48 protein-coding genes and 2 pseudogenes (1 of these 50 only partly in view) are annotated in these 57,671 nt (G+C 58.7%); 22 read left to right on the forward strand and 28 right to left on the reverse strand.

Features of this window, described 5'->3' with window-relative positions; translation table 11 throughout:
• The 7 genes from BM132_RS08865 to BM132_RS08895 form a co-directional block, all read left to right on the forward strand.
• Positions 1-725: the final stretch of a dihydroxy-acid dehydratase gene (locus BM132_RS08865; protein ID WP_092454686.1), read on the forward strand. 988 nt of this gene lie to the left of the window's left edge; the window shows 725 of its 1,713 coding nt (coding positions 989-1,713); its start codon lies beyond the left edge, outside the window; it ends in the stop codon at positions 723-725.
• Positions 722-2,005, forward strand: a complete 1,284-nt coding sequence (locus BM132_RS08870; protein WP_092454688.1) for an aconitase X — start codon at positions 722-724, stop codon at positions 2,003-2,005. The genes BM132_RS08865 and BM132_RS08870 overlap by 4 nt, the downstream gene beginning before the upstream one ends.
• Positions 2,002-2,478, forward strand: coding sequence for an aconitase X swivel domain-containing protein (locus BM132_RS08875; protein ID WP_092454690.1), 477 nt, complete (start codon positions 2,002-2,004; stop codon positions 2,476-2,478). The genes BM132_RS08870 and BM132_RS08875 overlap by 4 nt, the downstream gene beginning before the upstream one ends.
• Positions 2,479-2,570: 92 nt before the next feature.
• The gene (locus tag BM132_RS08880) at positions 2,571-3,848 is read left to right on the forward strand and encodes an FAD-dependent oxidoreductase (protein ID WP_092454692.1); all 1,278 of its coding nucleotides are present in this window, start codon (positions 2,571-2,573) and stop codon (positions 3,846-3,848) included.
• A gap of 82 nt (positions 3,849-3,930) precedes the next feature.
• Positions 3,931-5,295 carry an MFS transporter gene (locus tag BM132_RS08885; protein ID WP_177218153.1) on the forward strand — a complete coding sequence of 455 codons (1,365 nt, stop codon included), beginning with the start codon at positions 3,931-3,933 and terminating at the stop codon, positions 5,293-5,295.
• A 117-nt stretch (positions 5,296-5,412) separates the two neighbouring features.
• A complete protein-coding gene (locus BM132_RS08890) occupies positions 5,413-6,642 on the forward strand; it encodes an OprD family porin (RefSeq protein WP_092454696.1) in 1,230 nt (409 codons plus the stop codon).
• A 52-nt stretch (positions 6,643-6,694) separates the two neighbouring features.
• Positions 6,695-8,122 carry an MFS transporter gene (locus BM132_RS08895; protein ID WP_092454698.1) on the forward strand — a complete coding sequence of 476 codons (1,428 nt, stop codon included), beginning with the start codon at positions 6,695-6,697 and terminating at the stop codon, positions 8,120-8,122.
• Here the strand turns inward: BM132_RS08895 and BM132_RS08900 are convergent.
• Positions 8,073-9,818, reverse strand: coding sequence for an OPT family oligopeptide transporter (locus tag BM132_RS08900; RefSeq protein WP_092454700.1), 1,746 nt, complete (start codon positions 9,816-9,818; stop codon positions 8,073-8,075). The genes BM132_RS08895 and BM132_RS08900 overlap by 50 nt on opposite strands.
• Positions 9,819-9,969: 151 nt before the next feature.
• The gene (locus BM132_RS08905) at positions 9,970-10,665 is read right to left on the reverse strand and encodes a tRNA (adenine(22)-N(1))-methyltransferase (RefSeq protein WP_305728327.1); all 696 of its coding nucleotides are present in this window, start codon (positions 10,663-10,665) and stop codon (positions 9,970-9,972) included.
• 370 nt (positions 10,666-11,035) lie between these two features.
• Between BM132_RS08905 and BM132_RS08910 the strand changes: the two genes are divergently transcribed.
• A complete protein-coding gene (locus tag BM132_RS08910; protein WP_092454704.1) occupies positions 11,036-11,278 on the forward strand; it encodes a hypothetical protein in 243 nt (80 codons plus the stop codon).
• Positions 11,279-11,297: 19 nt separating this feature from the next.
• On the opposite strand, the gene BM132_RS08915 is transcribed toward BM132_RS08910, so the two are convergent.
• Positions 11,298-12,668, reverse strand: coding sequence for an aminotransferase-like domain-containing protein (locus BM132_RS08915; RefSeq protein ID WP_092454706.1), 1,371 nt, complete (start codon positions 12,666-12,668; stop codon positions 11,298-11,300).
• 136 nt (positions 12,669-12,804) lie between these two features.
• Between BM132_RS08915 and BM132_RS08920 the strand changes: the two genes are divergently transcribed.
• The 4 genes from BM132_RS08920 (at position 12,805) to BM132_RS08935 (ending at position 16,586) form a co-directional block, all read left to right on the forward strand.
• Complete coding sequence (locus tag BM132_RS08920) at positions 12,805-14,103, forward strand: hydroxymethylglutaryl-CoA reductase, degradative (protein ID WP_092454708.1); 1,299 nt, start codon at positions 12,805-12,807, stop codon at positions 14,101-14,103.
• A 69-nt stretch (positions 14,104-14,172) separates the two neighbouring features.
• Entirely contained in the window at positions 14,173-14,649 is a 477-nt protein-coding gene (locus tag BM132_RS08925) for a hypothetical protein (protein ID WP_092454710.1), read from the forward strand.
• Positions 14,646-16,034 carry a tripartite tricarboxylate transporter permease gene (locus tag BM132_RS08930; protein WP_092454712.1) on the forward strand — a complete coding sequence of 463 codons (1,389 nt, stop codon included), beginning with the start codon at positions 14,646-14,648 and terminating at the stop codon, positions 16,032-16,034. The genes BM132_RS08925 and BM132_RS08930 overlap by 4 nt, the downstream gene beginning before the upstream one ends.
• Before the next feature lie 51 nt (positions 16,035-16,085).
• Positions 16,086-16,586: a lipocalin-like domain-containing protein gene (locus BM132_RS08935; RefSeq protein ID WP_092454714.1), complete on the forward strand. Its 501-nt coding sequence runs from the start codon at positions 16,086-16,088 to the stop codon at positions 16,584-16,586.
• Between the two features lie 103 nt (positions 16,587-16,689).
• Here BM132_RS08935 and BM132_RS08940 read toward each other — a convergent pair whose 3' ends face one another.
• Positions 16,690-18,000, reverse strand: a complete 1,311-nt coding sequence (locus tag BM132_RS08940) for an OprD family porin (protein WP_092454716.1) — start codon at positions 17,998-18,000, stop codon at positions 16,690-16,692.
• Between the two features lie 277 nt (positions 18,001-18,277).
• Between BM132_RS08940 and mhpT the strand changes: the two genes are divergently transcribed.
• The 3 genes from mhpT (at position 18,278) to BM132_RS08955 (ending at position 21,134) form a co-directional block, all read left to right on the forward strand.
• Entirely contained in the window at positions 18,278-19,555 is a 1,278-nt protein-coding gene (gene mhpT, locus BM132_RS08945) for a 3-(3-hydroxy-phenyl)propionate transporter MhpT (RefSeq protein WP_092454717.1), read from the forward strand.
• Positions 19,556-19,672: 117 nt separating this feature from the next.
• On the forward strand, positions 19,673-20,881 hold the full coding sequence (chrA, locus tag BM132_RS08950) for a chromate efflux transporter (RefSeq protein WP_177218154.1): 1,209 nt from the start codon (positions 19,673-19,675) through the stop codon (positions 20,879-20,881).
• Between the two features lie 70 nt (positions 20,882-20,951).
• The gene (locus tag BM132_RS08955) at positions 20,952-21,134 is read left to right on the forward strand and encodes a hypothetical protein (RefSeq protein ID WP_092454721.1); all 183 of its coding nucleotides are present in this window, start codon (positions 20,952-20,954) and stop codon (positions 21,132-21,134) included.
• A 215-nt stretch (positions 21,135-21,349) separates the two neighbouring features.
• Here the strand turns inward: BM132_RS08955 and BM132_RS08960 are convergent, their stop codons facing one another.
• Positions 21,350-22,309, reverse strand: coding sequence for a threonine dehydratase (locus BM132_RS08960; protein ID WP_092454723.1), 960 nt, complete (start codon positions 22,307-22,309; stop codon positions 21,350-21,352).
• A 97-nt stretch (positions 22,310-22,406) separates the two neighbouring features.
• On the opposite strand from BM132_RS08960, the gene BM132_RS08965 reads away from it, so the two are divergent.
• Positions 22,407-23,210: a helix-turn-helix transcriptional regulator gene (locus BM132_RS08965; RefSeq protein WP_092454725.1), complete on the forward strand. Its 804-nt coding sequence runs from the start codon at positions 22,407-22,409 to the stop codon at positions 23,208-23,210.
• A gap of 78 nt (positions 23,211-23,288) precedes the next feature.
• On the opposite strand, the gene BM132_RS08970 is transcribed toward BM132_RS08965, so the two are convergent.
• The 3 genes from BM132_RS08970 to BM132_RS08980 form a co-directional block, all read right to left on the reverse strand.
• A complete protein-coding gene (locus tag BM132_RS08970; RefSeq protein ID WP_092454727.1) occupies positions 23,289-24,542 on the reverse strand; it encodes an OprD family porin in 1,254 nt (417 codons plus the stop codon).
• Positions 24,543-24,631: 89 nt separating this feature from the next.
• On the reverse strand, positions 24,632-25,936 hold the full coding sequence (locus BM132_RS08975; protein WP_092454729.1) for a CitMHS family transporter: 1,305 nt from the start codon (positions 25,934-25,936) through the stop codon (positions 24,632-24,634).
• 56 nt (positions 25,937-25,992) lie between these two features.
• The gene (locus BM132_RS08980) at positions 25,993-27,075 is read right to left on the reverse strand and encodes a 4-oxalomesaconate tautomerase (protein WP_092454731.1); all 1,083 of its coding nucleotides are present in this window, start codon (positions 27,073-27,075) and stop codon (positions 25,993-25,995) included.
• 170 nt (positions 27,076-27,245) lie between these two features.
• Here BM132_RS08980 and BM132_RS08985 point away from each other — a divergent pair, with 170 nt between their 5' ends.
• Positions 27,246-28,136: a LysR family transcriptional regulator gene (locus BM132_RS08985; RefSeq protein WP_092396467.1), complete on the forward strand. Its 891-nt coding sequence runs from the start codon at positions 27,246-27,248 to the stop codon at positions 28,134-28,136.
• A gap of 45 nt (positions 28,137-28,181) precedes the next feature.
• Here the strand turns inward: BM132_RS08985 and BM132_RS08990 are convergent, their stop codons facing one another.
• Positions 28,182-29,009 carry an SDR family oxidoreductase gene (locus tag BM132_RS08990; protein ID WP_092454733.1) on the reverse strand — a complete coding sequence of 276 codons (828 nt, stop codon included), beginning with the start codon at positions 29,007-29,009 and terminating at the stop codon, positions 28,182-28,184.
• A 111-nt stretch (positions 29,010-29,120) separates the two neighbouring features.
• Between BM132_RS08990 and BM132_RS08995 the strand changes: the two genes are divergently transcribed.
• The gene (locus BM132_RS08995; protein WP_092454735.1) at positions 29,121-30,017 is read left to right on the forward strand and encodes a LysR family transcriptional regulator; all 897 of its coding nucleotides are present in this window, start codon (positions 29,121-29,123) and stop codon (positions 30,015-30,017) included.
• 110 nt (positions 30,018-30,127) lie between these two features.
• Here BM132_RS08995 and BM132_RS09000 read toward each other — a convergent pair whose 3' ends face one another.
• A complete protein-coding gene (locus BM132_RS09000) occupies positions 30,128-30,820 on the reverse strand; it encodes a type 1 glutamine amidotransferase domain-containing protein (protein ID WP_092454737.1) in 693 nt (230 codons plus the stop codon).
• A 304-nt stretch (positions 30,821-31,124) separates the two neighbouring features.
• Between BM132_RS09000 and BM132_RS09005 the strand changes: the two genes are divergently transcribed.
• Positions 31,125-31,751 carry a LysE family translocator gene (locus BM132_RS09005; protein ID WP_047225545.1) on the forward strand — a complete coding sequence of 209 codons (627 nt, stop codon included), beginning with the start codon at positions 31,125-31,127 and terminating at the stop codon, positions 31,749-31,751.
• Between the two features lie 113 nt (positions 31,752-31,864).
• Here the strand turns inward: BM132_RS09005 and BM132_RS09010 are convergent, their stop codons facing one another.
• The 10 genes and pseudogenes from BM132_RS09010 to BM132_RS09055 all read right to left on the reverse strand — a co-directional run bounded on the left by BM132_RS09010 (position 31,865) and on the right by BM132_RS09055 (position 43,083).
• The gene (locus BM132_RS09010; protein ID WP_092454739.1) at positions 31,865-34,759 is read right to left on the reverse strand and encodes a sensor domain-containing phosphodiesterase; all 2,895 of its coding nucleotides are present in this window, start codon (positions 34,757-34,759) and stop codon (positions 31,865-31,867) included.
• Between the two features lie 261 nt (positions 34,760-35,020).
• On the reverse strand, positions 35,021-36,631 hold the full coding sequence (locus BM132_RS09015) for a gamma-glutamyltransferase family protein (RefSeq protein ID WP_092454741.1): 1,611 nt from the start codon (positions 36,629-36,631) through the stop codon (positions 35,021-35,023).
• 76 nt (positions 36,632-36,707) lie between these two features.
• Entirely contained in the window at positions 36,708-37,487 is a 780-nt protein-coding gene (locus tag BM132_RS09020) for an amino acid ABC transporter ATP-binding protein (RefSeq protein ID WP_092454743.1), read from the reverse strand.
• 2 nt (positions 37,488-37,489) lie between these two features.
• Positions 37,490-38,266 (reverse strand): amino acid ABC transporter permease, encoded by a 777-nt coding sequence (locus BM132_RS09025; RefSeq protein WP_047225541.1) that lies wholly within the window; start codon positions 38,264-38,266, stop codon positions 37,490-37,492.
• 11 nt (positions 38,267-38,277) lie between these two features.
• Positions 38,278-39,084 carry an ABC transporter substrate-binding protein gene (locus tag BM132_RS09030; RefSeq protein ID WP_092396453.1) on the reverse strand — a complete coding sequence of 269 codons (807 nt, stop codon included), beginning with the start codon at positions 39,082-39,084 and terminating at the stop codon, positions 38,278-38,280.
• Positions 39,085-39,160: 76 nt separating this feature from the next.
• Entirely contained in the window at positions 39,161-39,829 is a 669-nt protein-coding gene (locus tag BM132_RS09035) for a GntR family transcriptional regulator (protein ID WP_092454745.1), read from the reverse strand.
• 215 nt (positions 39,830-40,044) lie between these two features.
• A pseudogene (locus BM132_RS09040) lies at positions 40,045-40,167 on the reverse strand (helix-turn-helix domain-containing protein); the annotation flags it as partial.
• 1 nt (position 40,168) lies between these two features.
• A pseudogene (locus BM132_RS09045) lies at positions 40,169-40,630 on the reverse strand (SDR family NAD(P)-dependent oxidoreductase); the annotation flags it as partial.
• Entirely contained in the window at positions 40,627-42,009 is a 1,383-nt protein-coding gene (locus BM132_RS09050; RefSeq protein ID WP_092454748.1) for an MFS transporter, read from the reverse strand. The gene BM132_RS09050 and the pseudogene BM132_RS09045, both read right to left, overlap by 4 nt.
• A 114-nt stretch (positions 42,010-42,123) precedes the next feature.
• A complete protein-coding gene (locus tag BM132_RS09055) occupies positions 42,124-43,083 on the reverse strand; it encodes a LysR family transcriptional regulator (RefSeq protein WP_092454750.1) in 960 nt (319 codons plus the stop codon).
• 117 nt (positions 43,084-43,200) lie between these two features.
• Here BM132_RS09055 and BM132_RS09060 point away from each other — a divergent pair, with 117 nt between their 5' ends.
• The gene (locus tag BM132_RS09060; protein WP_092454752.1) at positions 43,201-44,382 is read left to right on the forward strand and encodes a fumarylacetoacetate hydrolase family protein; all 1,182 of its coding nucleotides are present in this window, start codon (positions 43,201-43,203) and stop codon (positions 44,380-44,382) included.
• Between the two features lie 47 nt (positions 44,383-44,429).
• Positions 44,430-46,214, forward strand: coding sequence for an IlvD/Edd family dehydratase (locus tag BM132_RS09065; RefSeq protein ID WP_092454755.1), 1,785 nt, complete (start codon positions 44,430-44,432; stop codon positions 46,212-46,214).
• A 36-nt stretch (positions 46,215-46,250) separates the two neighbouring features.
• On the opposite strand, the gene BM132_RS09070 is transcribed toward BM132_RS09065, so the two are convergent.
• From BM132_RS09070 to BM132_RS09090, 5 genes are all read right to left on the reverse strand, one after another.
• On the reverse strand, positions 46,251-47,597 hold the full coding sequence (locus tag BM132_RS09070; protein WP_092454757.1) for an MmgE/PrpD family protein: 1,347 nt from the start codon (positions 47,595-47,597) through the stop codon (positions 46,251-46,253).
• Between the two features lie 17 nt (positions 47,598-47,614).
• Positions 47,615-48,808 (reverse strand): CaiB/BaiF CoA transferase family protein, encoded by a 1,194-nt coding sequence (locus tag BM132_RS09075; protein WP_092454759.1) that lies wholly within the window; start codon positions 48,806-48,808, stop codon positions 47,615-47,617.
• 51 nt (positions 48,809-48,859) lie between these two features.
• Positions 48,860-49,858, reverse strand: coding sequence for a tripartite tricarboxylate transporter substrate binding protein (locus BM132_RS09080; protein WP_092454761.1), 999 nt, complete (start codon positions 49,856-49,858; stop codon positions 48,860-48,862).
• Positions 49,859-50,068: 210 nt separating this feature from the next.
• On the reverse strand, positions 50,069-50,956 hold the full coding sequence (locus BM132_RS09085; protein ID WP_092454763.1) for a LysR substrate-binding domain-containing protein: 888 nt from the start codon (positions 50,954-50,956) through the stop codon (positions 50,069-50,071).
• Positions 50,957-51,109: 153 nt separating this feature from the next.
• Entirely contained in the window at positions 51,110-52,360 is a 1,251-nt protein-coding gene (locus BM132_RS09090) for an OprD family porin (RefSeq protein WP_092454765.1), read from the reverse strand.
• A gap of 759 nt (positions 52,361-53,119) precedes the next feature.
• Between BM132_RS09090 and BM132_RS09095 the strand changes: the two genes are divergently transcribed.
• Positions 53,120-53,962 (forward strand): IclR family transcriptional regulator, encoded by an 843-nt coding sequence (locus tag BM132_RS09095; protein ID WP_371264112.1) that lies wholly within the window; start codon positions 53,120-53,122, stop codon positions 53,960-53,962.
• A 43-nt stretch (positions 53,963-54,005) separates the two neighbouring features.
• Here the strand turns inward: BM132_RS09095 and BM132_RS09100 are convergent, their stop codons facing one another.
• The 3 genes from BM132_RS09100 to BM132_RS09110 form a co-directional block, all read right to left on the reverse strand.
• Positions 54,006-55,097: an AbrB family transcriptional regulator gene (locus BM132_RS09100; RefSeq protein WP_256244240.1), complete on the reverse strand. Its 1,092-nt coding sequence runs from the start codon at positions 55,095-55,097 to the stop codon at positions 54,006-54,008.
• 243 nt (positions 55,098-55,340) lie between these two features.
• Complete coding sequence (locus tag BM132_RS09105) at positions 55,341-56,834, reverse strand: tripartite tricarboxylate transporter permease (protein ID WP_092454767.1); 1,494 nt, start codon at positions 56,832-56,834, stop codon at positions 55,341-55,343.
• Positions 56,835-56,843: 9 nt separating this feature from the next.
• Positions 56,844-57,374, reverse strand: coding sequence for a tripartite tricarboxylate transporter TctB family protein (locus BM132_RS09110; protein ID WP_177218155.1), 531 nt, complete (start codon positions 57,372-57,374; stop codon positions 56,844-56,846).
• Between the last annotated feature and the right edge of the window lie 297 nt (positions 57,375-57,671).

Consider the following 57,671-nt stretch of genomic DNA (forward strand, 5'->3'; position numbering starts at 1 on the left):
AGCGCCTTGAGCCGTTGCTGCACGGTGACGTGCTGACCGTGACCGGCAAAACCCTCACGCAAAACCTGGTGGGGGTAACCGTCAGTGACGACGAGGTGATCCGCCCGTTGCACACCCCCTTTGCCACCCAACCGGCCATCGTGATGCTGCGCGGCAACATTGCGCCGCAGGCCGGCATCGTCAAATACGGCATCGAGCCACACAAGCCACGCCGGTTCAAGGGCCCCGCGATCTGCTTCGAGCGCTCCGCCGATGCCATCCAGGCATTGCAGGACGGACGCATTCAGCCCGGTCATGTCGTGGTCATGCGTGGTGCCGGTGTACAGGGCGGTCCGGCCATGGGCGGCGGTGCGTCGAAGGTCGTGTTCGCCATTGACGGGGCCGGGCTGGGTGACCACGTGGCAATGCTGACCGACGGTCACCTTTCGGGGCTGGTGTGCAAAGGTTTGGTCGTGGCTGAGGTGGCTCCCGAAGCAGCCGTCGGTGGCCCCCTCGCACTGGTGGAGGACGGCGATATCATCGATATCGACCTGGATCTCAACACCCTTGACGCCGATATCAGCGAAACCCAAATGCACGCCAGACGCGCCCGCTGGCTGCCTGCGCCCTCCCAGTTCGGTGGTGGCTGGCTGGATATATATCGCCACAATGTGTCCTCCATGGAACACGGTGCGGTGTTGATAAAGCCCCTGGACATCACCCCTCCCGGGGAGAAACCGCAATGAAGTTGCGCGACGACGAAAAAGCCATGCTCGCTGGCGATCAAGGTCCGGCGGTGCAAAAAGCCATGGATTTACTGGTGCGCTATGGCGCAGCCCTGGATGCGGAATGTCTGGTGGATACGCGAAATGTGGCCGGTACCATCGGCGCCACCACGCCCTTTCTGCGTCAGTACGCAGATCAAAATGGCGGTATGGATGCAGTGTTCAGCGAGTTCAACCTCGACAGCGCCGAGTGGGTCAAGATTCCTCCGGTCAAGGTCTCGAGCAGCCACCTGCAGCAAGGCATCGACCCCCGGCACGCTGTACGCCAAGGCGTCTCGCAAGACGTGGTCCGCATCTATGAAACAGGACAGGCCTACAGCAGTGGTCTGGGGGTCCAACCCTTGAATACCTGTACGCCCTATCAGGTCGGCAACGTGCCGGTAAAGGGCGAACACTGCGCATGGATGGAATCCTCTGCGGTGATCTATATCAACTCGGTACTCGGCGCCCGCACCAATGCCGAAGGCCGGGAAAGCACGGGCGCGGCGATGCTGACCGGCAAGATCCCCTATTGGGGCCTGCATATCGAGCAGAACCGTCGCGGCACTCACCTGATCCAGTTGGACATAGACGTCAGTACCACGGCTGACTGGGGATTGCTCGGCTACTGGGTCGGTGAACAGGTTCAGGACCGCATCCCGGTCATCCAGGGCTTGAGTCACCAGCCCAACCTGGCTCGCCTCAAGCATTTCGGAGCGGCGGCGGCATCCAGTGGCGGGGTGGAAATGTATCACCTGGTTGGGGTGACACCTGAAGCCCAAACCCGCGAGCAGGCGTTTGGCGCGTCCCCGCCCCTGGCCACAATGCGCTTCGGCGAGGCCGAGCGGCGCTGGGCCTACGAGCAAGTCAATATCACCGCGCGTGATGACGAGATTGACTTCGTGATGCTCGGTTGCCCGCACTACAGCCTCGAACAACTCTGGGAGGTCTGCCAATTGCTGGAAGGCCAGCGCCTGAGTCCGAATACCGAGCTCTGGATATTTACGGCGGCGTCGATCAAACAACTGGCCGATGTCGCCGGCTACACCCGCATCATCGAACAGGCCGGTGGGCATCTGATGACCGATACCTGCTCGGCCATTGGCAAGGTGGTTCCCACGGGCACACGGGTGGCGGCAGTCGATTCGGCCAAACAGGCGCACTACCTGCCGGCGATCATGGGTATCCAGACCTGGTTCGGTAGCACCGCCGATTGCGTTCAGGCCGCCATTGAGGGCCGTTGGAAAGGAGTATTGAGATGAGTACAACCTTCACCCTCACAGGCCGCAAGGTCGTAGGCGGCTGCTTCGAAGGCGAAGCACTGGTGACCCGGGACCGCATCTCTGGCTGGGGCGGTATCGACCCGCGCACCGGAACCGTCATCGAGACCCGTCACCAACTCAAGGGCATCAGTTTCGCCGGCAAAGTGCTGGTGTTTCCCGGCGCCAAGGGCTCGTCCGGCTGGTCCTCGCAGTTCCATATCGCCCGTCTCGCCGGCGTAGCCCCGGGCGCCATGCTGTTCAACGAAATGTCCGCAAAAATGGGCCTTGGCGCCGTGGTCGTCCATGCGCCGGCCATGACCGACTTCACAGAGGATCCATTGAGCCGTATTCAAACCGGGGATTGGGTCCGAGTCGATGCCGACGCCGGGACCGTTGAAGTGACCCCGCGTCAACGGCAAACCGATCCGTCGCAACACCCGACCGGGTCGCAGCGAACGCGGGCGCCGTCGTAAGCGAAATCTGCCAGCCGCAACAACCGCTCCCGTGACCTTTGGTCATCGGGCTCGGGCTCGGCTGCCCTTATTACATATCCAAAGGTAGTTTTATGGCTCATGTCATTCGCACGGTACGCCGTACCAGCGCCCCCACCCCGCAACGCTTGCAGGCCGACGTATGCATTGTCGGCGCTGGTATCTCCGGTATTTCCGCCGCTCTGGAGGCCGCTGCGCTCGGCAAACGCGTCGTGCTGTTCGATGCCCTGCCGATGCTCGGCGGCCAGGCGGTCGGTTCGATTATCGGGACCTTCTGCGGGTTGTTTTCCAATGGTCCGAACCGCCGGTTGCTGACCCACGGTATCGCCGCCGACATCCTTCGTGACCTGGGTGCCTCAGGGGACTTGCACCAGGCTATTGGCCCCCTGACGACGGTGGTTTACTACGACGAAGTTGCCTTGGGTCGATGGATTGGCCAGAAAGTCCTCGACGCCGGGATCACCGTGGTGCTCGGTGCGGTGTTACGCAATGTAGTGCGCGAAGGTCCGCGGATCCGGGAAGTGGAACTGGCCACCCGCTACGGCGATGTGCGTGTCGCGGCCAACGGCTTTATCGACGCCAGCGGAGACGCGGCATTAGTCTGGAATGCCGGGCTTGCCTGTCGCGAGCCGGACACACCCATCTATGGCACCCAGATGTTCGTCCTTGAGCACATCAATGAAGCGTACTTGCCCACCCGCGCGCAATTCACCGAACGGGTCAAACAAAAAGCCAAAAGCTACGGTATCGAACGCGACGACGGACTGTTCTTTCAGTTCCCCGGGCGCGGCACCGCAGCGTTCAACATGACTCACATCGAAACGCCTCTGGATCCGGTGGCCGCTTCCCACGTCGCGATCGCCGGGCGCCAGCAGGTAGACCAGGTGATCAACTTCCTTCAGTCGGAGTACCCCGAGGCTTACAGCAAGGCCAAGGTTCGGGCATACGCGCTGCCCGGTATTCGCCAGACCCGCTGGATTGTCGGACATCATCATTTGACAACCGACGAAGTACGGGCGGCGACGATCTTCCCGGACGCGGTAGCCCGTACATCCTGGCCAGTGGAATTACACGGCAATACCAGTGGTTATCAGTGGGAGCCCTTTGGTGACGATCACATTCACAGTGTGCCGTTGCGCAGCATGCTTGCCGAGGGTAGCGATAACCTGGTCGTCGCCGGTCGCTGCATCGATGCCGACGCGGCCGCGCTGTCGAGTGTCCGGGTGATGGGCCCCTGTATCGCAATGGGCGCCGCTGCGGCCCATGCGCTGGACCTCGCAGGCCCCGATGGCAGGTTGAGTGACATACCCGCCCCGGCATTGCGCGAGCGGCTGGCGTTCAATCTGGAATAGTGCTTAAAGCAGTTCGACGCGCCACCCGCCAAACGGGGGGCGCCACTCCAACAACAATAAAAAAATGCAGTGGAGAACGCACATGTCACAGTCCCGCACCCTGGACGTAGCGGCGCTTATCGAAGGTCGCAAACTTTCACGTTTCAACTACGTGGTGATCCTGGTCTCGGTTCTGATCACCTTCCTTGATGGCTTCGATTTACTGGTGCTGTCGCACACGGCCTCCTACATCGCCGATGAAGTGGGTCTGGACAAGATCCAACTGGGCGAGATCTTCTCCATCGGCCTGCTGGGCATGATGCTCGGTGGATTCTTCTTCGGCTACCTGGGTGACCGAATCGGGCGGCGTCCCACCATTCTTTTTTCCACCTGCTCATTTGGGGTGTTGACCTTACTGTTTGCCTTGGCCAACAGCTATGAGTCGCTGATGGTCCTGCGCTTTCTCAACGGCTTCGCTCTAGGCGCGATGCTGCCGTTGTGCTGGGCCTTGAACATTGAATTCGTACCCAAGCGTTATCGCTCGACGGTGGTGACCATCATCATGGTCGGCTTCAGTCTGGGCAGCGCGATGGCTGGCCCGATCACCGTCTGGCTGGCGCCACATGTCGGTTGGCAGGGGGTGTTCGTGTTAGGCGGCGTACTGACCCTGGCCGCCAGCATGCTCCTGTTTTTCACCCTGCCCGAATCGGTCCGGTTCCTGGCCAGCAAGCGTAAAGGCCCGGAAAAAATCCTGGCAACGCTCAAGCGCATGGATGCGAGCCTGGATGTGCGACCTGGCGACCAATTCGTTCTACTGGACGAGCCGGATCTGGGTCGCAAGGAATTTCGGGTCAGCCAGCTGTTTATCGGCCGCCTGAAATGGGTCACCCCAATGATCTGGCTGGGCTACTCCGCCAGTTCCATGGCCATGTACTTTCTCGCCTCGTGGAGCCCACTGGTCTATCAGTACGCAGGATTTGACCGCGCGACAGCTTCGTGGGTCAGCTCGATCGCCTCGTTCAGCGGCGCAATGGCGGGCTTGGCGATGATGCGTTTCGTCGATACCCGCGGCCCTTACATGGTGATGATCTATCCGCTGCTGGCTTTGCCTTTCCTGCTGGTACTGGGCATCTCCGGCATGCAGGGCACCGCATTCCTGATGCTGAGCCTGGTCGGGGCCGTGTTCGTCAAAGGCTCCCACTACGGCATCCTCAGTATCGCCGGGGTCTTCTACCCCAGCGCTATCCGTGCCAATGGCGCGGGCTGGGCAACCTCGATCGCCAAGATCGGCTCGATCCTCGGCCCATTGCTGGGCGCTTATGTACTGAACAGCGGAATGCCAGTGGTCAAGAGCTTCCTGGTCCTGGCCATATGTCCGGCCATGCTGGCCGCCTGTGCGTTCGGCATCGGTCACCTGACCCGCCACGACCTTGCGGTGGATCCATTGCCAGCCCCGTCACAGACGTGACCGCCGGCCTCTGACTCACCACTTTGTCCCATGCCTGCTGCGCCGCGTCGTCACCGACGCGGTCAGGCAAAACTCGCCCTGAATAATCGTCTTCCCTCTCCTGAGAGCAATAAAAAAATGAACAGGAATCTACCTTTCTTCACCGCGTTTGCACTCTTCTGTCACGGCACCTACGTCCAGGCAGACTTTTTCAAGGACAGCAGCGCGACCTTGACCACGCGCAATTTTTATCTCAATCGCGACTTTCGCCAGAGTGGCGCGCCCCAGGCCAAAGCCGAAGAGTGGACCCAAGGCTTCTTCGCCGAACTTCAGTCTGGCTACACCGAAGGTACCGTTGGATTTGGCCTCGATGCCTTGGGCGAACTGGGGATCAAGCTCGACTCGGGCCGAGGTCGACGGGGCAGCGGACTGTTGCCCTACGGGCCCGACAGCAACCAGCCGGTTGACGAGTACAGCGAACTGGGGCTGACCGCAAAAATGCGTCTGTCCCAGACCCGGCTCAAGGTAGGAACCCTGATGCCGATTCACCCGCTGGCGTATTACAGCGATACCCGACTACTGCCCTCGACCTTCACCGGTGCCTACCTGACGTCGAACGAAGTCGAGAACTTGACCTTCACCGCAGCGAGGTTGACAGCGGCCAACGGCCGCGACTCTTCCAGTAATGACGACATCAGCTATGCCGGCCAGAGCAGTGATCATCTGGACCTGCTCGGCGGCGACTATACGCTGGGCAAGAACCTGACCCTGCGCTACCACCAGGGTGAGCTGCAGGACATCTACCGCCAGCATTTTTCCGGCGTGATTCACACACTGCCACTGGGAGAAGGCATCAGCCTGCGCTCCGATTTGCGCTACGTCGACAGCAGCGACACTGGCGCCGCAAAGGCCGGGAAGATCGACAACCGCAACTTCAATGGCATGTTCACCCTGACCGTCGGAGCCCAGCGATTTGCCGCGGCGTTTCAGCACCTGTCGGGAGACAGTGTGTATCCCGTGATCGACACCGGCACTCCGTATGTGGCGAACCTCGTCACCTATAACTCCTTCACTAAAGCCAACGAAAAATCCTGGCAGTTGCGTTACGAATATGACTTTGCCGCGCTCGGCATACCAGGTCTGACGTTCATGACCCGTTATGTGAAAGGCAGCGATATCCGCACCAGCACCGTCAGCGACGGCAGTGAGTGGGAACGTGATACCGACCTGACCTACGTCCTCCAGAGCGGTGCCCTGAAAGGCCTGAACCTGCGCTGGCGCAACGTCACGTACCGGTCTGGAGATGGCCTGACCCAGCAGCTCGATGAAAACCGCCTGATCGTCGGTTACACCTGGAAATTGTGGTGAGCCCGGCACACCGGAACACGCTCACTTGGGTCTTACTGTGTGGAGAGCAATCATGATCCCATCACGCGCAATTGATGTCGCCGCCTTGATTGAGGCGCGCAAACTGTCGAGTTTCAACTATCTGATCATTTGTGTGTCGGTGCTGATCACCTTCCTCGATGGCTTTGACTTGCTGATGCTCTCCCATACCGCCGCCTACATGGCCGAGGACATTGGCCTGGATAAACTGCAATTGGGCAACATCTTTTCCATAGGTTTGTTCGGCATGATGTTGGGTGGATTCTTTTTCGGTTATCTGGGCGACCGGATCGGCCGTCGCCCGACCATCATCCTGTCCACCAGCGCCTTTGGCCTGATGACCTTGCTGTTCACCCTAGCCGATAGCTACGCCTCGCTGCTGATCTTGCGCTTTCTCAATGGTTTTGCCTTGGGCGCCATGCTGCCACTTTGCTGGGCTTTGAATATCGAGTTTGTGCCCAAGCGCTACCGTGCAAGCGTGATCACCATCATCATGGTTGGCTTCAGCCTGGGTGGCGCGGTTGCCGGCCCCCTGACCGTTTGGATGGCTCCACACTACGGCTGGGCCAGCGTGTTTGCCCTGGGCGGCATCGCGACTTTGCTTTCCAGTGTGTTGTTGTTTTTCACCCTGCCGGAATCGGTGCGATTTCTGGTGAGCAAGCACAAACGGCCCGAAACCGTGGCGCGAATCCTCAAGCGCCTGGATCCTGGCATCGATCTTCGCGCCGGGGACCGCTATTTTCTGGGCGATGAAATCGACCTTGGCCACCGCCCCTTCCGTGTCGGACAGTTGTTCATCGGCAAACTGAAATGGATCACGCCCATGATCTGGATTGGCTTCGGAGCAAGCTCCATGGCCATGTACTTTCTCGCTTCATGGAGCCCACTGGTGTATCAGTATGCAGGCTTCGACCGGGCTACCGCGTCATGGGTAAGCTCCTTCGCCTCGTTCAGCGGAGCCATGGCCGGGCTCGTGTTGATGCGAGTGGTCGACACTCGTGGGCCCTACGCCGTAATGATATACCCGCTGTTGTCGTTACCCTTTTTGCTGGTCCTGGGTATCGGCGAACTGCAAGGCGACGCCTTTATTGCACTGAGCCTGATGGGCGCTATTTTCGTCAAGGGCAGCCACTACGGCATCACCAGTATCGCCGGGGTTTTCTACCCCAGTGCCATTCGCGGCAACGGCGCCGGATGGGCCGCGTCCATGGGTAAGATCGGCTCTGTATGTGGGCCGTTACTCGGGGCCTATGTGCTCAACAGCGGCATGCCCGTGGTGAAGAGCTTCGCCGTACTGGCCCTGTGTCCTGCGGTACTTGGCGTGTGCGCCTATGTCGTGGCCCGCATTGATCGGCGCTCAATCGTGAACACCGAGCTTTGGAATACAAAACCGTTAACGTTGGACAATACCGTCATCCCCCATTCCCAACCATCTGCCACAACGACGCCCCCACCCCGGTAATGCTCTCCCCGGCAATCAACCCCGCCGCCGCGGTGATGGCAAAGCGTTCTGTAAGGCTCGGCCAGCGGCAACTCACCAGCCAGGTGAGTACCGCGCCGAGGGCCATCATCAGTGACACCGAGGCCGGCAAGACGAAGGCCAGGCCCAAGGCCGCCGTGCTTGGCAGGTAACGGGCCCGGTGCGCGGGCAGTACGCTGTCGAGGATCCCTAGCAGCAAGCCGGCCACGGCGCCGATGATGACCGCCCAGCGAATGCTCGCTGACAGTGAGTCCAGCCCCAGGGTCAGGGTTTGCGCCACGGCTTTCCAGGTGGCGACCGCCGGGGCCGGCCATTCCTGGGTGAGCAACATCCCTTGCGGGTCCGGGATCAGGGCCAGGTAGGCCAACACCCCGACGATGCTGCCGACGAAAATCCCCAGGGTTTGCGCGATCAACTGCTTGCCCGGCGTGGCGCCAATCGCCCGGCCCACCTTGAAGTCGTTCATCAAGTCCGTGCATTGCCCAGCCGAACCGCCGGCGGTGTTGGCGCTCATCAAGTTGATCGGCACCTGCCCCGGGGCGACGATGCCAAAACTCAGTTGGGACAATTGTCCGATGGCGCCAATGGGGGCAATGCCCGTGGCGCCGACCACACGGGCGGCCACGGCCGCCAGGCAGATCGCCAAGGGAATGGTCAACAAGGCCATCCACGGGTTGATGCCAAACAACAGTGCTTGCAGGCTCACCACCAATATAATCGCCAACAGGAAACCGGCGGCGGGCCCCGTCTTGGGGGCCGCCCAGGTCGTCCCACCGCCTGCCCTGGTGGACTTGTGCAAGGCCCACAAGCGAATCGCCAGAGAGGTCAGGGTCGCACAGACCATCAGGCTCACGCCCGGCCACAGCAACCACTCCACCAGCGCCGCGAACTGCGGACCACTACTGTCCGGTGGCAGTTGCACCAGACCCTGCGCCAGCAGCCACGGCGCCAACCCGCCCCATGCCAGCAAGGCGCCGAGCAGCAGGGTCAGGCCGACGCGAATCCCGATGATCGCGCCAAAACCGACCAACAACAGTGAAGGGTCAGCGGTAAACGTCAGGCGCTCCAGCTGCGGAGTCGGCGACCAGCGCGGGAAGGTCCACAGGAAGGTATCAACCCCTTTGACCCACGCCGACAGCAACGCAGCGCTGAGCAACACCTTCAAGCGCTTCGCCGCTTCGTGGCCGTGGTTGTAGATGTGCAAAAGGGTTTCCAGGGTCGCCATGCCCTCGGGGAATTTCAGCGCCTTGTCGTTGAGCAATGAGGGCCGCAGGTACCAGGCGATCCAGATCCCCAGGAAGCTCACCGAGAACACCCAGGCAATCATTGGGATGGCGTCCAACTGTTGACCAGTCAGCAAGGTATAGGCCGGGATCGGCGCAACCAGCCCACCGGAAATGATTGATGCAGCGGCCGAGGCCACGGTCTGGTTGATGTTGCTTTCGTGCAGCGTCCAGGGCAGTTGAGCGGCCGAACGCTTGGCCAGGCCTTGCCAAATGCCATAGCCGATCAGCAAGGCAATGATCGACATGTTGAACGACCAGCCAATCTTGAGGCCGGCGTACACATTGGAAGGCGTCAACAGGATACCGATTACGATGCCGGTACTGACCGCTCGCAGGCTCAGCTCACGTTCGACAGGGTAATCCAGGGCGATGGTTGGCGAGGTTGGGTGCATGCGAATTCCTTATCGGCAATGAGACAGCGCGATCACTCAACGCGGCGACTTAACAAATGAGCGCTGCATTGGCGGAAGGTTCACATGACTGCGAGAAGCCCCTGCCAGCACGGGACATTCCTGTCCAGGCGTTCGCGGGGTGGTTGAGGGCTCAAGCCAACAGCTCGCTGATCCACTGGGTTTGCCGAGCCATCTCTTGCACCTTATCCTCCGGCACGGCCTGTCGCGCCCGGGTGAAGTGGGTCAAAGTGCGCTGTTTGAGGCGCAGCATACGCTGCCACTTGGCCAGGAACGCCGGACTGCGGACGCGCATCTGCAATGGCCCGAAGTACAGCTCCTGCGCGGTATACGTCACGGGCCCGGCGTGCTCGGCGACGATGATTTCGTAGTAGAAGCGGTTTTCCCGCAGCACTTCTTCGAAGCAGATGCGATAACCATTTTCCATCAGCCATTGACGCAGTGGCTGCTCGCCGCCATTGGGCTGCAGGATCAGCCGTTCCTGGCCGCTCAGGCGCGCCTTGCCGTCGGCGAGAATGTCGCGGATCGTCTCGCCGCCCATGCCGCACAGGCTGACGGCCGTGATCCCGTCTCCGGGCTCGATCGCCGCCAGGCCGTCGGCCAGGCGCACGATGACCTGCTGGGTAAAACCGTTCTCGCGCACCGTGCGTTCAGCCGAACGAAACGGAGTCAACGCCACCTCGCCAGCCACCGCCGCCGCAATCACACCCCGGCGCATCAATGCCACCGGCAGGTAGCCGTGATCCGAGCCGATATCGGCTAGGCGCGCACCGGCCGGTACATGCGCCGCCACACGTTCCAGGCGCTGGGACAATGTCTGTTCGTTCAACTGCTGCTCCTGTTCATCACCCACGTCTGGATCAAGCCTGAGCAGGTGCCCAGCCGAGGGGCAATCACAACACTCATCGCGCAACGGGTCAAACCGGCTCATTAACCACGGCTGATGGCAGACCTCAGATCTTTTCCCCTGTCGCGTTTTCCATAGGGAATACCCGCTCGACCTGCGAAAAACGCCAACGAATTGGCGTCGATATTTGAAATCTGAAAAAAACTGAACAAACGACGTTTTTCCGACGATTGGCCCGTGCGGGCCATTGCTGAGGCTTTGAAAGCAGGCACATCATCCGACTGTCACCGCCAGCATTTCAGGGCCTGACGGCAGAGCAATTAATCGCATCGCTCTAATAGGAGCATTCAGGATGATGACCGTTTATTTTGTGGTTATGGCTATCTGCAGCGGCGTTGAAGGTTGTGTAGAAGAGCGAAAGCCGGGGCCGACTTTTGCCTCCAGGGCGGTGTGCATGGACAACGCCCGGGCGATGGCGCCGCGCAAAAGCGTGAAATTCAAATGTCGCAGTGAGCGCCTCTGGGTGCCGGTTGAGGCGCGGGGCGTCGACCGCAACGAAAGCGTTGTTTCAACCGGTGCGCAAACCCAGCCCTAGCCCCCTGAGCGGTGAGCCATCAGCCACTCAACACCGCCTTAAGCAACGGGTCATTCAGGTACGCGACATTCAATCGCGTCCAGGGATTGATACGCGACTGCTCCGGTGAAAATATGTGACCGGGAGCAATCATGAATCCCTTCGGCAGTAGTTGCCGGGTCAGCTCCCTGGCGTCGTCAATGTGGGCAAACCGGGCCCACAAATACAGACTCTGCTCTGGACGAAAGAATACCTCGGCGCCTATCTCATCGAGCATCTGCAAACCTGCCGCAGTGGCGCTCTTGAGCCGCTCCTGCAGGCGGATCTGATGTCGCAGAAAATGCCCCTCCGTCAGGATGACATCAATGGTTCGCTCACACAGCTCCGAAGTGCTGGTGTGCAGGAGCATTTTCAGATCACCCAGTTCATCGATGACGTCCTTGCTCCCCGCGATAAACCCCACCCTCAATGCCGCAGAAACCGATTTGGAAAAACTGCCCACGTACAGTGAACGGCTCAACTGATCCAGCGCAGACACCTTGATGGCCGACGCCGGTTTGAAATCAGCCAACGCGTCGTCGTCCACCAGGACAAAGTTGTGCTCATGGGCTAACTGGACCAGTCGATGGGCTTTGCCGGGGGAGATATCGGAGCCCGTCGGATTGTGCCCAACCGACTGAATGAAAAATAATTTCGGCTTGTGCAACAGAAGATGCTGCTCCAACACGTCCAGGTCCGGCCCGTCCGGCAATCGAGGTACGGATAACATTCGCGCCCCTTGCAGTTGCAGCTTGCCAAACAGCGGGTAATAGCCCGGATCTTCGACAAAAACGTAATCCCCCGGGGCAATGAAGCGGCGGATGATCAGATCCAGTGCGTGATTGGCCCCATGGGTCGTTACGATTTGCCGCGCACTGGCGGTAATCGAATAGCTCGCCAGTTTTTGCACCAGGTGTTGGCGCAATGCAGCGTTACCCAGCCGGTTGCCGTAGCGAAAAAGCGTGGTGACCCCCATGCGCATGATCTGGCGCGTGAACTTGTCCAAGCGCAGATCCATCAGCCACTCTACGGGCGGAAAACCTTCCCCAAGCGGCGAGTGCCCCGGCTCTCGGACAAACTGCTGACGCATCAGCCAGATGGTGTCCATCGCCCGGGTAAAGGGCAGTGGCTCTTCCGGTTCGCTGCTGCTCGGCGCGCCTCGTGTCACGAAGAAACCCTGCCCGTGACGCGCCTCGACCAGTCCTTGGGAGGCCAGCGATTCATAAGCGTTGATCACCGTATTTTTCGAATGACCAAACAGACGCATGCACTCGCGCAGGGACGGTAAACGGTCACCCACTCGGTAGGTGCCGTTGCCGATCTGCGCAACCAATGATGCCGTCAGCTCTTGGGCAAGCGTCAGTCGCGCCATCGTACGAAGTCCTGGATGAATGATTCGCAGAGGGTACAGCTTAGGTACTGTCTGTCCAAACTGTACCTTTTTTGCCAGGACACATACGCATAGGGTGGCAGGCATTGAAAACAATAACTGCAACCGGATGCCTTCCATGAGTATCGACTCCCGCCTTCCGATGTTCCGTAGCCTGTCGCCAGCCGAGCGCCTGAACCACTTGCAACAGCTGCTTGAGCTTGCAGAAGATGACGTTGCCCTGCTCCGCGATGCCGGCGCCCTGCCCCTGGAAATAGCCGATGGCATGATCGAGAACGTCATCGGAACATTTGAATTGCCCTACGCTGTCGCGAGCAACTTCCAGATTAATGGACGCGACGTCATTGTGCCGTTGGTCGTCGAGGAGCCTTCGGTGGTCGCCGCCGCCTCGTTCATGGCCAAACTGGCGCGCGAAGCCGGTGGTTTTCAGACCTCCAGCTCGCTGCCGCTGATGCGCGCGCAAGTGCAGATCGTGGACATCGACGATCCCTTCAATGCCCGTCTGAGTCTGTTGCGCCGCAAGGACGAAATCATCGAACTGGCCAACCGCAAGGATCAACTGCTGAACCAGTTGGGTGGCGGTTGCCGCGACATCGAAGTGCATACCTTCGCCCAGAGCCCTCGTGGCCCCATGCTGGTCGCCCACCTTATCGTGGATGTACGCGATGCGATGGGGGCCAATACCGTAAACACGATGGCTGAAGCCGTGGCCCCGCTGATGGAGCAGATTACCGGCGGCAAGGTCCGGCTGCGCATTCTGTCGAACCTGGCCGACCTGCGGCTTGCCCGAGCCCAGATCCGTATTGCACCGGAACATCTCACCACCAAAGCCTACAAGGGCGAGGACGTCATTGAAGGCATTCTCGATGCTTACAATTTTGCAGTGGTCGATCCCTATCGTGCAGCCACCCACAACAAGGGCATCATGAACGGCATCGACCCATTGATCGTCGCCACCGGCAACGACTGGCGCGCAGTGGAAGCCGGAGCACACGCCTATGCCTGTCGTAACGGACATTACGGGTCACTGACGACCTGGGAAAAAGATGGCAGGGGCCATCTAGTGGGAACGTTGGAGATGCCCATGCCCGTTGGCCTGGTCGGCGGCGCGACCAAGACGCACCCGCTGGCCCAACTGTCGTTACGCATCCTGGGCGTGAAAACCGCTCAGGAACTTGCCGAAATTGCCGTGGCGGTCGGCCTCGCCCAAAACCTGGGGGCGTTGCGTGCGCTGTCTACCGAGGGGATACAACGCGGGCACATGGCTTTGCATGCCCGCAACATTGCGCTTTCGGCGGGGGCCAGGGGCGATGAGGTCGATTGGCTGGTCACGCAGATGGTTCAGGCTCGGGACGTACGCTCGGACAAAGCCGCTGAACTTCTTGAGCAAAAACGCGCGCAGGCGTCGGACTCATAGCCACGAACTCAAGCACATCTCTTCACGTTCATAACAATAAAACCCTCCAGGGGCAGTGGGAGAATCCTGATGAAATCCGAACTATTTGAAGTATGGGGCGACACGGTTGATGGTCGCCACCTGCTCTACTCCATAGGCATCGGTGCAGCCGTCAGCCTTGGCGCTTTTTTTATCGCCCAGCACCTGCTTGTCGGCTGGGTGGACTCCGCGCAGATGGCCCGCGCCTACGCGATGCTGATAGGTATTGTGGGCTGCCTGGCAGGTGGCGCCATCAGTGCGCTACTTTTCAAACCCAAGCGCCATGTCATAGAACATCTGGCGGATCCGGCTTGGCGCGCAAAAATCCTGATTGAGTTGCAGAACGAGTACGGCCCACTGGGCAGCCTGGCTGATCTGCCGCCGGCGACGATCGCGGAACTGCGTGAAATGGACCTGTATGAGCTGTTCGCCGATTACGAGAAAGGCCTTGGTGCGCCCGCGCAAAGCCCCGCTGCAACAACCACCGTGGGTGTCGGCGCAGTCAGTGGCAATGGAGGTCAATCATGATCGTTCCACTGATGGATCAGATCCTGATGGCACTGGGCATGGGAATCCTGGGGGCGGTGATTTTTGCCGGGATCGGGCTCATCTCCGGGAGCGATGAAACCACCACCCTCGCCCCTTTGACCTTGCTGGTCGTCCTGCTGGGCGTCCCGGCCCCCGGCGTGCTGACGTTCTTTCTGGCCGGCGCCGTCGCCAAACATATGACCCATGCCGTCCCGACGGCGTTGCTGGGTATTCCTGGCGACACCATGGCGACGCCATTGATGCGCGAGGCCAACTTTCTACGCAACTTGGGCGTGCCCCACATTGCCCTGCGCAAGATGATTTCAGGCGCCGTCATTGCCGCGTTGATCGCCGTGCCAATGGCCGTATTGTTCGCGCTGATGCTGGCGCCGTTCGGGGACATGATCAAGCAGGCTGCGCCTTGGGTGTTCCTGCTCGCGGCGGTGGCGATCGCGTGGTTCTCCAAAGGTCGTCTGGCCGCCGTGCTGACGCTGATTCCGTTCGTCATGATCATCGTTGGCCTGCAAACCATGACCGCACAGTTCGGGGTCAAGCTCAGCGTCAGTTACTTTCTGGGCATCGCCATTGGCCCGTTGATCGCCGCGCTGTTCTCGCTGCTCGCGCCCGCCGAGCGGGAAACCATGCGACGCCAGCAAGTGCGCACGTTTTCCCTGTCGCCCGATGTAAAAAGCTGGGGTGGCTTTTTTCCTAATCCGCTCAAGGTGCTGGACAGTAAGCAGAGCCTGTGGACGGCCATTACTGCGGTGATCTCCAGCGCGACCTTTGTGTTCAGCCCGGTGGCCATGACCGTGATCATGGGCGAGCTCGTCGGTTCGAGGGTCAAGCATGTCTACCATCGCCTGACCACGGTCATCACCGCTCGAAACGGCGTTACGGAATCAACCTACCTGGCCGAAGCCTTGATCCCGCTGATCGCCTTCGGCCTGCCACTGAGCCCTGTCGCAGCGGGCCCGGCAGCGCCACTGTTCAATGCCCCACCGCGCTTTAGCGTCGACGCGGCGACAGGCGAGGTGAACAACTTGCATTCGCTGCTCAGCACCTGGGAGTTTTTTGGCTACGGGTTATTGGCCGTGGTCGTCGCCATCCTGATCGCTTACCCCTTCACCATGAATTACGCCCACAGAGCCGCGTCCTATGTGTCGCGCAAGATCAGTCACGAAGCGGTGATCTCGACCTTTGTTGGCCTGATCCTGGTGATCGGCATCTGGGAAGGTGGCCTGCTGGGGTTGCTGGTGATCGTCACCATCGGCCTGCTGGGCGGTTTCCTTTCACGCTTTTTGGGTTTCAACATCGGTGTGCAGTTCATGGGCTATTACACAGCCGTGCTGTCTGTTCCCGCCCTGGTTGCCCTGATGAATGCGTGATGTTTTTAACCCTCTACAACAGTGTTCAGATAACCCACAACGGTGATGCGAATGACCCTGAAAATATCGGTACTGGCAGCGGGTGCGATCATGGCCTTTTCGCTTTGCACCGCTGCGTTTTCCGCCACGAAAAGCCCACTGGTCGGGACATGGAAAATGGTCAGCGCAACCATTGAACGCGATGGCATCCGGTCGGATGCGTACGGCCCTAATCCACATGGATGGCTGGTGTTCACTGAAGATTTGACGTTTGTCGAGGTGCTCACCGATCCGCGAGTGCCCGCGTTTCGATCCAGCGTTCGGGGCGAAGGAACCGATGAAGAAAACCGAGCAGCGATGGCTGGGAGCATCGGTTTTTTCGGACGATATACCGTCGACCAGAACGGTGAATTCACCGGCAATACCGTCGAAGGATCGACGTTCCCGAATTGGGTGGGCGCGACACGTACTCAAGATGACCTGCAACTGAAAGTCGAGGGCAACCGGATGGTGGAAAATTTCCAGCGTCCCGACGGAACGAAGGTTCATATCATCTTTGAGCGGGTGAAGTAGCTGTGCGTCGCGAGCAGCCCAGACCGGGCCGGCTCAATTCAAAGTGAGCTGAGCACAGCTCAGCCCACGCTTGCGCAATGCGAGTACCCACTCGCCCCACGGCTTACCAGATCGGCACCGTGTAGAGCACCAGGAAGCGGGTCTGGTTTTCATCGCGAAACGCCGCCCCGGCCGGGAAGTCGTTGCGATAGATCGATTTGCGCACCATCAACCCGACATTCTTCAGCGGACCGCCCTGGATCACATAGCCCAGTTCCATCTGGAATTCCCGCTCCTTACGGTCGTCGGCATTGAGTGCCGCCAGTTCGATATTGTCACCGCGCACGTAACGCAGCCGGCTCTTCAAGCCGGGCACCCCGGCGGCGGCGAAGTCATAATCGTAGATCGCCTGCCAGGTCCGTTCCTTGGCGTTGAGAAAGTCCGAGCTCATGGTCAACTCGCTCATGCCCATCAACTCAGTGCCTGACACATAAGGCGTCGCCGTGTCGCCGCTGGCATGCATGTAACCCAGGCTCAGGCGATGACCGCCAAAACGATAGCCGAACAACGCCGAGAGGTTGCGGTTGTCCACCTTGCCGGCCTTGGCGCTGCCCTCTTCGTCGCTGAAAAAGCTGCGCAGGTCAGTGCTCAACGTGCCTTCGCCCAATTGCACGTTATGCAGCAAGGCCAGGGTGTTCTGCTGGTATAGGTCGGCTACTTCAGCGTGATAAGCCCGCAGGCTGAGGTCTTTGTTTACCTGATAATCGCCACCGACATAGGCCATGTGCGATGAAGTAGCCGCACCGTTGAAACGCCCGTTCGGCGAAGCGATGCTCATTGGCTGGTAGTCGGTGGAGTCACGCTTGTTGATGCGATCGATGTAGCCGGTATTGAGCGTCAGTCCGTCGATGTCCTTGGAACTGAGCGTGGTGCCGCGAAACGTCTGCGGCAGCAACCGCGACGGGCTGGCAAAGGCGAACGGCAGGAAGATCGACACATCGCCGGTCTTCACCGTGGTTTGCGCAAAGCGCATTTTGGCAGTCATGGCCAGGCGCGAATATTCGTCCGCCGCGCGCTTGTCGCCGCTGGACACCGGCAGCAATTCAGTGCCGCTGCGGTCCGGTGAGGAGTCCAGCTTGACCCCTATCAATCCACGGGCGTCCAGGCCGAAACCGACAGTGCCCGACGTAAAACCCGACTCCACATTCATGATGAAGCCCTGAGCCCACTCCCGAGCCGCGGTTTTCGCCCCCTCGTCCTTGTAATCCCGATCCAGGTAAAAATTGCGCAAGGTCAAGGTGCCGTGGCTATCGTCGATGAAGCCTTCCGACAGTGCTGGGGTGGTGACCGCATATAAGCCCCACAGGACGAGGCCGCGTGCGCAAAGAGGTGAGACTGAGGTCGTCGCAAGGACGCCCCGGGGTGAATTCGCCATGTCCGATGTCCACTTATTGTTGTTGTTTTTTTTGAACGTGATCGACAGCCATATAGCCGCGATCTCGGGCCAGAGAGTGGGAAAAGGCGGAGGCGCCGTCAATCCATACCGGCCGATAATCGAACATTAATATTCATATCTATTTTCAAGAAAACCCAAAAAATACATTACATGCCATTGATTTAAATAAGCTTATAGCGATTATTTTGGGCTTCTTCTGTGAGCGTTCATTTTTTAGTTATCTTTGTTAATCTTAATTTCGGCTTGGCATTGCGGGATGCGAGCAAGCCTGCGTGCGCCCGTCAGTACACTCACAAAAACAATAAAGAGGTTTGCCATGGACACCCCATCACGTCGCACGACGCTGACCATTGCCCTGTGTTTTATCGTCGCTTTGATTGAAGGCTTTGACCTGCAAGCTGCCGGCACTGCCGCCGCAGGGCTGCGTCAGACCTTTGCCCTGGACCCGAAAATGATGGGTTGGGTGTTCAGTGCCGGCATTATCGGTTTGCTACCGGGCGCCTTCTTCGGCGGCTGGATTGCCGATCGCATCGGTCGCAAGAAAATCCTCATCGCAGCGGTGTTGCTGTTTGGCGTGTTTTCGCTCAGCACCGCCTATATCGGCTCTTTCTCTGGCCTGCTGTGGGTCCGCTTCATGACGGGCCTGGGCCTGGGCGCCGCCCTGCCCAACCTGATCGCCTTGTGTGCCGAAGCCGTGGGCGAGCAACGGCGCGGTACGGCCATCAGCATCATGTATGCCGGCGTGCCATTGGGTGGGGCACTGGCGGCGGTGGTCGCCATGCTGTTTCCCGAACATTGGCAGACGACCTTCATCATCGGCGGGCTCGCGCCTTTGTTGGTGGTGCCGCTGATGATGGTGTTGCTGCCCGAATCCAGCGCCTTTCGCCAGCAACAAGACACCGCCAACCCCATGCGCACGTCAACCGGTCAGGCCTTGTTCGGCGAAGGCCGGGCCAGCGTGACCCTGGCGTTGTGGTTGAGTTACTTCTTCACCCTCACCGTGATGTACATGTTGCTCAACTGGCTGCCCTCGCTGCTGCTGGAACAGGGCTTCAGTAAACCCCAGGCAGGCCTGGTACAGATGCTCTTCAATATCGGCGGCGCCCTCGGTTCCTTGCTTGGCGGATTGTTGCTGGATCGCTGCAACGGCATCAAGGTGGTGCTGTTCGTGTACACCGGATTATTGGTGGCGCTGGGCGGGGTCGACCTGTCTGTGGGCATCGTCCCCATGGCCATCGCCGGCTTTGCAGCCGGGTTGTTTGTGATGGCCGCGCAACTGGTGCTTTACGCCCTGGCTCCACCCTCCTATCCAACGTCGGTGCGTGCCACCGGCGTTGGCGCAGCGGTAGCGATCGGTCGTTTAGGCTCGGTGGCCGGGCCTTTGGCGGCCGGGCAGATTCTGGCGGCCGGAGCCGGCACCACCGGTGTCTTGCTGGCCACCTCGCCCGGTTTGGTGATTGCGGCATTGACCATCATCAGCGTCATTGTCCGCTCTGCCCCACCGAGCCTATCGATGGATAAGGCCAAAGCCTGATATCAACGGGGTGCAACACCGATTAGTAAGAGCGTCCAAGTGTTCGCCTTTATATCGTTTTTCGTTAACGTAATTCGATTATTATCGCGCCACACTGCCACAGCCCCAGGTGTGACCATGGCCGATACCGCTGGAACTGACCGCAGCCCTTGGGCGGTCTTTCTGATTTTCTTACGATTGGGCTTGACCTCTTTCGGTGGCCCCATTGCCCACTTGGGCTATTTTCGCGAAGAGTTCGTGACGCGGCGACAGTGGCTGAGCGAACGCAGCTATGCGGATCTGGTTGCTCTGTGCCAGTTCCTCCCAGGGCCCGCCAGCAGCCAGGTCGGGATCGCGCTAGGGCTGTCCCGGTCTGGCTACGCCGGGGCGGCCGCCGCATGGGCAGGCTTCACGCTACCGTCAGCGATTGCCCTGATTCTGTTTGCGCTGGGCATCGCCCGTTACGGCGATGCGATGCCTTCTGGCGTACTGCACGGTCTGAAGGTGGTGGCCGTCGCCGTGGTGGCCCAAGCCGTGTGGGGGATGGCACGCAATCTTTGCCCGGATGCACCGCGCATCACCCTCATGGCGGCGGCGGCCTGCTTCGTCCTTCTGATGCCGACGGCATGGGGACAGGTGGGGGTCATTGCCATCGCAGCGATCATCGGCCTCGTGCTGTTCAAGCCTCAGCACGATTCAACCCATGATCCCCTGCCAATAACGGTCAGGCGTCGAGTTGGCCTGCTCTGGTTGACGCTGTTCTTTGCCTTGCTGATGGGATTGCCGCTGCTGTCGGCCATGCTCCCGAACCAGACGCTGTCGATGGTGGACGCTTTCTACCGTGCCGGAGCACTGGTGTTCGGTGGCGGGCATGTCGTGTTGCCGCTGCTGCAAGCCGAGGTCGTGCCCTCCGGGTGGGTCAGCAATGACGCCTTTTTGGCCGGCTATGGCGCGGCGCAGGCTGTTCCTGGCCCCTTGTTTACCTTTTCGGCGTTTCTTGGCGCCTCGATGACCAATGCCCCGTCCGGCTGGTTGGGCGGTCTGATCTGCCTCTTGGCGATCTTCGCCCCCTCCTTTCTGCTGGTCGTCGGCGCATTGCCCTTCTGGGAGCGCCTGCGCCGTAACGGGCGCACCCAAGCTGCACTGTTGGGCGTCAATGCGGCGGTGGTTGGCCTGTTGCTGGCAGCCCTCTACAACCCTGTCTGGACCAGCGCAATTCACGCACCACAGGATTTCGGACTCGCTCTGGTGGCACTGGTCGCCCTGATGTTCTGGAAGTTGCCGCCGTGGCTGGTGGTGATCGGAAGCGGCATCGCGGGTGGATTGTTGAGCGCGGTTCTATCCTGATCGCTGGCAAAAAACTCGAACTCACGCCATACCGCTGCATCCAATGTGTAGGCCAACAGAGGTGAGCGATATGAACAACAATGACGATGACGACCTGGAAAAAACTTCGCACAACCCGTCTACCGATACATCCGGCGTACAGGTTGAAAGCGATGTCGAGGACGGCCCCACTCCAGCTCAAACCGAGGAGGAGGCTGAGGAACTGAGACGAAAAATAGCCGAAATAGAACGCAAGGTGGCGGATGGTCACTAACCCAATGCACCAGTCCCTCGAGGTCAGTTTTACGGTTTGCGCCATTTCCCTTGGAAGTCGCTTGAATGCGCGAAGTGTCGCGCATCAACATAAAGCTGTTCATTCAAGAAAAAACGGTGCGTCTTCCCAGCTCGGAAGAAACACCGTTTTCTCTTGAACGAACAGCATTACACGCATCAACGGGCGTTTTTTCAGATCCATTCCGTGTACACCTGTTACCCCCCGATCACGCCCGCATACACCGACCGATCGACATTGCCACCCGACAGAATCACCCCCACTGTTTCCCCCACCCTGGCTTCACGCTCCTGAATAAGCGCCGCCAAGGCCGCGGCGCCGGCCCCTTCGGCGAGGTTATGGGTGTCGGTGTAATAGACGCGCATGGCCTCGGCAATTTCCGCCTCACTGACCGCTACGATCCGTGCGGCCCCCGCTTTGTAGAGGGCGAACGCCTCGGGAATCGGTTTGCGCACGGCAAGGCCATCAGCAAAGGTATCTGCCGAGGCGGTTTCGCGTATTTCGCCAGTCTCAAACGATAACTTTGCCGCCATGGCCTCAGTGGACACCACCCCCACCACCCGGGTTTTCAGGCCCAGCGCATCGCGAGCGGCGATCACGCCACAGATGCCCGACCCACAGCCAATCGGCACATAGACCGTATCGAGTTGCGGCGCGGCGGTGAACAGTTCCAGAGCGTACGTGGCCACGCCTTTGACCAGCTCCAGGTGAAACGGTGGCACCAGGAACAGCCCATGCACTTGCGCCAAGCGGGCTGCCTCTTCACGGGCTTCATCAAAATCCCGGCCACACTCAATGACCTCACCGCCAAAGCCGCGCATGGCATTGTTCTTTTCCAGCGAGTTGCCCTGGGGCACGACTATCAACGCCTTCAAACCCAGCGCACTCGCCGCCAGCGCCAGGCTCTGGCCATGGTTGCCACGGGTGGCGGAGACGATGCCTTTTACTTCTGGATGTTCGCGCTTGAGCCAATGCATGAAGGTGATGCCGCCGCGTATCTTGAAAGCGCCGGTGGGGGTGTGGTTCTCGTGCTTGACCCACACCGTGCAGCCCAGCCGTTGGGCCAGCAAGGGCCAGGAATACTGGGCAGTGGCGGGCATCACTTGGTAAACATGGCGAGCAGCCAGTTCAATATCGTCACGAGTCAGTCGGTGCATGAGGTTGTCTCCCTGAGTGGCTAGCCAGTCTAGACACCGCAGCCTTGGGTCGGCTTTCAAAAAACCGACCTGACTTTTGCGCCCTGTCTTGACTACTATGACGCTCATGAGCCATTCAAATAGCCGACCACCCGCGCCCTTGTCTGAACCGGTCCGCCGTGTCGAGACCGGGTCCTGGGTGATCGAATTACTGCCCAGCGCTGCTTACTCGACCCGCTATGTGGCAACCCAGGCGTCGATTGGTTTTGCCTTCGACAGCCAGCGCGGCGTGCACGCCCTCGGCAGCGATCGAGTGCTTCCCTTCGAGGCGATGCCCAACGGCCTGGCATTCGTCCCGGCCGGGTGCGACGTGTTCTCCGAATCACGCAAAGGTGGCGAATACCTGCGGGTGATGCGTACCGACGGCGCCCTCATGACCGGGGATCGGGCATTCAACAATCGTATCGACCAGCGGGCCATTCATCTGGCTCTGCGAATGCGCGGCGCGCTGTTACGTGCCGGTGTGGAAGACGACTGGGAAACCTGGGCATTGGCGCTGACGCAACGGGCGACGGGTGACGCGGCGTTGTCGACACCCAACCAAGGCACTATCACCCCCCGGCGCATGCGCCAGCTGGATGAGTTTATCGAGGCGAGTCTTGACGAGCCGCTAGGCGTATCGGCGATGGCAGGTTTGCTTGGCCTGTCCGAAGGGTATTTCATGCGCGCCTTCAAGCTCGCCACGGGCAAAAGCCCGCACAGCTACCTGATCGACCGGCGCCTGGCCAAGGCCCGCGCACTGATGCGTGATTCCACTGCCAAGCTGTCGGAAATCGCCCTCGCCTGCGGGTTCAATTCCCAGGCGCACATGGCAACCACGTTCAAGCAACGGCTTGGGGTGAGTCCGGTGCAGTTGCGCTGAGCTCAAGACTTCTGACGGCGATAAAAAAAGTGCCAACCCAGCGGCACCGGCCATTGGTCGGTGCGTCGGCACGAACGATCACCAAAGGGCAATATCGTAGGTCAGGTAGAGCCGGTTACTGTCCCGGCCCCTCGAGAATTCAGAGCGGTAGACGTAATTGCGCAACTTCACGCCCACCCCTTTGAAAGTGCCCTGCTGCACCACATAAGCCAGCTCAGCATCGCGCTCCCACTCTTTGATTGTGGTGTTGGACTCTCCATCGTCGCCGCTAAGGTAACGAGTGGAGAACGTCAGGCCGGGGACGCCCAGGGCGGCGAAGTTGTAGCCGTAGTTGAGCATCCATGTCTTCTCGTCTTCCTCTATGAACTTACCTATGCCGGCGTTGCTGAAAGAATAAACGGACGCCCCGCTGATGTAGGGCAGCCCAGCGTCGCCCTTGAGTGTTTGATAGCCGCCGCCTACGGTATGGCCTGCGACAGCGTAAGACAGTTGGCCGCTGAGCATATGGTTGTCGATTTTACCGCCATAGGCAGAACCGCTATCAACGCTGCGGAAGTAGCGCAGATCACTGGTCAGCACGCCTGAGCCGAGCGGCAGATCATGCTGGATACCCGCGAAGTTCTGCCGATAGAAGTTCTCCAGTTCGCCATGGAAGTAGCTAAGGCGAATCATCTTGCCCAACTTGTAATCGGCACCGAGGTAACTGAAGTCCCCTGACTTATCGCCACTGTAGCCGTCTGGCACGATGGGCATACTGTCGCTCGAATCTCGCAACTTGAAACGACCAAGATAGCCGCCCGTCAGGCTAAGGTTGTCAATGTCGGTGCTCGTGAACTGGCCGCCCTGGTAGGTCTGAGGCAGCAATCGGGCATCGTTGTAAATGAGCACCGGCGTTTTAGGAAGCAACGTACCGTATTTGACGGTGGTCTTGGCAAATCGGGCCTTGGCGGTCATCCCAAAGCTCGCAAATTCATCGGCGGCACGGCCGTCATCATGCAAAGGCAGCAGGCCAGTGCCGCTACGACCGCGGCCAGAGTCGAGCTTGATCCCCAGCAGGCCCAACGCATCAATACCCAGGCCGAGGCTGCCAGATGTGAATCCCGACTGATAATCAAGCAAAAAGCCTTGGCCCCATTCGGTTCGCTCGCTCTTGGCGGTGTTGGCCGCTCGCGCACTCATGCCATGTTCATCGCGGAAATTCTCATTGATGTAAACATTGCGCAATTGCAGCTTGAGTTTGCTGTCGTCGATAAAACCTTGCGCATTGGCATTGGCCAGCGGCAACAAAGCCAGGAGAGTCAATAAAGCTCCACAGGTATAAACAGAGGTCATATCAAACTACTCATTGTTGTTATTTGGAATGCAGCTAGCCGTCCACCCCACTGGCGTGGGGCGTCAGGTCCTTAAAAAGACGTGGGGGATCAGGAGAACAGGCTTATTGCCCCCGTCAGCAATGCCAACGCAGTCACGACCAGGGAAGTGAGCACGGCCCACTTGACGGTGGCTTTCTGGAAGTCGCCCAGATCACGGTCCACCATGCCGACCAGCAGCAGGGTCGAGGCCACCAGCGGACTCATCAGGTGCACCGGTTGGCCGAGAATGGAAGCCCGTGCAATCTCGACCGGATCAATGCCATAGGCGGCAGCGGCGTTGGCCAGGATCGGCACGACACCGAAGTAGTAGGCATCGTTGGACAGCACGAAGGTCAGCGGCATGCTGGTAATCGCAACCACCAGCGGGAACAGATGGCCCCAGGATGGCGGAATCCAGTCGACCAGGGTTTGCGCCAGCGCATCGACCATTTTCGTCCCGGAGAAGATCCCGGCGAAGATACCTGCGGCAAACACCAACAGAACCACGGTCATGGCATTCCCCGAATGAGCGAGGATCCGTTCTTTCTGAATATCCAGTTGCGGATAGTTGATCATTAGCGCCAGGACAAAACCGATCAGGAACAGGATCGCCGAGTGCATGAGGCCCATCACCAGCGCAACCATCACTGCGGTCACCAGCAGCAGGTTGACGTAGGCCAGTTTCGGGCGCTTGTGCGGCGAGTCTTCAATAATCGCCTTGATGTAGCAATTACCCCCACCGCTTTGCAGATGGGTGTTGCCGATGCGCTTGCGTTCGGCACGCCCCAGCAGAAACGCCGTGAACACCACCCACATCGCACCGCCGATCATGGTCGGCAGCAAAGGTACGAAATACTCACCGGCATCCAGGCCCAGCGCTGCGATCGCACGGGTCGCCGGGCCGCCCCAGGGCGTCATGCCACTCATGATGCTCAACGAGAGCATGGAAATGGTCGCCAGGATCATTGGGTTCATGCCGATGCGCTTGTACAGCGGCAACATCGCTGCACAGGTGATCATGTACGTGGTCGTGCCGTCACCGTCCAGCGCCACCAACAGCGACAGCAGCGCCGTGCCCACGGCGATTTTCATCGGGTCACCGTTGACCCGCTTGAGGATCTTGCGGATCAGCGGGTCGAACAGACCGGCGTCGATCATCAGGCCGAAAAACAGAATGGCGAACAACAGCAGCGCCGCCGACGGCGCGACCATTTTCAGGCCGTCCAGCATCATCTTGCCGGTGGTACCGCCAAAACCGCCGATCACGGCGAAGACGATGGGCACCACCGTCAAGGCGACGATCGGTGACAAGCGTTTGGTCATTATCAGGAAGGTGAAGACCACCACCATGGCCAAGCCAAGTAAAGCGAGCATATGTCAGATCTCTTGTTGTTATTGAGTCGCTGATGCAATGACGAGGTCTGCCTGGGCTATCCTGCCAGGCGCTGGGAAACCGTGGCGTAGACGTAACCTGAGAAAAGCCGGCGGGCGGTGCGCACCACCGAGGCACGAATGGTCTCACCCTTTTCGCCGGTATAGGACAGCACGACATCGATCCCGCCGCTGGGGTGTTCGATGCGAACCTGCTGCAGGCGCGGCTCGCTGATGCCGCCGAGCAACTGCGCCACGACGCTGCCTTGCGTCACGCAAGCGGTGGCCAGACCGATGGAGCCAGTGATGGCCAGGGCGCGGTGACAGTTGTGCGGCATGAAGTAGCGCACCTGGACCGTCCCGCCCGACTTGGCAGGCGACACCAGCACTGGCTTGGGGATGACCTTGTCACTGACATCACCCAGGCCCATGGCCAGGCCGGCTTTGAGTCGCAGGGACTCCAGGCGTTGCAGGAACGCCTTATCGGCGTCCAGTTCGGCGGGGCTTTCATCGCCACGCTTGCCAAGCTGACGGGCCTCGACAATCAGCATCGGCATTGCCATGTCGATACAGGTCACCGGGATGCCATCGATCAGGTCCAGAGATTGCCCCGTCGGGAAGAGCTTGCCGGTCTTGCTACCCGCCGCATCCAGAAAGGTCAGTTGCACCGGAGCGGCCGTGCCAGGCACGCCGTCGATGGCGGTGTCCCCTTCATAGCTGACCTTGCCCCCAGGGGTTTGCACCTCTGAATTTACGAAGGTCCCGGTATTGAGGTTGCGAATACGCACGCGGGTCAGATCGCCGCCAGCCTTGACCAGCCCCTGCTCGATGGCAAACGGACCGACGGCGCACAGCATGTTGCCGCAGTTGGGTGCGGTATCGACCCGGCGCTGGGAAACCATGACCTGGACGAACAGATAGTCGACATCCGCGTCCGGGTGCAACGAGGGGCTGACGATTGCCACTTTGCTGGTCTGCGGGCTGCCGCCACCGATGCCGTCGATTTCCAGCTCATGGCCGGAGCCCATCAGGTTGAGCAGCAGCTCATCACGTTCGGCGATGGCACTGGGCAGGTCCCAGGCAAGAAATACGGGTCCTTTGGAGGTACCACCGCGCATCAGCACACAAGGAATTCGCTGCATGAACACTAACTCTTGTTGATCAATCTGGATAATTGATGTTCTGGACACAAGAGTGGCAGGGTTTTAAAAGTGTTTCCAATGCAAAGATCAGAGCAATTATTGCGTTTCACGAATGAATTAATTTACGATGTTTTTCCCGGCGCATTGCTCTTGCCCCAGTGAGAAAGAACATGGAATACGAGCTTCAGGACATACGATCTTTCGTGAAAATCGCTGAACTAGGCAGTTTCCACGAAGCCGCCGATGCGTTGCATCTCTCCCAACCGGCCCTGAGCCGTCGCATGAAAAAACTGGAGGAAGGCCTGGGGACCGCCTTGCTCGATCGCACCACCCGAAAGGTCAGCCTGACCAGCGTCGGGCGCGATTTCCTGCCCAAGGCGCGGCGTCTGCTGGATGATTTCGACGATTCGATTCTCAATATTCGCGAACTGGCGGAGCGCCAGATCGGCCGCGTAACGCTGGCCTGCATCCCCACCGCGGCCTTCTATTTCCTGCCTTCAGTGATCCGCCTGTATAACGAGCGCTACCCCAAAATCCGCATCCGCCTGCTCGACCTCAGCGCCAACGAAGGGCTCGAGGCGGTGCTGCGTGGCGAAGCCGACTTCGGTATCAATATGATGAGTGGCCAGCACCCGGACATCGAGTTCGTGCCATTGGTCAACGAACCTTTCGTTTTAGCCTGTCGACGCGACCATGAACTGGCCGGGCGCAGCTCGGTAAGCTGGTCTGAGCTCAGCGATTATCGACTGATCGGTGTCGGTCGTCTGAGCGGCAATCGAATGCTGCTGGACCACGCCTTGTCGGGCTTGAGCTGGCGTCCGCAGTGGTTCTACGAAGTGCAGCACTTGTCTACATCGTTGGGGTTGGTCGAGGCCGGCCTCGGGGTGTCGGCCATGCCCAGCCTCGCAATGCCAGCCGAGGATCACCCGACATTGGTCAGCGTGCCGTTGATTGATCCGGTGGTAAACCGATCGCTGGGCCTGGTCTATCGAAGGGGCGCATCGCTCTCCCCGGCAGCGGAAAAATTTGTCTCGATATTGCTCGAGCAATGGGAACACTGATTTTTCGGTGTCCATGATCAGGACTGGATGAGAAACGGGCCGATCTCAGTCAACCTCCGTGCTCATTGCAAGCCCTTGATATTGCTCCAGCTCAGCCAGCCGTTGGACCAGAGCATTGCGAACACGCTCGTATGCCCCCCTGCCTAGCAGTAGACGCCTGGGTGCGGGATCGACGTCGACAATCTCGAGCATGGCCCTGGCCATTTTTTGCGGATCGCCGGTAAGCGGGAAAGTACCCTCGGCGATTGCTTTACGCACTTCACCGGCAGGCGTTTGCTCGTACTCAGCCATCGCGGGCGGGCGAACCAGCGCGGCGCCGAAATTAGTCCGTGTCGGGCCCGGTTCCACCAGGGTGAATTCGATCCCAAAAGGTGCGACTTCCAGAGCGACCGATTCAACGAATCCCTCAATGGCCCATTTGCTTGCGTGGTAAAGGCTGAAGTTCGGGTAAGCGAGCTGCCCGCCCTCCGAGGACACTTGAAGAATTCGACCGCCCCCCTGTTTGCGCAGAAACGGTAGGCAGGCACGGATGAGTTGAATAGAACCGAGCAGATTCGTTTGCAACTGCTGGTCGATCTGTTCATCGCTGACTTCCTCCGCCGCACCAAACAACGCGTAGCCCGCACTGCTCACCACAACATCAATACGTCCTAGCTCGGTGAACGCCTGATGAACCACAGCGCGGATCGCCGCTGCGTCATTTACATCGAGCATCGCTGTCCACAGTTGCTCGCCGTAGCGTGTCTTCAAGTGACTCAAGGCCTGAGGCTTACGCAAAGTGGCCGCCACACGGTCCCCCCGCGCCAGCAATTGTTCGACCACCGCCAGACCGATGCCGGAGGAACTTCCAGTCACTAACCAGGTTTTGCTCATGTGCTTGATCTCCGAATGAAGGGTGAGTTGCCATCGATGTGAGACCAAACTACGTCAGCCGGACTGCTGCTACTATGGGGCAGAATTCGGATGAGCTAATGAAATATAGCCATGAATCATTTACCCCTTTCGCTTGCCGATTTACGGGCACTGACCCGCATCGTTGCTCATCGCAGCTTTCGTAAAGCGGCCGATGAGTTGGGCCTGTCAGCCTCTACCCTGAGTCATATGATGAAAACGCTGGAGGCCGGTCTTGGGGTGCGTTTGCTGCACCGCACCACGCGCAGCGTTTCACCGACGGCAGCGGGAGAGCGCCTGCTAAGACGACTGGCGCCTGTGTTGCGCGAATTCGAGCTGGCGATTGAGGAAGTCAATGAATACCGGGATCTTCCCAGCGGCACTTTACGGATCAATGCCAGCGAACAGGCCGCGCGCGTTTTGATGAAAGCTGCCCTTCCGATATTCCTGGAACGCTTCCCCCAGATGTCGGTTGACCTCGTGACCGAGGGCCGTCTGATCGATATTGTGGCCGAGGGCTTCGACGCCGGTATCCGTTTAGGTGAAGCGATCCCCCAAGACATGATCGCCGTGCCGATAGGAACCGATACGCGATTTATTACCGTGGCGTCACCCCAATACCTGAAGACTCATCCTGCCCCCCTTACGCCGGATGATCTGCCAGGACATCAATGCATCTGCATCCGGATGCCCAGTGGTAAACCTTATAGATGGGAATTCTCCAGGAACGGCCAATCCTTGGTCATCGAGCCCAAAGGGCAGCTAACCCTCGATAATGCCGAAATCATGGTCGATGCAGCCATATCCGGGCTCGGCATCGCTTACGTGCCAGAGCAGACGGTATCGCAACCTCTGGCAGACGCTCGTCTGGTCGAGGTCCTCGCGGATTGGTGCCCCAGGATTCCGGGTTTTTTTCTGTATTATCCGGGGCACCGCTATATCCCATCAGGCTTGCAGGCCTTCATCGAGGTCCTGCGCGAGTCTCATTGATTGTCCGCGACTGTGCATTCGAACATAACGGCGTGCGCCCTTGCGAGGTGAACGCGCGACGGCCTCAAGGCCGACGCGTCGGTTGCGATCCGGCCCTTGTTTGAGCTGACTCAGGCCTTCTGCCCTTGCTGCAAGCGCTTGAGCAGCGCGTTGGCGGCGGCTTCGGAAGAAGCCGGGTTCTGGCCGGTGATCAGATGGCGATCCTCGACCACGTAACTCGCCCAGTCCGCCGCCTTTGAATACTCGCCACCTCTGGCTTTGAGCATGTCCTCCACCAGAAACGGCACCACCTGGGTCAATCCCACGGCCTCTTCTTCAGAGTTGGTGAACCCGGTCACTTTCTTGCCCTTGACCACTGGATGGCCATCCGGCGAGTTGACGTTCTTGAACACCCCAGGCGCGTGACAGACGGCCGCGATGGGTTTATTCGCGGCGTAAAAGGCTTCGAGAAGGGTCTTGGAATCAGTGTTCTCGGCCAGATCCCACAGCGGCCCATGGCCTCCGGGGTAGAACACCGCATCGAAGTCGTAGGGGTCAATTTCGCCCAGCGGCACCGTGTCGGCCAACGCTGCCTGGGCCCGGGTATCGGCGCTGAAGCGGCGAGTGGCGTCCGTCTGGGCCTGTTCCTCGTCGCTCTTGGGGTCCAGCGGCGGTTGCCCTCCCTTTGGAGATGCGAGCGTAACCGCCACTTTGGCGTCGACAAACACGTAATAGGGAGCGGCGAATTCTTCCAGCCAAAACCCCGTTTTCTTGCCGGTATTACCCAACTGATCGTGGGACGTCAGGACCATTAGAATGTTCATGTAAACCTATCCTCCAAGACGGAATGAGCGGCGTATGTTCGCCCTGCATTACGTCAGAGGCCGCTTGGTAGTAGACGTTCAAGTGGGTGAAGCGAATCCTTATGAAACGGTCGTTAATCCCAGCGTTACTCGCCCCAATCAGCCCCGCTGCCGAGGAGTTCGGAGCCCGTTATTGAGTTGCCGAACCGGTTCACCGCTGCTAGAAATGAAAGACCTTGGTCTTGTCTCTGCCAGCGCCACAATCCAGGACAGCCTCGCGGGCATCATCCGTTGACCCCATTCATACCTCACAGGGAGCTTCACCGTGTTTCCGATGGATATCTGGTTCACCTACACCGCAGCCTGCGTGCTGCTGGTCTTGTCACCCGGTCCTGACAATCTGCTGGCCATAGGACGGGGGCTGAGCCAGGGTCGCCTGGCCGCCATCGTGTCCGGCCTGTCCTCTGGGCTGGGCATCTTGTTTCACGTCACCACCGCTTCGCTCGGGCTGACGCTGTTGATCCAGACCTCGACGGTTGCCTTCTGGGTCGTCAAATTGGTAGGGGCGGCCTATCTGGTCTGGCTCGGGATCAAGGTGCTGCGCTCCAGAAGCCTGATCACCTTCGCGCCCGCCGCACGACAGCCACTGCGAAGCATTTTGCTTACAGGCTTTCTTTCGGCGGCGCTAAACCCCAAACCCGGGTTGTTCGTCCTGGCGTTCATCCCTCAATTCATCAACCCCGCGCTCGGCTCAGTCACCGTACAGATGTTGGTCTACGGGTTCTGGTTCGCCCTGCTGACGGCCGTGGGGTTCTCGTTGATGGGGATCTTCGCCACGCGCCTGTCGCAATACATCTGTCAACGCCCACGCCTTACCAACGGACTGAACCTCGGGGCAGGATTGACCTTCATCGTGTCAGGACTGTCCATCGCCGCCCTCAGGCAGAAGTAGCCGCCTCAGGTTTGATCGGCGCAATAAAAATCGAGCCGCGTTCAGTGATCGCGGCTTTTCTTCAAAGATTCAGAGGCAATTGAAGGTAGAACGAACGGCAGGTCCCTATGCACCTAGCCACCGACCAACGAAGTCGCCAGCAATGCCTGCAGCCCCATCGGCTTGGCAAAATAATAACCTTGAGCCTGCCCTGCCCCCATCTCTCGCAGCAAGAGCAGCGTCTCTTCATCTTCGACACCTTCGGCCACCACGCTGAGGTCCAGTGATTCGGCCATACGCACGATCGCCCGGACGATCGCCCGACTGCGAGGGCTGCTGGTCAGCTCGAAAATGAACGACTTGTCGATCTTCAAACCGCTGAAACGGTATTGATGCACATAGCTCAGGGAGGAAAATCCTGCGCCAAAGTCATCGAGCACCACCGACATGCCGTTGTCGGCCAGTTGCTGCATGGTCAGTCGGGCAATGGCGGGCTCGGCCACCAGCGCACCTTCGGTCAACTCCAGGCAGATCCGCGACGGCGCGACGTTGTAACGGGCCAACAGTGCCAGCACATCATCGGCAAAATCCGGGCGCGTCATGCTGTAGCTGGAGCAATTGACATGCACCGGTGGCCAATTGGCATGTTGCGGTTGTGCGAGGATCGCTACGATGCTGGTGAGCATGTACAGATCCAGTCGACCGATCAGACGCAACCCCTCGACATCGGGCAGAAACTCGCCCGGCGCGATGATCCGTCCGCCCGGTTGATGCCAGCGGATCAGCGCTTCAAGGGCCACCAGCTCACCGCTTTCGACGCTGACAATCGGCTGAAAATACGGCAACAGTTCGTCGGTACGCTTGAGCGCATTGCGCAGGGCCGCTTCGCGCTCGACCTGGTCCGAGACCTCGCGACGCACTTCCTGGTTGAACACTGCGTAACTGTCGCGCCCGGCACTCTTGACCCGGTACATCGCCGCATCGGCATCGCGCAGCAAGTCAGCGGGTTCGTGGTGGAACTGACTGTCGGCGCTGACAATACCGATGCTGCAGGACGAAAAAACTTCGTGATCATTGATGAAAAACGGTAGGTCGAACACCGACAGAATCCGCTCGGCGATTTCGATCACCACCGCCAGCGGCGCCTCCGGCGCCAGCACTGCAAACTCATCGCCCCCCAGGCGGGCCAGCATGTCGGTGTCTCGCAGGCAACTGCGCAAACGGTGAGCGGCCTGCATCAACAGCAGGTCGCCAAAATGGTGGCCGAAACTGTCATTGACCATCTTGAAACGGTCGAGGTCGATGAACATCACCGACAATTGCCCGCCGTCGCTCTCGAACCGCGCCCAGGCCAGATTGAGGCGCTGCTGCAGGTAGGTGCGATTCGGCAGCCCGGTGAGTGCATCGTGGGCGTTTTCGTGTTGCAGCTTGGCGTTGGCGTGATCGAGCTCACGGGTGCGGTCCTGTACCCTGGCTTCGAGCCTGAGGTTGGCGGCATGGATCGCTTCTGCGGCGGTACGGCGCGACAATGCCGTATCAATGTGCCGTGACACGAACGTCAGCAGTTCCTGGTCGCGCAGGGTGTAGCGCACTTGGGCGGTATAGCTTTGCACCGCCAGCACACCCCGTACCACATCGCCATCGAACAACGGAATGCCCAGCCAGGAATGGAATCGGACCGACTCGTAGGCCACTTCGAGTTCACCTTGCGCAGACAACCGATCCGCGTCAAAAGGGTCAATCAGGCAAGGACGGCGCTGGCGGATAACGTACTCCGTCAGCCCCCGGCACCCACGTCGTGCCTCCGGCAGGGTGGTTCTGCGCTCATCGACATAATACGGAAAGGTGACTTCATCAATCGCGTCGTCGAACAGCGCGATGTAGAAGTTCTGCGCGGACAGCAAATCACCGACAATGCCATGCAAGGTTTGGAACAGCTCCGCCATGTCCCCAGGCTGGCTCGACAGTTCTGCAATCTGGAACAGCGCGCTCTGCAGGTGCTCGGCGCGCTCGCGGTCCGCCACTTCCTGTCTCAACGCGGCGTTGACTGCCGACAGCTCCAGCGTGCGACGCATCACCGTCTCTTCCATTCCCTCACGGTGCAGAATCCGGTCCAGCGCCATGGCCACGTGCCGGGCCACCACCAGAAACAGCGCGCGGTCTTCGGCGCTGTAGGTGCGTGCAACGTCGTAGACCTGCATGGCAAGCATGCCAAACACTTCATCGGAGGCATTTTTCAGCGGAGCACCCATCCAGAACTCAGGACGATCACCCACGCAATAGAAACGGCCCTCGGCCTGAGCGGCGCAAATACCCGCGGCGTCGATCAGCAACGGCTGACCCGAGGTCAACACCTGGCCGGTCAACGACAGGTGCGAAGGATCAAGGTATTCGTAGTGTTGGGCCTCCACGGCATCGACATCGATGATGTCGACGTAATACGGGTAGTCGATCTTTCCGCTGTGGGGGTCATACAGCGCGAGATAAAAGTTCTCGGCATCGATCAGGCTGGCGAGCAACCGGTGAACCCCCACCAGGAACACGGAGCGGTCGCGGGTGGAACTGGCCAGGTAGGTAATTTCATAAAGCACACGCTGAGTAATCTGGGCGCGGGCCAGGGTATTGGTCTGGATCTGGATACCCAAACGCAGGGCAAACTCGGCGAAGGCTGGCTCTTGGGCAGCGGTGACTGGCGCCAGTAGCCAACCCAGCACATTTTCGCCCCGACCGGTCGGCCAGCGGCACAATCGTTGGGTCCGGCAGAAGCGCTCGAACTCTTCGTTCGCAACGCTGGCCGGCCACTGCGCCCGAGGGTCGCCCTGCCCCACCCGATGCAGTTGTTCACCGGCGCGATAAACCACCCACTGGGTGGTGTGGGCCCAGGTGCGCGCTGATTCCAGCAATTGTTCGATCGCGTCTTCGTTGCCAACGTATGCCATGCCGGCCGCATCCGGGTTTTCTGGCGGGTGAGTTGCCACACCGCAATGATTCGATTGCTGCGGGGGATCACTCAATGGGCGAAAACTCATCAGCGCTCCCTGCGCCGCAATGGCGAGATTGAATAACTGATTGCCGGGCAATATGCCAATGAGCCTTCGGTGTATAGCGTCCGGAGGGTTTTTTCAATCGTTTTATTCACTTGAGTGCTATCACGACGCAATGTGTGTTCATCGGTCGTGAAGTGGTGCCTGCGGCGGCGCTCGTCATCCCGGTTTCCCCGCCGTCTGCCACCGGGCGTCCCTGCAAGCGCGGCCCGTTCATGAGGGGGGTTCTGTATTGCGCAATCAGGCCTACCACACCGCAATATGAGAATCCGCCCTCGGCTCGGTGCCGCCACACAGGACACCGCTGACGGGGTCGCGGAGGATGATCTGGCCTCGTCCGTAATCAGTCAGGTCACTGGCGATCTGCACTTCATGACCGCGCCGCGCCAGGGCATTGGCCAAGTCGCCGGAGGCACCCTGCTCGATGCCCACCTTCATCTCACCCAGCCACTGCCAGCGCGGAGCGTCCAGCGCCGCTTGTGGGTTCAGGCCGAAGTCCACCAGGTTCATCACCATCTGCACATGGCCTTGGGGCTGCATATAGCCGCCCATCACGCCGAAAGGGCCAAGGGCCTGGCCATTCTGGGTGAGGAAGCCGGGGATAATGGTGTGAAAAGTCTTCTTGCCCGGGACCAGGCAATTGGCGTGGCTCGGATCCAGGCTGAATTCCTGTCCGCGATTCTGCAAGGCAATCCCGCTGTCAGGCAGCACCACGCCGGAGCCAAATCCGTGATAGTTGCTCTGGATGAACGAGACCATGTTGCCTTCCCCGTCAGCGGTCGCCAGGTACACCGTGCCGCTGGCGTGAGGGTCGCCGGGCGCGGGAGGTTGAGCCTGTTCGCCAATCTGGGCGCGTCGACGCGTGCTGTAGTCATCGCTGAGCAGATCAGCCACCGCCACACGCATATGCGCCGGATCGGTGATGTAGTGCAAGCCATCGCTGTAGGCCAGCTTCATGGCTTCCAACTGGCGATGCCAGGTCTGCTGGCTGTCGCGGTGATCGAAGCTGAAGCCTTCGAGTATCTTCAGCGCCATCAAGGCCACCAGGCCCTGGCCGCTCGGCGGGATTTCCCAGACATCGACCCCACGATAGTTGACGTGGATCGGTGCCACCCATTGGGCGCGATAATCCTGCAGGTCCGTGGCGCGAAGGTAGCCGCCGCTGGCCCGGGAGTGGGCATCCAGGCGTTCGGCCAAGGCACCGCGATACAGGCTCTCGCAGCGGGTGGCGGCCAGCTCTTCGAGGGTGCGGGCCTGGGCCGGGTTGCGGAAAATCTCCCCGGCCCGTGGCGCGCGACCGTCAATCAGAAAGGTCTGGAACCAGGCATCCAGGACCTGATCACGATGAGGCGTGAATTCGTTCAAAGCGATCTGCCATTGATGGGCAACCACCGGCGACAGCGCAAAACCGTCCCGCGCCAGGCTGATCGCTGGCTGCAGCAACACGGCAAAGGGCAGCTTGCCGAAGCGTTGCGACAACTCGGCCCAGGCCGACGGGCAACCCGGGACGGTCACCGGCGTCCAGCCATAGAGCGGCATCTGTTCATGGCCGGCCGCCTTGACCGCCTCGATGCTCAGGGACGCCGGTGCATGGCCGTTGCCGTTGAGGCCATGTAACTGGCCCTTGCACCAGACCAAGGCAAAAGCATCGCCGCCGATGCCGCACCCCGTGGGCTCGACCACCGTCAGCGCCGCCGCGGTGGCGATGGCGGCATCAATGGCATTGCCGCCCTTTTGCATGATCTCGATGCCCGCTTGGGCAGCCAAAGGCTGAGAAGCCGCGACCATGCCCCGGCGGGCAAAAACGCTCTGGCGTTGTGATGGATAAGGGTACTCGTGAGCAGAAAATTTCAGCATGGCAAAGACTCTTCAACACAAGAATTCATTGGCGGGACTCAATTGACGGGGCTCAGGGCGAACACCCTTGGAACGGTCATAACACGCGACTGAGAAAAGCCCGGGTTCGAGGGTGCGTGGGGTGACTGAAGATCTGCTCCGGCGGGCCTTGTTCGATAAGCTCACCTTGGTCCAGCACCACCACACGGTCAGCCACTTCCCGGGCAAAGCCCATTTCATGGGTGACCACCACCATGGTCATGCCCTCCTCTGCCAGCGCTTTCATCACTTGCAGCACCTCGCCAACGGTTTCCGGGTCGAGGGCGCTGGTGGGTTCGTCGAACAGCATGGCCTGGGGTTTCATCGCCAGGGCACGGGCAATCGCCACCCGTTGCTGTTGCCCGCCAGAGAGCATCGACGGGTAGTGGTTGGCCTTGTCCGCCAGGCCGACCCGCTCCAGCAGGTTGCGGGCCTGTTCCAGCGCCGCGGTGCGAGGAATCCCGAGTACCTGGATCGGCGCCTCGATGATGTTCTCCAGGGCCGTCATGTGGGGGAACAGGTTGAAACGCTGAAACACCATGCCGATGTCCCGGCGTTGGCGGGCGATGTTGCGCTCCGACTCACGCACCAGACTGCCGTCCGCCCGCTCGCGATAGCCCATGGCCCGGCCATTGACGCGGATGCGCCCGCCCTGGATGTCTTCCAGCAGATTGATGCAGCGGATAAAGGTGGTCTTGCCCGAGCCGGAGGCACCGATCAGCACCACCACTTCGCCGCGCCGTACTTGCAGGGAAATACCTTTGAGGATCTGCAGGTTGCCAAAGGATTTGTGCACATCCAGCGCCTCGATGATCAGCTCTTCACTTTTGTGCGCCATGGTTAACGAGCCCTCAGCAAGTTCAGGGTGCTGCGACCGAACATCCGCGTCGACGCCGGCGGCGGTGACGAGGGACGGTCCGATTGGCCGAAACGGGCTTCCAGCCAACGTTGGAAAAAGCCCCACAAAGTGGTCAGCAAGAGGAAATAGATCGCCACCACCAGGTACAACTCGAACACCCGGAACGTCGCCGACGTGACCATCTGAGTACTGAGCAACAGTTCCTGTACGCCGATCACACTGACCAACGTGGTGTTCTTGAGCATCACGTTGAACTCGTTGCCCAGTGGCGGGACGATGACCCGGAACGCCTGGGGCAAGACAATGCGGCGCATCAGTTTGGCGAATGTCATGCCCAGAGAGCGCCCGGCTTCGTACTGGCCCTTGTCCACCGCACCGATGCCGGCCCGGATGATCTCGGCCATATAAGCCCCTTCGTTGAGCCCCAGAGCAATGATCGCCGCCTGGATATTGCCGGGAATCACCAGGCCGAACAGATCGATGTCTTCGAAGCGGAAAATCCCCCCTGCCGCCAGCGCTGTATAGAGAAAGACAATCTGCACCAGCAACGGCGTGCCGCGCATCAGCCACACATAAAAACGCACCGGCAAATGCAGCAACGGGTTGCTCGACAACCGTAGCAACGCTGCGGCCAGTCCCAGGAAGCAACCCAGCAGCATCGCCAACACGCTGATCACGCAGGTCAGCCAGAGCCCGGTGAGGTAAACATCACTGGGCTGCAACAGGTACTGCCAAAACACATCCCAATTGAAGTTCATCAACGCTCACCTCAATCAAGAGTGTCACTGGCGACATGCCATTTGCTCAGTAGCTGGCTGTAGCTGCCATCACTGCGCATGTCGTTGATCACCTGCTGCACTGCGGCGGTCAGTTGCGCATCGTCCTTGCGGATGCCGAGGCCGGTGAGAATCCGGCTGAAGGCCGGCACCCCTTCCTCGAACAGATCGGGCGCCATGGCGGCGTAATAACCGGCGGTTTCCACCGTGGTGCCATAGGCGTCGACCTGGCTGATACGCAGGGCCTGGAAAGCATCGGTGTCGGTGTTGTAGACCACCAGCTTCATCGCCGGCTTGCCGGACTTGGCCAGGGTTTCGTTCTCGGCGTCGAGCAGGGTCTTGATGGTGGAACCGTTGAGCACCGCGACCTTGTGTCCGGAGAGGTCCGGCAGCGTCTTGAGGCCCTTCGGATTGCCCTTGGGCACGACCACCGCCTGGCTGGAATACATGTAGTTGACGATGTCGATCACCTCGCGGCGCTCGGGTTTGTCGAACAACTGGTCGACGATCATGTCGCACTGCTTGGCGAGCAACGCCGGGAGCAGTCCGGAAAAGGGAATCACCCGCCACTCGACTTTCTTGCCGCCCAGGCGCTCGGCGATCTCAAGGCCCAGGTCAACGGTCAAGCCCCTGGGTTTCTGCGCTTCATCGAAGGACACCAGGGGTGGCGAATCCATGCCTGAGCAATAGACGAGTTTTTCGACCTTGAGCAAGCGCTCCGGAACAACGGGCGCGGCAACCGCCCACTGAGCACAGAATCCCAAGGATAGGGCGGCAACCAACAGGCGAGGCTTATGCATGACCAGACACTCCAGTTCAGTTAGTAACGGGCAGTACTCAAAGTCAAAACAACGGCAGGCTCGGGGCCCGCTCTGGTTAATTTTTCGATTGCAGAAACTGGATCAACTCAGGAACGGTGCCTTCGATGTGCGCGCGCACCACGGCCTCGGCCTTATCGGCGTCGCCAGTACGAATCGCGTCGAGGATCACCGCGTGTTCCTGGCGCGCACTCAGGGGTTTTTCCACGTGCTCAAGCCATAGGCGCATGGGCGCCTCGATCAGGGCATAGAGGGCACTGATCTGCTTCAGCAACCGGGGACGACCGCTGAGGCTGCACAGGTATTCATGAAAGGCGCGATGCCGGCTGACCCACTCGGCGCTTTCCTCGCGGTAATCGTCCATCTCGTCCAGCAGACGCTCCAAGGCAGCCAATTGGCGCTCGCCTATCCTGGCGACCGCGACACGGATCGCCAGCCCTTCGAGGACGCTGCGCATCTCGAAAACTTCGTGCAGTTCATCGATATCCAGACCACTGACAATGGCCCCGCGATTGGGCCTGAGGGTCACCAGGCCTTGGGCGTCCAAGCGACGAAACGCCTCGCGCACGGGCATCCGGCTCATACCGATCTCGCTGGCGATGTCCTCGGCGATCAGCCGGTCCCCCTTGCGCAATCGTCCGCCACAAATGGCATTCAGCAGGAAGTTGTAAGCCTCCTCCTCGGCCGTCATCGGCGGGCGTTCAGCAAAAGTCGGAACGAATTGCATGGCGGCACCTTTTGAATTTTTGTATCCAATTATCCATAAGTTCAAAAATAGCAGGATGCGTGCCAACTGAATGGATTGATGTGCAAGTGATTGATTTGGAGGAAAAGGTCTTGCTATGGGGCGTGCATGGGTCCGGCGTTAATTGGGTAGACGTGCTACCAAATGGCTCAAGCGACGCCCATTACTGTGCACAGCGGTAGCCAGGTAACACTCAATCAGTCAGCCCTGGGAGTGTCCGAAGGTGACTCACCAAACAGCGCTCGGTAATGAGCCGCGAAGTGGCTCAGATGGAAGAAGCCCATGGCTACGGCGATCTCACCGACATTCAGCGTGGTCGCACGTCAGGCCCACCACCGCCGCCTTGCTGGCCCCATAGGCAAAACGGTTCGACACGCCCTTGATGCTCGAAGCCACCGACGCCATGTTGATGATCGAGCCGCCGCCACGCGCCAGCATGCCCGGCAGGAATGCGCGGATCATCCGGTACATGGCCGTGACATTGAGGTCCATCGAGCGCGCCCAGGCGGCTTCGTCGCACTCAAGGATGTTGCCGCTGTGCACGTAACCGGCACAGTTGAACAACACGTCCAGTCCACCGATTCGTGCGCAAGCGGCGTTGATGGCATCGGTCGAGGTGACGTCCAGGGTCATGGCGGTGATCCCGTGGATGCCCGCCAGTGCCTGGATATCGATGTCACTGACAAACACTTCGGCACCGGCCCGGGCGAAAGCCACGGCGCTTGCAAGACCGAAACTCTGCCCCGCCGCCGTGACCAATACCCGCTTGTGCTGCATGCTCATGCGGTTTCCAGTTTCGCCGCCATGGATGCGTCTTTCGGCGTCCTGCCGAGCATCGATGCGGGGATGGCCAGGATCAGCCCACCACTGACCAGCAGACACAAGGCCAGCACATAGGTGCCGTTGTTGATGTTGCCCGTGAGGGTTTCCGCCACGGCGGTGATCATCGACCCGGTGAACCCTGACAAGTTGCCGATGGCATTGATCATGCCGATACCGGCCGCCGCGGCGACCCCCGACAGCACCGTGCCAGGCAGGGTCCAGAAAATCGGCATCAGGCTGAGAATCCCCGAAGCGGAGACGCTCAGGAAGAGCACGGACAACACCAGGTTGTCAGCGAAGAAGGCGCTGAGGATCAGACCGACGCCACCGATGAAAGCCGGAATGGCCGCGTGCAGGCGCCGCTCCCCGGTGCGATTGGAGTGGCGGGCGTTGAGCAGCATCGCCACGACTGCCACCGAGTACGGGATGGCGGTCAGTAAACCGATGTGCAAGCTGTTGGTGATACCGGTGCTCTTGATGATCGAGGGCATCCAGAACGCCAGGCCGTAGAAGCCGGTATTGAAGGTCAGCAGAATCATCACCAGCAACCACACCCGAGGGTTGAAAAACACTTCACTCAGCCGAGTGGCCTTGCCCTGGTTGTCGGTTTGCAGATTGGCCTTGAGCAGGGTTTTTTCCGCTGCGGACAGCCATTTGGCTTTGTCGATGTTATCGGCCAGACAGACGATCACCACAAACGCCATGATGATCGAAGGGATGCCTTCAATGAGCAGCATCCATTGCCAGCCGGACAGGCCTTGCACCCCTTGCATGCTGTTCATCAGCCAGCCGGAGAGGATGCCACCCAAGGTCAGACTGACCGGCAGTGCCAGCAGGAAGCCGGACATCACGCGGCTCTGCCGATGGGTCGGAAACCAGTAATTGAGGTAGAGAATCACGCCAGGGAAAAAGCCCGCTTCGCAGATGCCCAACAGGAAACGCAGCACGTAGAACATCGTGCTCGATTCGATGTGAAAGAAGCCCGCCAGCGGCACGGTATAGGCCACGGCCATGGAGATCACCGCCCAACTGAGCATGATCCGGGCGATCCAGAACCGTGCGCCAAAGCGATGCAGCAACAGGTTGCTGGGGACTTCGAAGAGGAAATAGCCCCAGAAAAACATACTGGCGCCCAAGGCATACACGGTGTTGCTGAATTGCAGCTCGTTGAGCATATCGAGCTTGGCAAAACCGATGTTCACCCGGTCAAGGTAGGCTGCCATGTAACACAAGAGCAGAACAGGCAGGATGCGCCAGATAACCTTGCGGTAGGTCCGGTCCTCAAAATCAAGCTCACTGGCTTGCGATTGCGCGGGTAAATGCTCGGAGACGGTTTGCATGAGGTCACCCCTGGGCATGTGGGCATGCCTGATTGTTTTTATTGAGTGGGTCACTCTACTGGCGTGATCTGATTCTTTCCCAATGGCATTTTTGGATTAACTGATAACTTCGGGTTATCGAGTAGCTGGATTGGATGACTCATTGTGGCGGGCGTTTTCCTTGAGGATTTCCGCGAACTCCAGGGCCGCCCCCACCAGTTGCTCGCCCTTGCGCGTGAGGATGCCGTAGTCCTGCGGCACCAGGTGCAACGGGGTGTCGAGGGTTTTCAACTGGCCGCTTTCGAGCAGCGGATGAACCATGGCGTCGGGCAGCATCCCGATCATCGGCCCACGTTGCAGGACCTGGAGGAAAGTCTGCATGGAGATGGTATCGATGGTATTGCGCGGCATCCCAACCCCGGCCTCGGCGAAGGCCAGTTCCATGCGAGCACGAATGGGCGTACCGACCGGATAGAGAATCCACGGCAAGTCCACCAGTTGCTGCAAGGAGGTGGGCCCGGCGTTCGCCAGCGGATGACGACTGTTGACCACAATACAGAACGGTTCCGGCGCCAGGGGCTGGAAGTCATAGCGCTGCTGCTGGCTTTGATCGGTAAAACGGGCCACTGCCAGATCGAGCGTCTTCTCCTCAAGCATCTCCATCAGGTGATTACTGGTCTGCTCCACCACTTCAATCGACAGCAACGGCCAACGCTGTTTGATTTGCAAGATCGCCTCGGGCAAGGCCACCGCCGTCGCGGCAAAAATCCCACCGACCTTGAGGAAGCCGTGACCGCCCTCGCGCAGGCTGCTGATTTGCTCGACGAACGAACGCGCGTCATTCAAGGCGATTTGCGCATAACGCAACACATGCTCGCCCAACGCCGTGGGCGGCATGCTCCGCGGCAGCCGCTCGAACAACGTAAAGCCGAGCAGGCTTTCGATTTCCTTGAGCATCTTGCTGACGGCCGGCTGGCTGAGGTTCATCTGCTGCGCCGCCAAATGCATATTGCGGGTGCGCCCCAAGGTATCGATCAGCAGCAGATGCCGGAATTTGAGCCAGCCGCAGAAGCTGGAAAACGACAGATCTGACATGGGCATTCCTCTCTGATCAGCAATAACCTAGCGTTATCGAATACTGAATATATCTCATTGGAGTTTATCGACCGCCCACCTTAGCGTGAAAGCACTACAAAATCAGGAAGCCTCTCCATGTCGCCATTGCTTACTCCCGAGAACACCCTGCCGGTCGATGGGGTGACCGGTACCCTGATTGGCCGCGCCTGGATGCCTGGCCGGATCGCCGGGCCTTCGCCAATCGTGCTGCGCAGCGACGGCGTGTTCGACCTGTCGGATCGTTTTGCGACGTTGAGTGACTTACTGGAAACCGAATCGCCACTGGCCGCCGTGAGGCAGACACCTGGCATCTTCATCGCCAGTGTCGAAGCCCTGCTGGCCAACACAGGCCCTGACGCCGACCCGTCCAAACCGTCGTTGTTGCCGCCCGTGGATTTGCAAGTCATCAAGGCCGCCGGCGTGACCTTCGCCGCCAGCATGATCGAGCGGGTGATCGAGGAACAGGCTGGCGGCGACTCAGCGAAAGCCCAAGCCGTACGCGCCACCGTGCAAAGCGTTATCGGCGACAACTTGCGTTCGATCGTGCCGGGCTCTGAGCAGGCCATGCGCCTGAAAGCCTTGCTCATCGAACAGGGCATGTGGTCGCAGTATCTGGAAGTCGGCATCGGCCCGGATGCAGAGATCTTCACCAAGGCACCGGTTCTCGCCGCCGTCGGCAGCGGCAGCCGCATCGGCATTCATCCCGGCTCCCAATGGAACAATCCGGAGCCGGAAGTGGTGCTGGCGGTGAACAGCCGCGGCCAGATCCACGGCGCCACTTTGGGCAACGATGTCAATCTGCGGGACTTCGAAGGCCGCAGCGCGCTGTTGCTGAGCAAGGCCAAGGACAACAATGCGTCCTGCGCCATTGGGCCGTTCATTCGCCTGTTCGACGAGCACTTCAGCCTGGATGATGTGCGGGCCTGCGTGGTCGATCTGCAGGTACAAGGCGAAGACGGTTACCGCATGCAGGGATCGAGCTCCATGAGCCAGATCAGCCGCGACCCGCAGGACCTGGCGGGCCAGACGCTCAACGCCAATCACCAATACCCGGACGGTTTTCTGCTGTTTCTCGGTACCCTGTTCGCCCCCACAGAAGACCGTGATCAGGCCGGCGGCGGGTTTACCCACAAACTGGGTGACCGGGTCAGTATCAGCAGCCCGTTGCTTGGCAGCCTGCATAACCAGGTGACCCACAGCTCTGACGCCACACCCTGGACCTTTGGCGTGAGCGCTCTGCTGCGCAATCTCGCCTCCCGGGGGTTGCTCGCCCGCTGACGCAGAACCGTTTGCCGATTCGCCTAATGACAAGAGAGAAATGAATCATGACCGACACGCCAAAACGCCGACTGCGCAGCGAACAATGGTTCAATGACCCTGCCCACGCCGACATGACCGCCCTGTATGTCGAACGCTACATGAACTACGGGATGACCCGCCAAGAGCTGCAATCGGGACGCCCGATCATCGGCATCGCCCAGACCGGCAGCGACCTGACGCCCTGCAACCGTCATCACCTGGAGCTGGCGCAACGAGTCAAAGCCGGTATCCGTGATGCCGGCGGCATTCCCATGGAGTTCCCAGTGCATCCGATCGCCGAGCAGTCGCGCCGTCCCACTGCGGCGCTGGACCGGAACCTGGCCTACCTGGGGCTGGTGGAGATCCTCCACGGCTACCCATTGGACGGCGTGGTGCTCACCACTGGTTGCGACAAGACCACCCCGGCCTGTCTGATGGCCGCGGCAACAACCGACCTGCCGGCCATTGTCCTGTCCGGCGGTCCGATGCTCGACGGTCACCACAAAGGCGCGTTGATCGGCTCCGGCACCGTGCTCTGGCATGCGCGCAACCTGATGGCCGCCGGGGAGATCGATTATGAAGGTTTCATGGAAATGACCACCGCCGCATCGCCGTCGGTGGGTCACTGCAACACCATGGGCACTGCCCTGTCGATGAATGCCTTGGCCGAAGCCCTGGGTATGTCGCTGCCCGGTTGTGCGAGCATACCAGCGCCCTATCGCGAGCGCGGGCAAATGGCCTATGCCACCGGCAAACGCATCTGCGAGCTGGTACTGCAGGACGTACGTCCCTCACAGATCATGACCCGAGAGGCCTTCGAGAACGCCATCGCTGTCGCCTCGGCACTGGGAGCTTCGAGCAACTGTCCGCCGCATCTCATCGCCATCGCGCGGCACATGGGCGTCGAACTGAGCCTGGATGATTGGCAACGGATCGGCGAGGACGTGCCATTGCTGGTCAATTGCATGCCGGCGGGCAAGTACCTGGGTGAAGGCTTCCACCGGGCCGGCGGCGTCCCGGCGGTCATGCATGAACTGCAAAAAGCCGGGCGTCTGCACGAAGACTGCGCCACGGTCAGCGGCAAGACCATCGGCGACATCGTGCGCAACAGCCTGACCAGCAACGCCGATGTAATTTATCCCTTCGACACCCCACTCAAACACCGTGCCGGGTTCATCGTGCTCAGCGGCAATTTCTTCGACAGTGCGATCATGAAGATGTCGGTGGTGGGTGAAGCGTTCCGCAAGACCTACCTGTCCGAACCCGGTGCCGAGGATAGTTTCGAAGCCCGCGCCATTGTGTTTGAGGGACCGGAGGACTATCACGCCCGGATCGACGACCCGGCGCTGGACATCGACGAGCGCTGCATCCTGGTCATCCGCGGTGTGGGCACCGTGGGTTACCCCGGCAGTGCCGAAGTGGTGAACATGGCCCCGCCGGCCGCGCTGATCAAACAAGGCATCGACTCCCTGCCCTGCCTCGGCGACGGTCGCCAGAGCGGCACATCGGCGAGCCCGTCAATCCTCAACATGTCCCCTGAGGCAGCGGTGGGAGGCGGCCTGGCCTTGTTGAAAACCAACGACCGCCTGAAAGTGGATCTGAACACACGAACCGTGAACCTGCTGATCGACGAGGCCGAGATGACCCGGCGCCGACTCGAATGGACGCCGAATATCCCGCCCTCGCAAACGCCCTGGCAGGAGCTTTATCGGCAGTTGGTGGGCCAGCTATCCACGGGGGGTTGCCTTGAGCCTGCCACGTTGCATCTCAGAGTGATTGCCCGCAGCGGTGAGCCGCGCCACTCTCACTGACGAAGGCAAGCCGGTTCGTTGAGCGATTCCCGGCCATTAGGTGCCCAGCCTGATAGTGCCTGGTAGGACGTCCCCGTAGAGTATTGCCTGGCGTAAGGCACTGAGCTGCGCAGGTGAGAGAACGGATCCGGCCAGCTCATCGAACTTGGCAACCAGCTCCTCATCCGACAGCGGATCCTCTGGATCTCCTTTTCGGGTTTCCTGGAAGTGGTTGATCTGGCGCCCATCCTTTAGCCGCACGTGGAGCCTTGCCATGCGTTTTTTTGGATAAGCGGCTGCCAGTTCTGCATCCTCGGTGACGGCCACTTTCTGCATCAATGAGTGAATGTCCGAACGCGCTAAGACGTCAGGCGAAAACGCAGCCAGACGGACACCGCCAAGCAATAACTGCGCAGCGATGCAGTACTGGATGCTGAAGCGCGCCTCTTGGGCGGATTGGGGATCCGCACGGTTGCACATCTGATAGGTGGCGGTGTACCCGTCTACACGGATTGAGTCGATATCGTCGGCATCAAAACCTTCTGTTCCCTGCAAGAGCTTCAGGCCGTCGAGTGCTGGGAAGATATGCCCGCAACAACCATGATTCTTGACCGTCATGCGCGTAATAGGCGTCCACTCTCCCACTCCCTCGAGGGCCGTTAGCCAGTCTCCACTGGAGACGCTGGTCGCAGCCGCGAAGCCCTGGTCACCATGAAGGCTGTCCAGAGAAGCCGTCACGCCATTAGCGGCGGCGATACCCGCGAGGATACCGGCATCTGCTGCATGGCCGGGGTGTAGCGCCTTCGCCATACCGCCGTCCTGAAGATTTTGCTGGTGTCCACCGGCAAAGCTGCTCGAAAGGGCAATAGCATGCGCGATTCGATCCGCATCAGCCCCCAGGATCATGGCGGTCGCCACTGCGGCACCTATCGTGCCCACGGTCGAGGTGGTATGCCAGTAACGATAGTGGCTGGGTTGAATAGCCAGGGAGATCCGGCATCCGACCTCATAGCCAGCGATGATCGCGCGATGGAGTTGCGCAAGTGACACGCCTTTATCCTGAGCGACGGCCAGCGCGGCGGAAACGGTCGGACTGCCCGGGTGATACCCGCCATCCTTAAAGATGTCGTCAAATTCGACCGTGTGACTAGCAGTGGCATTGAGCAGCGCAGCATTTCGCGCAGAACCGAACTGACCGTTCACATAGCAGATGGCATTGCCCTGCCCGAGTTGGGGGGAAAGGGCGTCAGCCAACAGCGTTGCTGGTGGCAATACACAGCCAGGTAACGTTGTGGCAAACCAATCGAGGATGACGCGGCGTGTCGCCCACGTCACGTTTTCGGTCAGGTTGCAGCTTTGCCAACTCGCCGCCGCATTGGCCAGCACCTTAATTGGATTGGTCATCGAGGTCCCCTTGACTGTCAATTGACGACCCCCGCTTCTCGCAACGCTTCAATCTCCTCGTGCCCGTAGCCGAGTTCTGCAAGAATTTCGGCGCTCTGAGCACCTACGGGTTGCGGTGTAAGGGTGATCTGCGCAGGGCTGTCGGACAGACTGAATGCCGCCACTGGAACCGTCAGTCCATCGACTGCACCGGTCCCGATTGCGTGTCTATGCAGCACATGTCGACTGGCAACCTGGCTGTCCGAAAGAGCTTCCTCCAGGCGGCGAATGCGAGCAGCTGGGATGCGCCTTGCCTGTAAAAACGTCTCCCAATAATCCGCTGACATCGTACCGATGATTTTTTTCAGCACCTGCGCCTCTTCCGCATGCGCATCCAGGCGTTGATTGTTATCGGTCTTGATCATGTCCTCACGACCGAGTGCCGTCCATAGACGACGCTGTTGGTTGAGGTTAGAGGCACCGATCATCAGCGGGGCATCGCTTGCCTGATAGCAGCCGATCGTTGCAAATGGGAAAGTATTGCCCTTCTGCTCCGGATGCTTACTATTCCAGAGGAATCCGGTGAGGTGAGAGCTGGTCAATATCAGTGCCACATCGAGCATGGAAACATCGATAAACTGGCCCTTTCCTCCATTTCGTTCCCGCTGAAAAAGAGCGGTCGCGATTGCATACGCAGCGGTCGTGCCCGTCGCATAGTCCACAACAGGCGCCCCTGATTTCAAGGGTCTGCCATCGCCGTGGCCGGTCATCGACATCATGCCGGAAAAAGCCTGGATCACATTGTCATAGGCTGTCTGCTCCCGGCGGGGTCCGGTCGAACCAAAAGCCGAGATAGAGCAATAGATCAGCTTAGGGTTAAGCGTTGACAACGCCTCGTAACCCAACCCCAGCTCATCAAAAGCACCCGGGCGATAATTTTCCACAAACACATCGGCAGTAGAAATGAGCCGTTTCATCGCCTCGCGTCCCTTAGCAGTTTTGAGGTCTAGGGCCAATGTCTTTTTGTTGGACGCCTGGGCCATGAAGGCAGTACCCATGCCCATATCGTTCAGCGCGCGATCAGAGCCCTGCATGCGCGCTTGGTCAGGGTCATTAGGTGACTCGACCTTGATCACTTCAGCACCCAAGACTGCCATCTGATAGCTGGCAAAGGGACCTGCAAGTACATGCGTCGTATCCACGACACGAATTCCATCAAATGCTTTAGCCATGAATCCTCACCCACTTATCACTCTCTGGCGACCCGTTAAAACCCTGCAACATCACTGAATATAACCGGCGGCTTTAAGCTGGGTTTGTGCGACATCCGTTACGCGTTTGACAAAATCCGTGTACTCCTTTGGGCCCATCCAAGAGTCCACGACACCGGCATTGCGGGCATAATTCTGGTACTCCTCTGAGCGCATCGCCTTGTGAATAGCATCAGCAATCTTCTGCTGTGTCTGCTTTGGAATATCCGCAGGTCCAAACACTCCACGAACCTGCAACCAACTGGTATCGACTTGATATCCTTGCTCACCAAAGGTCGGCACATCAGGTAGCCCAGTGAGACGTTCTTCGCCCAGCACGCCCAGGCCGACCAAGCGACTTGCATCAAAGAAGGAACTTACGGCGCCTAGATTGGAGACGCCGACATCAATGTGCCCCCCCAACAGCGCAGCAACAATATCCGGGGTAGAGTTAAATGCAATCCAATTAAACTTTACACCCGCGGCCTTCTCCAACATCGTGATGCCAATGCTCTGCATGGAGCCCGCTGGCCCAAAACCACCCACATTGACCTGCCCATTGTTGGCCTTGGCCAGCGCCACGAGGTCATTCAAGTTCTTCATGTCGGAACCCGACTTGACGAACAGTAAGATCGCGTCTTCCTGTGTCGAAGCTATCCAGGAAAAATCATCAATGGCGTATGTCCCCTTGAGATTCGTAAGCATGCTTGTAAAGTGCGACAACGTGTTGACACCGAGCGTCAAACCATCTGGCTTGGCGGAGAGAACTCGCGTCATCTGTGCTGCCCCCCCACCACCCGGTGCATTGATGACAATCACTTTCTGACCAATCTCCGGTTCTAAAGTCTTTGCCAGTGTTCTGATGAAGACATCTGCACTGCCACCCGCCGCCGTGTGCATGACCATGTTCACAGGGCCACTGGGCCAGTTGCTTTCGGCCCGTGCGACGTCAACGCCACAGAACATTGTCACGGCAGCAAGCGTGGTTGCACCCAGGCAGCGGCGAGCGCTCTTTACAGTTTTACTTAGCATCTTCTGACACTCCGACGATTTTATTTTTTTAGTACTCGATATGGGGCCGATCCCTGAACTAAGGCTCCCAAAAAACAACCCAAAACGGTACTGACGATTTGTCAGCCAAAGGCGGCGTTTATATTGGGCAGGCTTGCCAGCCACGAGAGAACATCAACGAATCGTCGCGGCACTACGAATCGGCGATCAGTCATTCCACAGCATTGATTATTAATCCGTCATCGCCAACAGCTCTCGCATCCACGAAAGGAACTTCAGCAATGGCTCAGATGGGCGCATTCTTCGCGGCCATGTCAGATAATAACTCTCCCCGGTTTTATAAGTATGTTCGAAAGGCGCAATAAAACTTCCATTTTTAATCTGACGCTCGACAAAGGCTTTGACGGCGATGGCCATCCCAATATTCATCGATGCCGCCTCGTAAGCCAGCGCCGAATTATCAAAACGAATACCTGTATCGGCATCGACGCCCGCATTGATCGATGAAAGCCAACTTGCCCAATCGTTTGGACGCGCCATGGAGTGAAGCAGACGTATGTGGGAAAGATCCTGCGGCGCTTCGAGCTTCGCGGACTCCATCAGCATCGGCGAGCAAATGGGGATCAGCTCAATATCGACGAGCTTTTCCGCGTGCAGGTCAGGCCAATCCCCATGGCCCGAACGAATCGAGGCATCAATGTTTTGCGTTTCGAAATCCACCGGAGCCAACGAAGATGAGAGCCTGACTTCAATCAATTCGTTGGCATCATGAAAGTTAGCCAGCCGGGGAATCAGCCATCGCTGCGAGAAGGTGGTATAGGACTGGATGGAAAGAATATTCCGTCTTCCTCTGCGTGAAACTTTACGCGCCGCGTTACTGATGTCCTGGAAAGCGTGAGTAATTCCCTCGTAAAGTTCCTTGCCTTCCCGCGTCAGCTCGATCCCCCTGTGCAAGCGTCGAAACAGGGCGACCCCAAAATACTCCTCAAGTACCCGCACCTGACGACTGACGGCCACCTGCGATACATTCATCTCTTCTGCAGCAGTTGTCAGGCTACACAGCCGGGCAGCGGCCTCAAAAGCTCTCAAAGGGTTCAGCGGGGGAAGTGGATATTTCATTCAATCACCAGAAAACGCTGTCAGTATTCCAAATAGGAAAAACTTCTTCATAGCCCTAAGAGCAACACTCATCGTTAAAGACATCAGCCGCGTTAAATCAACCACCTCTACAGCACTTAAATGCATCGAACCGGCCCCATGAGCAGGTCCGATTCAGAGGAGGTTGAGCGGGTAACTGACGATCACTCGAGCGTCGTTGGCGTCACGGGAGAAGTCAGACCGATAGGTAGCACTGCGCAAGCGCATGCCCAGCCCCTTTAGCGCCCCACTCTGGATCACGTACTGCAACTCGATATCGAGTTCGCGCTCACCACCTGAGTCGGCGCCCCGGACATCCGCACCACTGCCTCGCAGGTAACGAGTCATAAAGGTCAGGCCGGGAATACCGACGTTAGCGAGGTCAAAGTCGTAGCGTAACTGCCAGGATTGCTCATCCTTTTCAGCGAAATCACCGATCTGAACAAAGTTGACCAGGAAGGGGTTGGAGCCCGCCACATAGGGAAAAGCCGAGTCGCCCGACATCAACTGGTAACCAACACCCAGCGAATGTCCGCTCAATTTGTATGTACCCATTGCGCTGAATGCCCGGTTGTCGATGGCTCCCCCCTGTGCCAACCCTTCATCGTCACTCAGGAAAAGGCGGATATCACTGTTGAACGCCCCCCAATCTCCCTTGCGCCGGTCGGTAATACCAAAGAACTGTTGCCGATAGATATCCTCGAAGCGAGCGTATTGGTAACTGAGGTTAGTGGTCTTCAGAAACTGATAGGTGAGCCCCATCATATCGAAGTCCCCTCCATCCAGAGACCCGCTAAACCGACGGTTTTTGTTATTGAGCGTCAAGCCTTCGTCGCCAGTCTGATCGCGTTGAACGGTGCGCTGGATTTGCGCCCCCGTGAACTCAAGCCCTTTCAACTCTCGCACCTGGAGTTGCATCCCTTCGAAGATTTGCGGCAGCAGGCGACCATCGTTAGCCTGCAGCGTGGGCCACTTGGGCAACAGGGTCCCAACCTTGAACTCGCTATTGGAGGCGCGCAGCTTGAAGGTACCACCAGCCTTTGAGTAGGTATCAGGCACCTCGCCGTCATCCTGCACCGGCAGAAGCCCAGTGCCAGCCCGACCGGGGCTCGAATCAAGCTTTACACCGAGCATACCAATAGCGTCAAAGCCAACACCGATCACTCCAGGGGTATAGCCAGACTCGTACCGCAGAATAAAACCTTGGGCCCACTCTTCTCGCTGTGACTGACCGCTCCCCTCTCTGAAGTCACGATTCATGTAGAAATTTCGAAGTTCCAGCGAGGCTTTGCTGTCATTTAAAATGCCTTCTGCGAAGACCGATGGAACACTAGCAGCAAGTCCCGCTCCTACTACACATAAGGGCATATTTTTTATTAGCGTCATTGCAAGTACCTAAAAAGGACCGGACACCACAGCCAACCGCAGAACCGGTCAAGGGTGGGCGGAGGAGAACTAAGGGAATTACTCAGCAAGCCGATACCCGACGCGCCCACTCGCACGCGCATGATGGCGGGCTAGAAATTACCCATTTAGGATCAATTCAAATAGGCGACTGCGTTATTTGAAGTAATTATTAATTATTATGGAGCACAGGCTTATCCGGAGACAAAGAGCCCATTAAATTGATTATTGGATACTTGACATAACGCCAGATGATATTTATTACGACTCGATCATCACAGGCGAGCGCCAAGCAATATGTAATTGCCGAGGAGCGCCGCAACGGCGCCTTAAGATAGGGAACTTTCATAGAGACCTATTTCTTGTTATGAGTCTGAAATGAACGTTCATCGATTATGCAATCGAAATTCGAATGGTCAACCAAGCTGTTCCACTCCTTGGAACAGCAAGGCTGTGCGGGCATCAGCTCATTTGGGGATTCAGGCCCCACCCCGCCTGGGTGCAGCATGGGGTTTGATCCAGTCAGCCGGTGCCCGCGTTCCCACTTGGAGGCGCTGTTCAAGCGAGCTGCTCCTTGACGCAACTGAACGACCATGCGTTGATGCGGCGTTGCAAAAAAAGGGGGTAGAAACGAGTCACGGCCGCAATAAGCCAGCCCAAGGTTGCGCCGTGCCGGTGTCGATGATTTGCCGCCGTGCGCCTACCGGCAGTACCGCTCTCATCCGAAACCCAAAGAGCGCCATGACGATGACCACCAAACAACTTTACGCATTGGCAGAGGCCAGCAACGGAGCAACGCTCGCGGGAATTCCCGGTCAAGGCAAGTCAACGCCAAATCGGTCCCTGGAGCGCGGCCTGGATTTGTTAAGGGCTTTCCGTCCGGGTAGTGAATACCTGACCAACGGAGATCTAAGCGAAAGGACTGGCCTCTCCAAGTCGACCGTTAGCCGCCTGACACAAACGCTGGTTCGTGCAGGTTTCCTGGACTACGACCCGGTCAGTGGTGCCTACCGGCTAGCATCTTCCTTGCTAAGTCTGGCGCACACCCTGTATCACGGAAGCTCTCTGGTGCGGGTAGCGGAACCGCTGATGCGTCAAGTCGCCAGGCAACTGCAAGTGAACGTCGGATTAGCAGCCGCCGACGGCGACGAAATGGTTTATATAGAGTCGATCAGGCTAGGCGCGCGTAAGTCTCCGCGCACCGTGGGAACAGGGCAGCGTCTGCCCATAGACCTCACCGCACTGGGACGGGCTTACCTATCAGTCCAGAATGAGGTTCGACGCGGGGCGCTGCTGGAACATTTCAGAGCGCGGCGATGCGCTTCCCGCTGGGCAGAGTTGAGCAGAGAAATCGACGATGCCATTCAAAGCGTTATGTGCCATGGCTATTGCGCAGCCTCCTGGCAGCCTCAAGTGGTATCAATAGCCGCCCCGCTTAATCTACCCACTTATCGCACCCATGCACTCAATATCAGCCTGTCAACCAACGAAAGTATCGACAAGGTGATCGCGCGCTATTCGGGGCCTCTACTTGAGTTGACCGAGACGATCAGGAGCCAGTTGAGCGACCAGAATGATGTATGAAGCTCAACAGCGTGCCACCTCTCTCCAGCGTTTTCGCCACTCGTCAGGACGAACGCCCTAACTCAAACCTTCGAGCCACTGCGATGAACCAATGAACGCCCGGCATGAATATGCAGATCCGCACAATCTGAAATGAAACAATTACAGCAACATTGTAGCCAAGGAACTGCGCAGTCAATGCCATTTCAGTAACCCCTCCAGGCGCAGCACTGAGCAACATGACCTCCCATGGAAAGCCCGACAGAACAGCAAACGCAACTGCCATCAAGCTTGTCAATAACAGGAAAAACAGCATGGAAATGACAATGGAGAGTGTCAGCCTGACTTCCAGAAATAGATCCTTGGTAAACACGGAGCCCAACCAAGTACCAAGAACAACTTGAGCTGCAGCCATGATCAACGACGGGTAAGGAGCGACATGAAGACCACTACTGGATACGGCGGCAGAAACCAGTAAAGCGCCGAAAAAATAAGGGTTTGGTAACCTGAGAAGTCGAAACAGCATAGCACCGGTCAAAGCAGAAATAGCTAACAACAGAACGCCACCCGGATCAAACTGACCCACCCCTCCACTACTTCGCTCAGCATTTCCTGGCCAACCATCCATCACATACAAAGCGATCGGGACTATTACCACAACGCTCGCTATTCTAATGGTTTGCGACAGTACCACCACTGCCTTATTCAACCCGAACCTTTCCGCGATCACAGCAGCCTCTACCGGACTGGTGGGAATCGTGCACAGCAATGCTGTTGAATAATCAAGGCGTGTAAAGCGTTTAAGCAATAGTGAAACAAGCAGAGCACTCAGACCTGTAAGGACAGCCAATCCAATAATAGCGAGCCCCATCTCAAAAATAACGGCCAACGCTTCACTGGTAAATGCCAACCCCACGGTAGAAGCAATTATCATTTGGCCACAGGGCCGGGTTTTAGCCGGAACAGCCGCTTTCATCAAACCGCTAATATAAAGAAACGCCGTTAGCATCAGTGGGCCAATCATGAACGGCAGAGGCATCCCAACCTCAAGAAACACCCGCCCCACACCAAAGCAGAGAACATACAGCAACAGCAACCGGGAAACATCAAAAATATTAACCCCCATCACAACACCCTCAACTTTAGCCCGCGTCATTACCCATCGACCCAGAATAAAACATGTACAAAAGCTCCCCAGAAAAATAATCGTGATGTATACAGCAACCGCCACCCGTCATCGGTAGAAATCGAAAGCAGCCTTCACGCGCAAAACAGCCCGACACAGCAAACCCTGATCGGTTTGAGGTATCGGGCCGTAAAGCCTCACTCTGTCCAAACTTCCATCAAAGTTTAAACTTCACGATCACCTGACAACGCTGTTATTTTTACTTAACATCCATTACACAAGGCGTCCGCGACTGAACTTATCACGCAGGAACCGTACGGCAGGCGTCGCAAAAGAAAGCACTGCAACCGCCAGCAAGACCAGGGTCAGCGGGCTACTATAGAAAACATCATACTCACCATTGGAAATAACCAGCGCTCGACGGAAATTGGTTTCGAGCATCTCCCCAAGTACCAGAGCCAGAATGATAGGAGCCAGCGGAATATCAAGCTTGCGCAGGACATAGCCGACGATACCGAAGGCCAGTGTGACGTAAACAGGGAACATTGAGTTTTCGGAAGCGTAGGCTCCCATCAGGCAGATCACCGAGACCGCAGCCGCAATTGCCGGACGAGGGATATCAGCCACTTTCGCCCAATACCTCGCCCCTGCCAAGCCGATGAAAATCATCACCGGCACACTCACCCAAAGCGCCGCTATAACGGTGTAGGGAATCTCTGGATTAGTCGTGAACAGCAAAGGACCCGGCTGAATACCGTGAATCATCAGGGCACCGATCATGATGGCGGTTGTCGGAGAGCCCGGAATTCCCAGCGCAAAGAGCGGCGCAAGCGCACCCGATACCGCGGAATTATTAGCAGACTCCGCTGCGGCGATCCCTTCTAGACTACCTTTACCGAACTCATTGGGCGTTTTTGATACTTTCTTGGCTACGGCGTACGAAACGAATGACGCAATAGAGGCTCCAGCGCCTGGCACAACGCCGATGACATACCCAATAATAGAGCTTCTCAGCAAGTTAAACTTCAGCTTCCCAAACGTTTTCAAAGGCACTGCAAGGATGCTGTTCACCGGATGACTCTTGGTCTTGGCAGAAGGCCCTGCCTCTACCATAAATATAACTTCCGAAAGTGCAAAAAGACCTAACAACACCGGCACCAGTGGAAAGCCTTCGAAAAACTCAGGATTTGGGCTGAAACGGGGAGTTCCCGTCTGCGAATCAAGACCAACCGTCGCAAGCGCCAGACCAATGGCCATCGCAATAGCGCCTTTGACAGGCGCACCATTCGACAGGGTAGATACAAGGCTCAACCCCACCAGGGCCAACGCAAAATAGGCTGTAGGCCCAAAGTTCAGCGCGAATTCCGAGAGTGGAACGGCTGTCAGGAACAACAGCACCGCACTGATGAATATGCCAATACCCGATGAAACTATTGATATCGTCAGCGCAACCCCAGCCTTGCCTTGTTGGGTTAGCGGAAAGCCATCCCAAGAGGTGGCGACTGCAGCCGCAGTCCCCGGCGAGTTGATCAGTATCGCAGAAATAGCTCCACCGTATTCAGCAGCAGCGTAGAGAGAGACCAGGGTTACGATGGATACAAGAGGATCAAGGCTATACGTAAATGGAATCAACAAAGCAACACCGAGACTCGGACCCAGCCCCGGGAGCGCACCAATCATATAACCCAGTAGTGCCCCCACAATTAAACCGACCAGCACCAGCGGGTCGGCAAAAGCCAAAAACCCGATCAATAGATTATCAAACATGGTGATACCTCAAGAAAAGCTGACACCAAGAGCCAGAACGAAGATCGCATACAACCCAAAACTCAAGCCCAATGAAACAGCAAGGATCTGGACGGGTCGACGTTCACCCACCACCAGCATGATGAGAGCAGAAAGTCCTGCGACGCCAATAATTGGCCCCAGGCTATCCAAGTAGGTACCGATACTGAGCAGCACCAAAACGGCGAGCACCACCGACACAGGTCGAAAAATCGCGACCTGTTCTTGATTGCTCCCGCGAAAACATTTGATCACGCCGAGACAGAGCATCAGAGCCACAGCAAGAAGAGCTGAAACGGCGATGATCAGGGGAAATTCACCCACGCCTATTCCATTCGGGTTTACCGGCCCAGGCAGCGTCAGGGCATCCCAGCAATACCCCCCAAACACGCACAAAAGGGCAACACCTGCAAAAACATCCAATACGCCACAGGGCGCTTTGACTACACGACCCGTACTGCACTGATCTCTTACCGATTCCTTCGGCCTATCCGGAGTCGTCGATGCACTCGATGTGTTCATTTGCATAACCTCTCACCGCGACAAAAGTCTCGGATTTTCCACGCCTGCCAGTGGCGCGATTGTTTTTATATTTATGGGCTGCTGACTTCCTGATGTCGCCAGGCAAACGTTCGCCCAGCGCCAGCTGTAGATTTAACAACCAGCAGAACTCAACCCGGCTTTTTTACCGCGCCCCCACTATGACTGAACGCACAGCAGCCCTGAACTGAGAATTTATTTGGTCTAGAGCAGCCGGTTGTTTGGCATCGGCCAACAGAACCTCAATGGGGCCGATGCTCAGTCGCCCAAAAACCGTGC

Origin of the sequence: Pseudomonas sp. NFACC45 (genome assembly GCF_900113505.1) — a bacterium.
In the GTDB taxonomy this organism is placed as follows: Bacteria; Pseudomonadota; Gammaproteobacteria; order Pseudomonadales; family Pseudomonadaceae; genus Aquipseudomonas; species Aquipseudomonas tehranensis.

Coding starts and splice junctions, on each gene's coding strand:
- BM132_RS09075 (WP_092454759.1), bottom strand. CDS start 48,808: ATGGCTAAAGCATTTGATGGAATTCGTGTCGTGGATACGACGCATGTA.
- mhpT (WP_092454717.1), top strand. CDS start 18,278: ATGCGAGCAAGCCTGCGTGCGCCCGTCAGTACACTCACAAAAACAATA.
- BM132_RS09000 (WP_092454737.1), bottom strand. CDS start 30,820: ATGAACATTCTAATGGTCCTGACGTCCCACGATCAGTTGGGTAATACC.
- BM132_RS09110 (WP_177218155.1), bottom strand. CDS start 57,374: ATGAACACATCGAGTGCATCGACGACTCCGGATAGGCCGAAGGAATCG.
- BM132_RS08920 (WP_092454708.1), top strand. CDS start 12,805: ATGAGTATCGACTCCCGCCTTCCGATGTTCCGTAGCCTGTCGCCAGCC.
- BM132_RS09105 (WP_092454767.1), bottom strand. CDS start 56,834: ATGTTTGATAATCTATTGATCGGGTTTTTGGCTTTTGCCGACCCGCTG.
- BM132_RS08930 (WP_092454712.1), top strand. CDS start 14,646: ATGATCGTTCCACTGATGGATCAGATCCTGATGGCACTGGGCATGGGA.
- BM132_RS08900 (WP_092454700.1), bottom strand. CDS start 9,818: ATGCACCCAACCTCGCCAACCATCGCCCTGGATTACCCTGTCGAACGT.
- BM132_RS08885 (WP_177218153.1), top strand. CDS start 3,931: ATGTCACAGTCCCGCACCCTGGACGTAGCGGCGCTTATCGAAGGTCGC.
- BM132_RS08965 (WP_092454725.1), top strand. CDS start 22,407: ATGACGCTCATGAGCCATTCAAATAGCCGACCACCCGCGCCCTTGTCT.
- BM132_RS08985 (WP_092396467.1), top strand. CDS start 27,246: ATGGAATACGAGCTTCAGGACATACGATCTTTCGTGAAAATCGCTGAA.
- BM132_RS09090 (WP_092454765.1), bottom strand. CDS start 52,360: ATGACGCTAATAAAAAATATGCCCTTATGTGTAGTAGGAGCGGGACTT.
- BM132_RS09080 (WP_092454761.1), bottom strand. CDS start 49,858: ATGCTAAGTAAAACTGTAAAGAGCGCTCGCCGCTGCCTGGGTGCAACC.
- BM132_RS08875 (WP_092454690.1), top strand. CDS start 2,002: ATGAGTACAACCTTCACCCTCACAGGCCGCAAGGTCGTAGGCGGCTGC.
- BM132_RS09015 (WP_092454741.1), bottom strand. CDS start 36,631: ATGCTGAAATTTTCTGCTCACGAGTACCCTTATCCATCACAACGCCAG.
- BM132_RS09055 (WP_092454750.1), bottom strand. CDS start 43,083: ATGTCAGATCTGTCGTTTTCCAGCTTCTGCGGCTGGCTCAAATTCCGG.
- BM132_RS08975 (WP_092454729.1), bottom strand. CDS start 25,936: ATGCTCGCTTTACTTGGCTTGGCCATGGTGGTGGTCTTCACCTTCCTG.
- BM132_RS08995 (WP_092454735.1), top strand. CDS start 29,121: ATGAATCATTTACCCCTTTCGCTTGCCGATTTACGGGCACTGACCCGC.
- BM132_RS08960 (WP_092454723.1), bottom strand. CDS start 22,309: ATGCACCGACTGACTCGTGACGATATTGAACTGGCTGCTCGCCATGTT.
- BM132_RS08935 (WP_092454714.1), top strand. CDS start 16,086: ATGACCCTGAAAATATCGGTACTGGCAGCGGGTGCGATCATGGCCTTT.
- BM132_RS08915 (WP_092454706.1), bottom strand. CDS start 12,668: ATGGCGCGACTGACGCTTGCCCAAGAGCTGACGGCATCATTGGTTGCG.
- BM132_RS09060 (WP_092454752.1), top strand. CDS start 43,201: ATGTCGCCATTGCTTACTCCCGAGAACACCCTGCCGGTCGATGGGGTG.
- BM132_RS08880 (WP_092454692.1), top strand. CDS start 2,571: ATGGCTCATGTCATTCGCACGGTACGCCGTACCAGCGCCCCCACCCCG.
- BM132_RS08895 (WP_092454698.1), top strand. CDS start 6,695: ATGATCCCATCACGCGCAATTGATGTCGCCGCCTTGATTGAGGCGCGC.
- BM132_RS08970 (WP_092454727.1), bottom strand. CDS start 24,542: ATGACCTCTGTTTATACCTGTGGAGCTTTATTGACTCTCCTGGCTTTG.
- BM132_RS08980 (WP_092454731.1), bottom strand. CDS start 27,075: ATGCAGCGAATTCCTTGTGTGCTGATGCGCGGTGGTACCTCCAAAGGA.
- BM132_RS09065 (WP_092454755.1), top strand. CDS start 44,430: ATGACCGACACGCCAAAACGCCGACTGCGCAGCGAACAATGGTTCAAT.
- BM132_RS09030 (WP_092396453.1), bottom strand. CDS start 39,084: ATGCATAAGCCTCGCCTGTTGGTTGCCGCCCTATCCTTGGGATTCTGT.
- BM132_RS09050 (WP_092454748.1), bottom strand. CDS start 42,009: ATGCAAACCGTCTCCGAGCATTTACCCGCGCAATCGCAAGCCAGTGAG.
- BM132_RS09100 (WP_256244240.1), bottom strand. CDS start 55,097: ATGACGCGGGCTAAAGTTGAGGGTGTTGTGATGGGGGTTAATATTTTT.
- chrA (WP_177218154.1), top strand. CDS start 19,673: ATGGCCGATACCGCTGGAACTGACCGCAGCCCTTGGGCGGTCTTTCTG.
- BM132_RS08890 (WP_092454696.1), top strand. CDS start 5,413: ATGAACAGGAATCTACCTTTCTTCACCGCGTTTGCACTCTTCTGTCAC.
- BM132_RS08955 (WP_092454721.1), top strand. CDS start 20,952: ATGAACAACAATGACGATGACGACCTGGAAAAAACTTCGCACAACCCG.
- BM132_RS08990 (WP_092454733.1), bottom strand. CDS start 29,009: ATGAGCAAAACCTGGTTAGTGACTGGAAGTTCCTCCGGCATCGGTCTG.
- BM132_RS08925 (WP_092454710.1), top strand. CDS start 14,173: ATGAAATCCGAACTATTTGAAGTATGGGGCGACACGGTTGATGGTCGC.
- BM132_RS09085 (WP_092454763.1), bottom strand. CDS start 50,956: ATGAAATATCCACTTCCCCCGCTGAACCCTTTGAGAGCTTTTGAGGCC.
- BM132_RS09035 (WP_092454745.1), bottom strand. CDS start 39,829: ATGCAATTCGTTCCGACTTTTGCTGAACGCCCGCCGATGACGGCCGAG.
- BM132_RS09020 (WP_092454743.1), bottom strand. CDS start 37,487: ATGGCGCACAAAAGTGAAGAGCTGATCATCGAGGCGCTGGATGTGCAC.
- BM132_RS09010 (WP_092454739.1), bottom strand. CDS start 34,759: ATGAGTTTTCGCCCATTGAGTGATCCCCCGCAGCAATCGAATCATTGC.
- BM132_RS08940 (WP_092454716.1), bottom strand. CDS start 18,000: ATGGCGAATTCACCCCGGGGCGTCCTTGCGACGACCTCAGTCTCACCT.
- BM132_RS09095 (WP_371264112.1), top strand. CDS start 53,120: ATGACGATGACCACCAAACAACTTTACGCATTGGCAGAGGCCAGCAAC.
- BM132_RS09070 (WP_092454757.1), bottom strand. CDS start 47,597: ATGACCAATCCAATTAAGGTGCTGGCCAATGCGGCGGCGAGTTGGCAA.
- BM132_RS08870 (WP_092454688.1), top strand. CDS start 722: ATGAAGTTGCGCGACGACGAAAAAGCCATGCTCGCTGGCGATCAAGGT.
- BM132_RS08910 (WP_092454704.1), top strand. CDS start 11,036: ATGATGACCGTTTATTTTGTGGTTATGGCTATCTGCAGCGGCGTTGAA.
- BM132_RS09025 (WP_047225541.1), bottom strand. CDS start 38,266: ATGAACTTCAATTGGGATGTGTTTTGGCAGTACCTGTTGCAGCCCAGT.